The sequence below is a fragment of the Nocardia donostiensis genome (assembly GCF_002081715.1).
GTDB lineage: Bacteria > Actinomycetota > Actinomycetes > Mycobacteriales > Mycobacteriaceae > Nocardia > Nocardia donostiensis.
Genome location: NZ_MUKP01000017.1, coordinates 56590 through 113341, shown reverse-complemented (window position 1 = coordinate 113341; position 56752 = coordinate 56590). Strand labels below are relative to the sequence as shown.

The 56752-nt window shown below is 65.4% G+C and carries 58 protein-coding genes and 1 pseudogene (2 of these 59 running past the window's edge); 26 read left to right on the top strand and 33 right to left on the bottom strand.

Features of this window, described 5'->3' with window-relative positions; all coding sequences use genetic code 11:
* Both B0T44_RS13855 and B0T44_RS13850 read right to left on the bottom strand, forming a co-directional pair.
* Window positions 1-65 carry the 5' portion of an SRPBCC family protein gene (locus B0T44_RS13855; RefSeq protein ID WP_077120226.1) on the bottom strand. Its footprint begins 355 nt before the window's first position, so only the first 65 of its 420 coding nucleotides appear in the window; its start codon is at window positions 63-65; its stop codon lies beyond the left edge, outside the window.
* Between the two features lie 13 nt (window positions 66-78).
* Window positions 79-435 carry a VOC family protein gene (locus B0T44_RS13850; RefSeq protein WP_077120055.1) on the bottom strand — a complete coding sequence of 119 codons (357 nt, stop codon included), beginning with the start codon at window positions 433-435 and terminating at the stop codon, window positions 79-81.
* Between the two features lie 119 nt (window positions 436-554).
* Here B0T44_RS13850 and B0T44_RS28035 point away from each other — a divergent pair, with 119 nt between their 5' ends.
* Both B0T44_RS28035 and B0T44_RS27165 read left to right on the top strand, forming a co-directional pair.
* Entirely contained in the window at window positions 555-1400 is an 846-nt protein-coding gene (locus B0T44_RS28035; RefSeq protein WP_077120057.1) for a helix-turn-helix transcriptional regulator, read from the top strand.
* A gap of 595 nt (window positions 1401-1995) precedes the next feature.
* Window positions 1996-2334, top strand: coding sequence for a hypothetical protein (locus tag B0T44_RS27165; RefSeq protein WP_175648103.1), 339 nt, complete (start codon window positions 1996-1998; stop codon window positions 2332-2334).
* A 19-nt stretch (window positions 2335-2353) separates the two neighbouring features.
* Here the strand turns inward: B0T44_RS27165 and B0T44_RS27575 are convergent, their stop codons facing one another.
* Both B0T44_RS27575 and B0T44_RS13825 read right to left on the bottom strand, forming a co-directional pair.
* Complete coding sequence (locus B0T44_RS27575) at window positions 2354-3286, bottom strand: DUF7691 family protein (protein ID WP_217808767.1); 933 nt, start codon at window positions 3284-3286, stop codon at window positions 2354-2356.
* A 63-nt stretch (window positions 3287-3349) separates the two neighbouring features.
* Complete coding sequence (locus tag B0T44_RS13825; protein ID WP_139347950.1) at window positions 3350-3913, bottom strand: hypothetical protein; 564 nt, start codon at window positions 3911-3913, stop codon at window positions 3350-3352.
* A gap of 250 nt (window positions 3914-4163) precedes the next feature.
* Between B0T44_RS13825 and B0T44_RS13820 the strand changes: the two genes are divergently transcribed.
* Both B0T44_RS13820 and B0T44_RS13815 read left to right on the top strand, forming a co-directional pair.
* Entirely contained in the window at window positions 4164-4646 is a 483-nt protein-coding gene (locus tag B0T44_RS13820) for a phosphotransferase family protein (RefSeq protein ID WP_081512103.1), read from the top strand.
* A gap of 56 nt (window positions 4647-4702) precedes the next feature.
* Window positions 4703-5263: a GrpB family protein gene (locus tag B0T44_RS13815; RefSeq protein ID WP_077120063.1), complete on the top strand. Its 561-nt coding sequence runs from the start codon at window positions 4703-4705 to the stop codon at window positions 5261-5263.
* Between the two features lie 160 nt (window positions 5264-5423).
* Here the strand turns inward: B0T44_RS13815 and B0T44_RS13810 are convergent, their stop codons facing one another.
* Together B0T44_RS13810 and B0T44_RS13805 are read right to left on the bottom strand one after the other, a co-directional pair.
* Window positions 5424-7250, bottom strand: coding sequence for an alkyl/aryl-sulfatase (locus B0T44_RS13810; protein WP_077120065.1), 1827 nt, complete (start codon window positions 7248-7250; stop codon window positions 5424-5426).
* A gap of 189 nt (window positions 7251-7439) precedes the next feature.
* Complete coding sequence (locus B0T44_RS13805) at window positions 7440-8378, bottom strand: LysR substrate-binding domain-containing protein (RefSeq protein ID WP_077120230.1); 939 nt, start codon at window positions 8376-8378, stop codon at window positions 7440-7442.
* A gap of 117 nt (window positions 8379-8495) precedes the next feature.
* Here B0T44_RS13805 and kdgD point away from each other — a divergent pair, with 117 nt between their 5' ends.
* The 8 genes from kdgD (at window position 8496) to B0T44_RS13765 (ending at window position 16988) form a co-directional block, all read left to right on the top strand.
* Window positions 8496-9422, top strand: a complete 927-nt coding sequence (kdgD, locus tag B0T44_RS13800) for a 5-dehydro-4-deoxyglucarate dehydratase (protein ID WP_077120233.1) — start codon at window positions 8496-8498, stop codon at window positions 9420-9422.
* A gap of 12 nt (window positions 9423-9434) precedes the next feature.
* Entirely contained in the window at window positions 9435-11081 is a 1647-nt protein-coding gene (locus B0T44_RS13795) for an aldehyde dehydrogenase (NADP(+)) (RefSeq protein WP_081512101.1), read from the top strand.
* Between the two features lie 157 nt (window positions 11082-11238).
* A complete protein-coding gene (locus tag B0T44_RS13790; RefSeq protein WP_077120069.1) occupies window positions 11239-12090 on the top strand; it encodes an ABC transporter permease in 852 nt (283 codons plus the stop codon).
* Between the two features lie 20 nt (window positions 12091-12110).
* Complete coding sequence (locus B0T44_RS13785; protein WP_077120235.1) at window positions 12111-13136, top strand: ABC transporter substrate-binding protein; 1026 nt, start codon at window positions 12111-12113, stop codon at window positions 13134-13136.
* A 19-nt stretch (window positions 13137-13155) separates the two neighbouring features.
* Window positions 13156-13935, top strand: a complete 780-nt coding sequence (locus tag B0T44_RS13780; protein WP_077120071.1) for an ABC transporter ATP-binding protein — start codon at window positions 13156-13158, stop codon at window positions 13933-13935.
* 53 nt (window positions 13936-13988) lie between these two features.
* Window positions 13989-15638 carry a M24 family metallopeptidase gene (locus B0T44_RS13775; RefSeq protein ID WP_077120073.1) on the top strand — a complete coding sequence of 550 codons (1650 nt, stop codon included), beginning with the start codon at window positions 13989-13991 and terminating at the stop codon, window positions 15636-15638.
* Between the two features lie 31 nt (window positions 15639-15669).
* Window positions 15670-16131 (top strand): RidA family protein, encoded by a 462-nt coding sequence (locus tag B0T44_RS13770; RefSeq protein WP_077120075.1) that lies wholly within the window; start codon window positions 15670-15672, stop codon window positions 16129-16131.
* Window positions 16132-16301: 170 nt separating this feature from the next.
* Window positions 16302-16988 carry a hypothetical protein gene (locus B0T44_RS13765; protein WP_077120077.1) on the top strand — a complete coding sequence of 229 codons (687 nt, stop codon included), beginning with the start codon at window positions 16302-16304 and terminating at the stop codon, window positions 16986-16988.
* Window positions 16989-17010: 22 nt separating this feature from the next.
* Here the strand turns inward: B0T44_RS13765 and B0T44_RS13760 are convergent, their stop codons facing one another.
* The 13 genes and pseudogenes from B0T44_RS13760 to B0T44_RS13705 form a co-directional block, all read right to left on the bottom strand.
* Window positions 17011-17271 (bottom strand): hypothetical protein, encoded by a 261-nt coding sequence (locus B0T44_RS13760; RefSeq protein ID WP_077120079.1) that lies wholly within the window; start codon window positions 17269-17271, stop codon window positions 17011-17013.
* A complete protein-coding gene (locus B0T44_RS13755; protein WP_139347951.1) occupies window positions 17268-18170 on the bottom strand; it encodes an anthrax toxin lethal factor-related metalloendopeptidase in 903 nt (300 codons plus the stop codon). Before B0T44_RS13755 ends, B0T44_RS13760 begins: the two co-directional genes overlap by 4 nt.
* A gap of 515 nt (window positions 18171-18685) precedes the next feature.
* Window positions 18686-19138, bottom strand: coding sequence for a MaoC family dehydratase (locus B0T44_RS13750; RefSeq protein ID WP_077120082.1), 453 nt, complete (start codon window positions 19136-19138; stop codon window positions 18686-18688).
* Between the two features lie 9 nt (window positions 19139-19147).
* Complete coding sequence (locus B0T44_RS13745; RefSeq protein WP_077120084.1) at window positions 19148-20314, bottom strand: acyl-CoA dehydrogenase family protein; 1167 nt, start codon at window positions 20312-20314, stop codon at window positions 19148-19150.
* 88 nt (window positions 20315-20402) lie between these two features.
* The gene (gene fabG / locus B0T44_RS13740; RefSeq protein WP_077120086.1) at window positions 20403-21158 is read right to left on the bottom strand and encodes a 3-oxoacyl-ACP reductase FabG; all 756 of its coding nucleotides are present in this window, start codon (window positions 21156-21158) and stop codon (window positions 20403-20405) included.
* Window positions 21159-21217: 59 nt separating this feature from the next.
* Window positions 21218-21685: a DUF8020 domain-containing protein gene (locus tag B0T44_RS28580; protein WP_367947001.1), complete on the bottom strand. Its 468-nt coding sequence runs from the start codon at window positions 21683-21685 to the stop codon at window positions 21218-21220.
* A 61-nt stretch (window positions 21686-21746) separates the two neighbouring features.
* Window positions 21747-21938: pseudogene (locus B0T44_RS28780) on the bottom strand (hypothetical protein); the annotation flags it as partial.
* Between the two features lie 853 nt (window positions 21939-22791).
* Window positions 22792-23718, bottom strand: coding sequence for a cyclase family protein (locus B0T44_RS13730; RefSeq protein ID WP_077120088.1), 927 nt, complete (start codon window positions 23716-23718; stop codon window positions 22792-22794).
* 106 nt (window positions 23719-23824) lie between these two features.
* Window positions 23825-24949 (bottom strand): acyl-CoA dehydrogenase family protein, encoded by a 1125-nt coding sequence (locus B0T44_RS13725; protein WP_077120091.1) that lies wholly within the window; start codon window positions 24947-24949, stop codon window positions 23825-23827.
* 1 nt (window position 24950) lies between these two features.
* The gene (locus B0T44_RS13720) at window positions 24951-25781 is read right to left on the bottom strand and encodes an enoyl-CoA hydratase/isomerase family protein (RefSeq protein WP_077120093.1); all 831 of its coding nucleotides are present in this window, start codon (window positions 25779-25781) and stop codon (window positions 24951-24953) included.
* The gene (locus tag B0T44_RS13715; protein ID WP_077120237.1) at window positions 25778-26728 is read right to left on the bottom strand and encodes an acyl-CoA dehydrogenase family protein; all 951 of its coding nucleotides are present in this window, start codon (window positions 26726-26728) and stop codon (window positions 25778-25780) included. The genes B0T44_RS13720 and B0T44_RS13715 overlap by 4 nt, the downstream gene beginning before the upstream one ends.
* Window positions 26725-27654 (bottom strand): acyl-CoA dehydrogenase family protein, encoded by a 930-nt coding sequence (locus B0T44_RS13710; protein ID WP_077120095.1) that lies wholly within the window; start codon window positions 27652-27654, stop codon window positions 26725-26727. The genes B0T44_RS13715 and B0T44_RS13710 overlap by 4 nt, the downstream gene beginning before the upstream one ends.
* Window positions 27655-27656: 2 nt before the next feature.
* On the bottom strand, window positions 27657-28802 hold the full coding sequence (locus tag B0T44_RS13705; protein ID WP_077120097.1) for an acyl-CoA dehydrogenase family protein: 1146 nt from the start codon (window positions 28800-28802) through the stop codon (window positions 27657-27659).
* A 733-nt stretch (window positions 28803-29535) separates the two neighbouring features.
* On the opposite strand from B0T44_RS13705, the gene B0T44_RS13700 reads away from it, so the two are divergent.
* The 3 genes from B0T44_RS13700 to B0T44_RS13690 all read left to right on the top strand — a co-directional run bounded on the left by B0T44_RS13700 (window position 29536) and on the right by B0T44_RS13690 (window position 33392).
* A complete protein-coding gene (locus B0T44_RS13700) occupies window positions 29536-31077 on the top strand; it encodes a class I adenylate-forming enzyme family protein (RefSeq protein WP_077120099.1) in 1542 nt (513 codons plus the stop codon).
* Window positions 31078-31090: 13 nt separating this feature from the next.
* The gene (locus B0T44_RS13695) at window positions 31091-31561 is read left to right on the top strand and encodes a MaoC family dehydratase (RefSeq protein WP_077120101.1); all 471 of its coding nucleotides are present in this window, start codon (window positions 31091-31093) and stop codon (window positions 31559-31561) included.
* Window positions 31562-31892: 331 nt separating this feature from the next.
* Window positions 31893-33392, top strand: a complete 1500-nt coding sequence (locus B0T44_RS13690; RefSeq protein WP_077120103.1) for an MFS transporter — start codon at window positions 31893-31895, stop codon at window positions 33390-33392.
* Here the strand turns inward: B0T44_RS13690 and B0T44_RS13685 are convergent.
* From B0T44_RS13685 to B0T44_RS13665, 5 genes are read right to left on the bottom strand one after another with little or no spacing between them, the layout of a single operon-like run.
* Window positions 33382-34179: an IclR family transcriptional regulator gene (locus B0T44_RS13685; protein WP_077120105.1), complete on the bottom strand. Its 798-nt coding sequence runs from the start codon at window positions 34177-34179 to the stop codon at window positions 33382-33384. The two genes, B0T44_RS13690 and B0T44_RS13685, sit on opposite strands and share 11 nt — an antisense overlap.
* Complete coding sequence (locus B0T44_RS13680) at window positions 34169-35752, bottom strand: AMP-binding protein (RefSeq protein WP_245839116.1); 1584 nt, start codon at window positions 35750-35752, stop codon at window positions 34169-34171. Before B0T44_RS13680 ends, B0T44_RS13685 begins: the two co-directional genes overlap by 11 nt.
* Window positions 35753-35776: 24 nt before the next feature.
* Window positions 35777-36610: an SDR family oxidoreductase gene (locus B0T44_RS13675; protein WP_081512099.1), complete on the bottom strand. Its 834-nt coding sequence runs from the start codon at window positions 36608-36610 to the stop codon at window positions 35777-35779.
* The gene (locus B0T44_RS13670; RefSeq protein ID WP_176219221.1) at window positions 36558-37364 is read right to left on the bottom strand and encodes an enoyl-CoA hydratase/isomerase family protein; all 807 of its coding nucleotides are present in this window, start codon (window positions 37362-37364) and stop codon (window positions 36558-36560) included. The genes B0T44_RS13675 and B0T44_RS13670 overlap by 53 nt, the downstream gene beginning before the upstream one ends.
* Window positions 37365-37366: 2 nt before the next feature.
* Entirely contained in the window at window positions 37367-38242 is an 876-nt protein-coding gene (locus B0T44_RS13665) for a cyclase family protein (RefSeq protein WP_077120109.1), read from the bottom strand.
* Between the two features lie 542 nt (window positions 38243-38784).
* Here B0T44_RS13665 and B0T44_RS13660 point away from each other — a divergent pair.
* Both B0T44_RS13660 and B0T44_RS13655 read left to right on the top strand, forming a co-directional pair.
* Window positions 38785-39618 carry a FadR/GntR family transcriptional regulator gene (locus B0T44_RS13660; protein ID WP_081512097.1) on the top strand — a complete coding sequence of 278 codons (834 nt, stop codon included), beginning with the start codon at window positions 38785-38787 and terminating at the stop codon, window positions 39616-39618.
* Between the two features lie 661 nt (window positions 39619-40279).
* Window positions 40280-41548 (top strand): NADH:flavin oxidoreductase, encoded by a 1269-nt coding sequence (locus B0T44_RS13655; RefSeq protein WP_077120111.1) that lies wholly within the window; start codon window positions 40280-40282, stop codon window positions 41546-41548.
* 156 nt (window positions 41549-41704) lie between these two features.
* Here B0T44_RS13655 and catC read toward each other — a convergent pair whose 3' ends face one another.
* The 3 genes from catC to catA are packed head-to-tail and all read right to left on the bottom strand — an operon-like array spanning window position 41705 to window position 44008.
* Entirely contained in the window at window positions 41705-41995 is a 291-nt protein-coding gene (catC, locus tag B0T44_RS13650; RefSeq protein ID WP_077120113.1) for a muconolactone Delta-isomerase, read from the bottom strand.
* 11 nt (window positions 41996-42006) lie between these two features.
* Window positions 42007-43128, bottom strand: a complete 1122-nt coding sequence (locus B0T44_RS13645) for a muconate/chloromuconate family cycloisomerase (protein WP_077120115.1) — start codon at window positions 43126-43128, stop codon at window positions 42007-42009.
* A gap of 31 nt (window positions 43129-43159) precedes the next feature.
* Complete coding sequence (gene catA / locus B0T44_RS13640) at window positions 43160-44008, bottom strand: catechol 1,2-dioxygenase (RefSeq protein ID WP_077120117.1); 849 nt, start codon at window positions 44006-44008, stop codon at window positions 43160-43162.
* A 134-nt stretch (window positions 44009-44142) separates the two neighbouring features.
* Between catA and B0T44_RS13635 the strand changes: the two genes are divergently transcribed.
* A complete protein-coding gene (locus B0T44_RS13635) occupies window positions 44143-44913 on the top strand; it encodes an IclR family transcriptional regulator domain-containing protein (RefSeq protein WP_077120119.1) in 771 nt (256 codons plus the stop codon).
* 12 nt (window positions 44914-44925) lie between these two features.
* Here B0T44_RS13635 and B0T44_RS13630 read toward each other — a convergent pair whose 3' ends face one another.
* The 6 genes from B0T44_RS13630 to B0T44_RS13605 form a co-directional block, all read right to left on the bottom strand.
* On the bottom strand, window positions 44926-45546 hold the full coding sequence (locus B0T44_RS13630; RefSeq protein WP_077120243.1) for a response regulator transcription factor: 621 nt from the start codon (window positions 45544-45546) through the stop codon (window positions 44926-44928).
* Window positions 45547-45647: 101 nt separating this feature from the next.
* On the bottom strand, window positions 45648-46205 hold the full coding sequence (locus B0T44_RS13625) for a nuclear transport factor 2 family protein (protein WP_077120121.1): 558 nt from the start codon (window positions 46203-46205) through the stop codon (window positions 45648-45650).
* A 33-nt stretch (window positions 46206-46238) separates the two neighbouring features.
* Window positions 46239-47525 (bottom strand): amidase, encoded by a 1287-nt coding sequence (locus B0T44_RS13620; protein ID WP_077120123.1) that lies wholly within the window; start codon window positions 47523-47525, stop codon window positions 46239-46241.
* A complete protein-coding gene (locus tag B0T44_RS13615; RefSeq protein WP_077120125.1) occupies window positions 47522-47791 on the bottom strand; it encodes a hypothetical protein in 270 nt (89 codons plus the stop codon). The genes B0T44_RS13620 and B0T44_RS13615 overlap by 4 nt, the downstream gene beginning before the upstream one ends.
* Window positions 47767-48324 carry a flavin reductase gene (locus B0T44_RS13610; RefSeq protein ID WP_077120127.1) on the bottom strand — a complete coding sequence of 186 codons (558 nt, stop codon included), beginning with the start codon at window positions 48322-48324 and terminating at the stop codon, window positions 47767-47769. Before B0T44_RS13610 ends, B0T44_RS13615 begins: the two co-directional genes overlap by 25 nt.
* A 78-nt stretch (window positions 48325-48402) precedes the next feature.
* Complete coding sequence (locus B0T44_RS13605; RefSeq protein ID WP_077120129.1) at window positions 48403-49884, bottom strand: PAS domain-containing sensor histidine kinase; 1482 nt, start codon at window positions 49882-49884, stop codon at window positions 48403-48405.
* 170 nt (window positions 49885-50054) lie between these two features.
* Between B0T44_RS13605 and B0T44_RS13600 the strand changes: the two genes are divergently transcribed.
* The 8 genes from B0T44_RS13600 to B0T44_RS13565 all read left to right on the top strand — a co-directional run.
* A complete protein-coding gene (locus B0T44_RS13600; protein ID WP_077120131.1) occupies window positions 50055-51215 on the top strand; it encodes an acyl-CoA dehydrogenase family protein in 1161 nt (386 codons plus the stop codon).
* A gap of 29 nt (window positions 51216-51244) precedes the next feature.
* The gene (locus B0T44_RS13595; protein ID WP_077120245.1) at window positions 51245-51610 is read left to right on the top strand and encodes a hypothetical protein; all 366 of its coding nucleotides are present in this window, start codon (window positions 51245-51247) and stop codon (window positions 51608-51610) included.
* 22 nt (window positions 51611-51632) lie between these two features.
* Window positions 51633-52910: an aromatic ring-hydroxylating oxygenase subunit alpha gene (locus B0T44_RS13590; protein ID WP_077120133.1), complete on the top strand. Its 1278-nt coding sequence runs from the start codon at window positions 51633-51635 to the stop codon at window positions 52908-52910.
* Window positions 52903-53415 carry an aromatic-ring-hydroxylating dioxygenase subunit beta gene (locus B0T44_RS13585; RefSeq protein ID WP_077120135.1) on the top strand — a complete coding sequence of 171 codons (513 nt, stop codon included), beginning with the start codon at window positions 52903-52905 and terminating at the stop codon, window positions 53413-53415. Before B0T44_RS13590 ends, B0T44_RS13585 begins: the two co-directional genes overlap by 8 nt.
* Entirely contained in the window at window positions 53412-54152 is a 741-nt protein-coding gene (locus B0T44_RS13580; RefSeq protein WP_077120137.1) for an SDR family NAD(P)-dependent oxidoreductase, read from the top strand. Before B0T44_RS13585 ends, B0T44_RS13580 begins: the two co-directional genes overlap by 4 nt.
* 8 nt (window positions 54153-54160) lie before the next feature.
* The gene (locus B0T44_RS13575) at window positions 54161-55117 is read left to right on the top strand and encodes a PDR/VanB family oxidoreductase (RefSeq protein WP_077120139.1); all 957 of its coding nucleotides are present in this window, start codon (window positions 54161-54163) and stop codon (window positions 55115-55117) included.
* A 114-nt stretch (window positions 55118-55231) separates the two neighbouring features.
* Window positions 55232-55525, top strand: a complete 294-nt coding sequence (locus B0T44_RS13570; RefSeq protein ID WP_077120141.1) for a DUF485 domain-containing protein — start codon at window positions 55232-55234, stop codon at window positions 55523-55525.
* On the top strand, window positions 55522-56752 hold the 5' portion of the coding sequence (locus B0T44_RS13565; protein ID WP_077120143.1) for a solute symporter family protein. The gene runs 317 nt beyond the window's last position; 1231 of the gene's 1548 nt are visible here — the first part of the coding sequence; it begins with the start codon at window positions 55522-55524; its stop codon lies beyond the right edge, outside the window. The genes B0T44_RS13570 and B0T44_RS13565 overlap by 4 nt, the downstream gene beginning before the upstream one ends.

Sequence of the window (56752 nt, the reverse complement as noted above, 5' to 3'; positions counted from 1 at the left end):
GCAAGCACATCCCATACCTGCTCAGGGGTGGCGTCGACGACGAATTCTTTGTGAATAGATGCCATGGAATCCTCCTGATCAGGCAGCGGCAAGGCAGAACAGATGGCCTTCGGGATCGGCGAGAACCGTCCACCGACCCTGCCCCGGCTGGAACTCGGGGACGGTCGCGCCCAGCGTGCACAGCCGCTCGGTTGCGGTTTTCACGTCGGCGACCGTGAAGTCGAGGTGGGCGTGCTTACCGGTATCGGGCCAACCCGGCCCCTCGTAGCCCATGACCCGCTGGAACGCAAGCTGGATCGGCCCCTCACCCAGATAGGCCGAATCGTCGTCGACATGGGTGATCTTCCAGCCGGTGACCTCGCGGTAGAACTCCGCCATCTCTTTCGGTGAGGCACAGTCGAGGGTGATCGCGGCCAGGTTCGCGTGGACGGTCATATCTCGTTATCTCCCTGGTGTGGTCGGTGTTGCCGTCTAAGCATCCGCCCCCGGCCCGCACAGGTCTTGAAGATTCTTGCGGGCAGTTTCTTGTCGTACCCAGGGCATATGGTCCGCGGGTGCTGTCCGCCACGACCCTCGTCTCCCGGCCGGAGTTCACCATCACCACCGTGAACTGCCGCTCCGACCACACCCACTTCTCGGCTCCGGAAATCCGCGACGACCATCGGCTCGTGCTCGTGCGCCAGGGCCGGTTCCGGCGACAAGCCGACGGTGAACTCGCCGACCTGGACCGCACCGTCGGCTACCTCGGCGCACCGAGCGAGGAGGAAGGATTCGCCCACCCCGCCGGCGGTGACGTCTGCACCGCGGTAACCATCGAGCCCGGCCTCCTGGAAGGAAAGGTGAGCCCGCGTGCTGTCTACGTCGATGCGCGTATCGAGCTCGCGCACCGCCGAATGCTCATCGCTGCCGCCGGCGGCGATATCGACTACGCGGTGACCGAGGAACTGGTCCGGCTCGTCGCACTCGCCGCCGAACAGCCGGCCTCACGGCCGCGACCCGCCGACCGAATGCTGGTCACCGCGGCCCGCGACGCGATCATCAACGGGGCACCGGAGTCGGCCGGACTGCGCTCTCTGGCCGTCTTGCTGAAGGTCTCGCCGTATCGGCTCAGCCGCGTATTCTCCCAGCACATGGGAGTGTCGCTGACCCGCTACCGCAACCGGATACGAGTCGGGCAAGCCCTCGACCGGATCACCGACGGAGAAACCGCACTCGCCGACCTCGCCGCCCACCTCGGCTTCGCCGACCAGGCACACCTGACCCGCACCGTCCGCGAACACCTGGGCCACACCCCCACCGCCCTGCACCGACTACTGACCCCCACCCTCCAACCGCCTGGCCCCGGCAGAAGCCATGGTCAACGACGTGAACTCGACGACTCTGCCGAAGATGATGAGTGAGGTGTTCGGCGACATCCGGGTCCATCTTTTCGACAACGCGCTGATCTCCGAATCGGGGTGGCGTCGATGAACCGGAACTGGTCGCTGGTAGTCGAGACCCTGCGCGGCCAACTGCTCGACTGCCTACGCCGAGTTTCCGAATGGGCTCATCCATGGCCAGGCGGCGGTTCGTCCAGCCGCTGCGTCGCATCCTGCTGAGCTCGCTCCACCTCGTCCTGCCAGCCGGACTCTCCGAACCAGCGTTCAAGTCCGGGGCCTGCGATCTCTGCGCGTTGGAAGTTATGGACCGGATCACCGTGACGCCATTGTGCGTGGTCGACGAGACCGGAATCGACCTGTGGATAACGGATTACATCGGATATCCCGGTTGCCGGGACTTCGATCCGTCTCACAGCATCTGCGCGGAGGAGAGTCTGCTGCCATGTTCTGCAATCGTCGATTCGGAACCCGATCTTGCTTCGGCAGCGTGCACAAGCGATATTGGCTCCCCCCCCCCCGAGCCTGAATGCCGAGGCAGCCGAGATCGTCGTAAACTTCTCCCCCGTACAAGCGGGCCGAGGTCCGGGGCTGGGCCGCAGCCAACAACGTGGAGTTGGTGTTTCTGTCGACCTATTCGTCTTGGCTGAACTGGATCGAGTCAGAATTCGTCGCGTTGCGGTACTTCGCGCCGGGCGGCACCGATCACCGCAGCCACAACGAGCAAGACGCTGCGATCGGCGCCTACATCCGCTGGCACAACCAGCACGCCCGGCCCAACGAGACTTCGCAGTCAACTCCCCAATCCGCCGTCCGGATTACCTACCCAACGTTGCCTGACAAGGCAGTAGAAGCTCGCGGTGTGCGGCCAGGGCACCGGGCCACGGTGCAAGGATCTGCCGATAATTCGCGGGTGGATCACATTGGTGCCGCGTGCCCGATGGATGGGTCGTCTTGACCTGTGACCGCAGCGGACATCAGCCGAGGTGAAAGAATCCAGCGATTCCCAACCCCGGCTTCGACTCTGCCATGTGCATCCAAGAGAGGCACGCGGCTACTGCCGCGGTGACCTCGGGGTCGCTCTGCTGTGCCGTTCCGTTCGACACGGAAGCGCGGAATTGGTGTAGAGCCTGCGCGATCTGGTTGGGGGACCACTCCCCGTAGCCGACCTCTGGGGACTGCTCTACGGGTACTGGGACTTGCGGCAGGGTGAAGTAGAACAGCGATGTCGCAGTCACATTGAGCGCCGCCAGCCCCTTGTCCACCTCGCCGAGCCAGTCGCCGCGGAAATGTGAGAAAGCGTTGGCGCTCAGGTCGAAGCCGGTGAGTTCGCACAAGCACTGATAGGCCAGGCGGTACTGGAAAGCATGGCGCCCGAACGGCCCACCGTTGACCACGGCGCGCAGTGCTTCGTACGCTGTGGGTGCTCCGGCCTCGATCAGATAGTCGAATTCTTCGTCTGCCGCCGCCATTCGGTCGCCGAGGTGCTGGCGGACCACCTCGAGGAGTTGCTCGTCTCCGGATCCGACCAAGGCTCGGGTCCTTGGAAGGTCGAGTAGATATGTATTGAGATGCGAGCTCATCCGGGGAGTGTATTCGAGTCGGTCGGACCGAAACTCTCGGTATCCGAGTCGATAAGATTCTCCCGCAGGCTCCATGTCGAGAACGGCCGGCCGAGTTTGCGGGGGCAGCACCGGGCGATGCAGGCGATGCGTACGCGCTTGGCCCGATCCACCTTGCTCGGTCTGCCCCCGCTCCATTGTGGGTCCAGCGCGTCGAACCCCCCGTTCGTTGAAATCGTGGATCGCTTGGCGCACATATGCTTCCGATACCTGCATCAGCCGGGCTATCGCCGGAACAGGCTGATGCTGCGCCGAGGCCATCGACACCACCTCCACCAGCAGCAGCACCGATGACAAGCAGCGGCTCGAACCGACACCCGGATTACCTGCGCAACCAATCTGGACGGGGCACTAGGTGACGACCTCTACGCCGGGTATGGCCTCGGTCAGCGCCTCGCGGTACTCCTGCAAGGTCGGCGAGGTGTACACCATGGGTTTGCCCTGGTAATACAAGAGGAAGGGGCAGGTGTATTCGGCGGCATCAACCGTGATCTCGGTGACCTTCTCTGCCGTCCGGGCTTCGAAGATCGTCACTTTTGCGCTGGAGCGCAATACCTCTGCCGTCTCACCCTCATCGAATGAGCACGTACCGACCTGCTCGTAATCGTCTCCGTGTTCGGCACAAGCGACCAACTGCACCAGTTTCGGATCCGCGATGGGTTCTATGTCCAGGTCGGAAGAGTGGAACATGTTCCAGCCGGCGGCCGTACTCGAATGGTCGATACCGCCGTGCTCCACGATTATCAACGGAGGCTGACCGCCGGCATAGGCTGCCGCGTCTGGGAAGGCTGTCCGCTTCGGTCCAATGAAGCCGCCGCCCTCACAGACGGCGCGGAGATCGTTCTTGTCCTCGAGTGGAGTCTTGCTGGCCTCCACCCTGCCGCATGCCGCTACGGCCGCCACCAATCCGACCACGATCGGCAACAATACTGCCCGTCGAGCTGACATCTCCACCCGCTTCGTCTCCGAACTGGCATCGTGTGGTACCGCGAATCCGTTGCGCGACAAAAGGATTCTATAGCGCGGGCGCGGGAGTTGGTGGTGGTGCCGAGCACGCAAGGAGGCCGAGCGCGGGCCGATCGCTTTCAGAGACGACACCTCACCGGAGAGCGTCGACGTTCTCCTCAACCCATTGCGCGAAGCTCCTGGCCACCGCACTCGATGAGTGGCTCGAGAGTTTCCGGCGCGTCATCGACACCGCCAGGCGGTGCACGGCGACTACTATGCCAGCAACGTCGTCGTCCACGCCGGCGCCATTGTCGGTCTGAGCGATTGGGACGAGGCGTCTCTCGCGCCACCCGAATGGGAGCTGGCCGGCGCGGCTTGGGAATGGGGCGACGGGCAGACCACTCTCGACCTCACCGCGGTCCATCAGTTCGTCGACGACTACCTCCACGCCGGCGGCACCGCGACATCCATCGACGAGACCACCCTGAAACAGCTCATCCGCGCACGCATCAGATCCGAGGTCGCCTACGACCGGGCCACCATCACCGGCGACGACGACACCGAAGAAGACCGGGCATACCAGGAACGACAGCTATGCGCATTCCGGGCACTTCGCCCGGTCGCCCGAATGAGCGCGAGCACAGCGGAACACCAGGTCCCGTCAACCGGCTCAACGCCATCACCACGGCGATCGAATTGAGCTCGCCGGGCAAGGACTGCTAGGTTGTCCTGCTGCCTATCGAGATGTCGCATCCCATGCCTGACGAGCCACTGACCGACGAGACCCTTGCCAGCCTGCTCATCCGCGGACCGCAGCCCGTCTGGGTCACACTGTCCGACTATGACCCGGCCTGGCCGGCGCGGTTCGCTGCGAGGGCCCGCCAGCTGAGGGAGATTCTTGGTCGGCGGGCGCGGCTGATCGAGCACATCGGCTCGACCTCTGTTCCGGGGCTCGCAGCCAAGCCGGTCATCGACATCGTCGTCGGCATCGACGATCCTGACGACGAGGCGGCGTATCTCCCCGACCTCGAGGCCGCCGGCTACGACCTCATCGTCAAGGAGTCGCAGCACCGCTGCCTGCGCGCCGGTGAACCCGACGAGCCGGTCAACCTGCATTGCTACCCGCCGAACCACGCGGAGACTCAGAAGTACTTGCTCTTCCGTGATCGGCTTCGTTCCGACGATGACGATCGAGAGCTTTACGAATCGACGAAGCGCAGGCTTGCAGAGCGCGAGTGGCCGGACATCAACTATTACGCCGAAGCCAAGCAACCCGTCATCGACGCCATCCTCCGGCGCGCCGGCTGGACCGGCTAGCTGCGAGACCAGCGCCCAGACCGGCCGTGCCGATCCGGCCATCTACGCGACGATGGTCGCCGACTGCCGACCGGGTGGACGAGGACAAGCTGGAGGTGCCAGGGCACCAGCTCGGGTATCGACCACCATGGCACATGGCGACCAGTACCGTCACGGCTGGTTACGGGGTGACGATCGGGAATCGCGGGTCGGGGGTGTCGAGGAGTCCGGTCAGTTTTTCCAGCACGGATCGGTCGCCGTCGAAGTCGACTCCCTCGGTGTCCGCGCTGGTCAGAATGCCCAGCAGCTGTTGCTTGGTCAGTGTCATGGTCAGGTTCGCCGTGCCACGCAATGGTGCTTCGGGGGTGCCTGTTCGCTGTGTCAGCGCCCCGTTCGACAGTGTCATCCGGACGACGCGGTTTTCGTCGGGCAGCTTCCAGTCCATGACGAAGCCGGTTTCGGCTGCGCGGGGGCCGTCGATGCGCACAGCCAGGGAGTCGATGATCATCTCGACGCTGAGCGCGGCCATCATCTGCGGAGCCGTGGTCTGCAGGTCGACCGGTGTCGGTCCGTGGCGCAGTTCCCGCGCACCGACGAGGAAGAAGTTGCGCCAGGTGCCGTTTTCGGCGCCGTATCCCAGCCGGTCGTACACCTCCGCCAGGGCCTGGCGGGCTCGTTCGTCGGCTGGTGCGGCGAAAACCGCGTGGTTGAGCAGCGTGGCCGCGAAACGCAGGTCGCCTCGCGCGGTGTACTCCCGAGCCTTGGCGATCACGGCGTCCACGCCCCCGTAGTCGGCGACGTAGCGCTGTGCTGTTTCGGTGGGGGGATGTTCCCACAGATGCGCCGGGTTACCGTCGAACCAGCCCATGTACCGCTGGTAGATGGCCTTGACGTTGTGGCTGAGTGAGCCGTAATAGCCGCGGTTGGCCCACGCGCGGTCCAGTGCGGGAGGCAAGGACAGCTCTTCGGCGATCTCCGGGCCGGTGAGGCCGCGGTTGGTCAGTCGCAGCGTCTGGTCGTGTAGGTAGGAGTACATGTCGCGCTGCACCGCCAGCCACGACGTCCAGTTTTCTGCACCCCAGGTGGGCCAGTGATGGGAGGCGAAGGCGACGTCGGCCTTGTCGGCGAACAGCGCGATCGCTTCGTCCAGGTAGTGCGCCCAGACCCTGCTGTCGCGTACCAGGGCACCGCGCAATGTCAGCACATTGTGCATGTTGTGGGTGGCGTTCTCCGCCATGCACAGCGCACGCCGGTCGGGGAACAAGAAGTTCATCTCCGCCGGTGCTTCGGTGCCGGGTGTGAGCTGGAAGACGATGCGCACACCGTCGATTTCCTCGACCTGCCCGGTGCGCGTGATGTCGACGGTCGGCGGGACCAGGGTGATCGTGCCGGTGGAGGTGGTCATACCGAGGCCGCAGCCGATCTGGCCGTCGGGGGACTTGTCCAGCCCGGTGCCGTACATGAAGATCGCGCGGCGGGTCATCGCGTTGCCGGCGTAGACGTTCTCACTCACCGCGTGTTCGAGGAACCCGGTCGGCGCGAGGATCGGTATCGGAGGATGATCTTGGGGCACCACACCGCCGGCACCGCCGAAATGGTCGGCGTGTGAATGCGTGTAGATCATTCCGGTCACCGGCCGGTCGCCGCGGTGGCTGCGATACAGGGCCAGTGCTGCGGCGGCGGTTTCCGCCGAGATCAGCGGGTCGATCACGATGACACCCTCGCGGCCTTCGACGAGGGTCATATTCGACAGGTCGACGTTGCGGACCTGGTAGATCCCGTCGGTGACCTCGAACAGGCCCTGCTTGTTACACAGCCGACCCTGCCGCCACAGGCTGGGATTCGCCGTGTCCGGGCAGTCGTCTTCCAAGAACCCATAGGCACCGCCATCCCACACCACCCGACCGTCGGCGGCGCGGATCACCGGCGGGTCGAGGGCGGCGACGAACCCGCGCTCAGCGTTGTCGAAATCAGTGGTGTCCTGGAAGTCGAGATTCGTGCTCACCATGCCTCACCTCGCAATTCTCGGCTGTTCACGACTCGGCGCCGCACCGGCTCCACCGAAACCTCCAGCACCGGACACGATCAACAGGCAGCAACCGAGGTGCAGGGTATCGCCGAATCCATGCTGGGCAGCCCATCCGTTCCGGGCGAGTCCAGAACCTTGTGGTCATGGCACGAAAGGGACGCCATATCGTTACGGCGCGGCATCCAGCCCCTCCGGTCGTCCAGCTCGTGAGGAGACTCGCTCGGCCACCTCCGACACCAGATCTCGGATGGCATGCATGGCGGGGTTGTCGTCGTTTTCTCGCCAAGCGGTGACGAGTTCGACCGGCTCGCCCTCGATCCCGTCCACCTGGCGCAGGACGACACCGTCCAGGCCGATCGCCTCAGCCGCTCGTGGGACGAGTGCGAGTCCCAGCCCGGCTCGCACCAGGGCCAGGATGGTGTGCACCTGGCTGAGGTGCTGCACATAGCGTGGCGCGATTCCGGCGCTGCGGAAGACGCCGACGAGTACCTCGTAGAAGTAGCGGGCTTCCGCTGGTGAATACATGACGAACGGCTCGCCGTCGAGGTCGTGTACGTGCAGGGTCCGGTGGGGCGCGGCCAGCGGATGCCCGGCTGGGATCGCGGCCAGCAAGGGCTCCCGGTACAGAGGGCGGTGCGCCAGGCCGGTACCACCGACCGGGGGACGGACCAGGACCAGATCCAGTTCGCCGGAGCGCAGCTCCTCGAGTTGTGTTCCGGACACCCGCTCCCGCAGTACCAGGTCGACGCCAGGCAGCCGGGAACGAGTGGCCGCGACGAAGGTGTCCAGAACCGAGTGTGCCGATGAGGCCGTGAAACCCATTGCCACCGTTCCGATTTCGCCGGAGGGGATGCGCCGCACGGTCAGTGTCGCCTGCTCGGACAGCCCGAGGATGCGCCGGGCGTCACCGAGGAATGCCTGGCCTGCGGTGGTGAGGCGGACAGCGCGGCCGGTTCGGTCGAACAACTCGACGCCCAGTTCGCGCTCCAAGAGTTGGATGCGCCGGGACAACGGTGGCTGGCTGATCGACAGTCGTTCCGCCGCGCGCCCGTAGTGCAGGGTCTCGGCGACGGCGACAAAGCTCTCCAGCTGGTTCAGCGTAAACACCGATCCATAATAGGTATTGATGCATGCCAAAACAGTGTTGGACATGCATCACTTCGGTTTCTTACTGTGGTCCTGTTCACTAGCGAATGCGCTGTTACCCCGCAGGAGGAAACCCTGATGCCCGCCTTCACGCCGACCGAACTCGCCGAGCAGCTCGGTTCCGGTTTGTTGTCTTTCCCGGTCACTCATTTCACCGGGGACCTGGCGTTCGACGAGCCCGCCTACCGAGAGAACATCGTTCGTCTCGGTAAGTACGACGTGGCCGGTCTGTTCGCCGCCGGTGGGACCGGGGAGTTCTTCTCTCTGACGCCGAAGGAAGTCGGCCGTGTTGTCCGGGCGGCTACCGACAGCGCTCCCGAAGGCACCCCTATCCTCGCTCCGGCCGGGTACGGCACCGCCCAAGCCGTCGAGATGGCCCGCGACGCCGAGGCGGCCGGCGCCGACGGTCTGCTGCTGTTTCCCCCCTACCTCACCGAGTCGTCCGCCGACGGTCTCCGCAACCATGTCCGCGCCGTCTGCGAATCCACGTCGCTGAGCATCGTGCTCTACAGCCGGGCGAACGCTGTATATACACCGGAAACACTGGCTGAACTGGCTGACGCCTACCCGAACCTGATCGGATTCAAAGACGGTATCGGTGACCTGGAGGCGATCACCCGCATCCACTCGCGTCTCGGCGACCGCCTGGTCTATATCGGCGGGCTGCCCACGGCGGAGGCGTTCGCTCTGCCGTACCTGGAGTTGGGAGTAACGACGTACAGCTCGGCGATCTTCAACTTCCTGCCCGAATTCGCCCTGACCTTCTACGGTGCGGTGCGAGCGGGGGAGAAGGCGACCGTGCGCCGGCTGCTCGACGAGGTCGTACTGCCCTACACCGCGATCCGCGACCGGAAAGCGGGATACGCGGTCAGCGTTGTCAAGGCCGGGATGAGGCTCGTCGGACAGGATGCGGGCCCGGTGCGTCCGCCGCTGACCGACCTGGATGATGCCGAGATGGCACTGTTGACGGACGTCATCGAGAAATCGCGCTCCACCACCATCTGAGCACAGCTCGATATGTCGCCACCGATAGTGATGAAGCCGAAGGAGACACCCGTGACCGACTGTCCGCAAACCAGCCCGACCGGCGCCATGATCATCGGAAACGAACCTGTCCTGGGTAGCGGCGAAGAAGTACGGTCTACTGATCCCCGCACCGGCGCGGCTCTCGACCCCGCCTACCGTGCCGCCTCGGTCGAACAAATCGACCAGGCCTGCGCTCTGGCCGCCCACGCGTTTCCGGAGTTCAGGGCGATCACCTCCGAGCGGCGCGCCCGGTTCCTCGAACGCATCGCCGACCTGCTCGACGAACGCCAGGACATACTGGTCGACCGCGCTCATATCGAGACCGCGCTACCCCGGCCGCGGCTCACCGGCGAAGTCGGCCGCACCAGCGGCCAGTTGCGCCTGTTCGCCGCTGAGCTGCGAGCAGGAACCTGGCAGGGCGCTCGGATCGATCCGGGACGATCCGGCAGCAGCGCGCGCCCCGATATCCGGCAGCGCCGGATCGCGCTCGGCCCGGTCGCGGTCTTCGGCGCGAGCAACTTCCCCTTGGCTTTCTCCACCGCGGGAGGTGACACCGCGTCGGCGCTGGCTGCGGGCTGTCCGGTCGTTGTCAAAGCACATCAAGCGCATCTGGGGACCGCGGAAGTGGTGGCACGGGCGATCGCCGACGCGGCAGCGGACACGGGGATGCCTGAGGGAACGTTCTCCCAGCTCGTCGGTAGTGGAACCGAGATCGGTACTCGACTGGTCAGCGATCCGCGGATTCGCGCGGTGGGTTTCACCGGATCTCGTCGAGGCGGGCTCGCGATCGCGGCCGCGGCCGCGGCACGGCCCGTACCGATCCCGGTGTACGCGGAGATGAGCAGCATCAACCCGGTGCTGCTGTTGCCCGCGGCCCTCGCCGCCCGTGGCGCTGCTCTCGGCGCCGCGTTCGTCGAATCGCTGACGCTCGGCGCCGGCCAGTTCTGCACCAATCCGGGACTGGTGCTCGCTGTCGAAGGCCCAGGCCTCGACGCGTTCACCGCGGCCGCGGCCGATGCCGTCACCGCGAATGCCGGAGCCGTCATGCTCACCGGTGATATAGCGAACAACTATGATGCCGCGGGTGCGGCGCTCGCCGCCCGAGACGGTGTCGACGAGCTCGCTCATGGCCTCCGTCCCGACGGCGCGGCACCCGGTTGCGCCCGGCTGCTGACCGTCGAAGGCTCCCGGTTCCTCGGTGATCCGGAGTTGCAGGCCGAGGTTTTCGGCGCGACGTCGCTGCTGGTCCGGTGCGCGGACACCGACGAACTGACTGCAGCCGTGCGGGTGCTGGAAGGACAGCTCACCGCCACCGTGCATGCCGACCACGCCGATCACCCGCTCGCCGCGGCACTGCTGCCGCTCCTGGAGGAACGGGCGGGACGCATCCTGTTCGACAGCTGGCCCACCGGAGTCCAAGTCGGACATGCGATGGTGCACGGCGGCCCGTTCCCAGCCACAACCGACTCGCGAACCACCTCGGTCGGGACGCTCGCGATCGAGCGCTTCCTGCGCCCGGTCGCCTATCAAGCCGTGCCGGCGGCTCTGTTGCCGGCCGAGGTGTGCGATGACAACCCGCTCGGTGTGTGGCGTCGACTCGACGGCGAACCCAGTCGAGACGCATTGTCCACCAGTTGACCACTGACGGACAGCCGTAACCCTGCCGGGGCTTTCGGCAACGCCTGTTCACACCCTTCCAATGTTGTAAGGATACAAATGATATTTCGATCGTCTTCACCGCCTATGGCGTCTCGTCGAGTCTCGGTAGCGTCGACTGTTGAGGGGAGCTACCGGGATGGCCGTTCCTGAAATCGGTTCGGACGCGTCGCGTCCCTACTCCGCTGCGCCGGAAGTCCGCAGGCAGGCGATGTCGCGGCCGAGAGTGCCCGGCCGTGATTCGATGATGACCGGTGTGAAGGCCGTCGCGGGCATCCTCGGGCTCTTCGCCGTATGGCAGCTGCTGGTGGTCGTTTTCGATCCGCCGGAATTCCTGCTCGTCGGACCGGTCTCCGCTTTCGCCGAGCTGATCGAGCGGCCCGAGTATTTCGCGTCCAATACCTTCGTCACATTGCAGGAGGCTCTTGCCGGTTTCGCGCTCGGAACTGCGCTGGGCGTCCTGTGTGGTGCAGCGTTGCATTATTCGGCAACGATACGCAGTTTCCTCTATCCTGCACTGGTCGCGATCGACACCATTCCCAAGGTCGCGCTCGCACCGCTGTTCATCGTGTGGTTCGGATTCGGCTTCGAATCGAAAGCGTTCGTCGCGATGGCCATCGCGTTCTTTCCCTTGGTCATCAATACCTATGACGGCCTGAGATCGGTACCCAACGAACTGCAGGAGCTCGCGCGGATCAACAAGGCGTCGCAGTGGAAGAAGATGACGAAGATCGAATTGATCTATGCGCTTCCGTCGATCTTCTCCGGCGCAAAGATTTCCATCTCACTTGCCGTGGGTGGGGCGGTTGTCGGTGAATTCATCGCGGGCTCGAAAGGGCTGGGTTATGTCATTCTGCTCGCCAACAGTCAGGTCGACCTGCCGTCGATGTTCGCGGCGTTCATCGTGCTCGCCGCCATAGCGCTGGCGCTGTTCTTCATCGTCGATTTCGCGGGGCGCAAGCTGATCCCGTGGAAGAACCACGCGAAGTGATCACGGGATCGGAGACTCGGATGCGGAACTCGAGGCGAAAGATAGCCGCGATCGTCGGGGCGTTTCTGCTCGCGGCACTGCCTGCCTGCGCGGGCGGCGGTGGGGAGAACTCGATGACTCTCATGGTCGACGTGGGATATCTGCCGAAACATGCGCCGTTCTTCGCGGCGGTCGAGCGCGGCTTCTTCGCGGCGGAAGGGATCGACCTCACCATCATGCCGGGATCGGGTTCGACCAATACGGTCACCTCCGTCGAGACCGGCAAGGTGGACGCAGGTTGGGCGGATTTCGGCAGCACGATCATCAGTCAGGGCAGGGGGGCCGCGGTGAAGCAGGTCAACCTCCTGCAGGCCAGGTCGGCCTATGCCGTCGTGGCTCTCGGAGGGACCGGCATCAACGGGTGGCACGACCTGCGGGGCAAGACCCTCGCCACCGAAGGCGCGGGCGCGATGACCGCGATGTGGCCCTACGCGATGAGCAAACTGGGGCTCACCGAAGGTGATGTCGATGTCGTCCACGCCTCGAGCGGGTCGAAGATCCCCGGACTGCTGGCCGGCCAGTGGGACGCCAACCTCGCCCTGTACGTCTCCGACGAGCCCGCCATCGACGCGCTGGGCCGACAGGCCGTGGTGCTGAAATGGTCCGACCTCGGCATAGACCTCTACGGCAACGGGATCGTCGTATCCGACGACAAACTCGCCAGCGATCCCGACCAGGTGCGCAGCTTCAACCGGGCAATGCAGAAGGGTTTTCTGTGGGCGTGCGACCATCCGGAGGAAGCCGCGCAGGATTTCCAGAAGGAGGTCAGCGGTTTCGAGACCGAGACCATCACCCTGGCGATCCGCGAACAATGCTCCCTGAACTGGGGTACCGGAGAATCCGCGAATCAATTCGGCGTCATGGACGACGCGGGCGTCGAGAAAATGCTCGATATCTCCCGGAGATTCCTCGGTCTGCCAGCGGACAGCGACCTCACCCCCGAACACATATACACCAACGATTTTCTCGCGCCCTTGCACCGCGGCGAGACCATCCAAGCCCCTTAACAGCAGGACAGAGGGCCATATGAACAACGAATACGCCATCTCGGTCAACCGCATCGGAATGACCTACCGGTCCCGCGACGGACACGACAACACCGTTCTCGAAGGGCTGGACTTCCATGTGAACCCGGGGCAGTTCGTCTCGATCGTCGGACAGTCGGGCAGCGGGAAGACCACGCTACTCAAGACGATCTCCGGACTGCAACAGCCCACCGAAGGCGAAATCCTGATCAAGGGACGGCCGATCAGCGACAGCCTGGAAGATATCGCGATGGTGTTCCAGAGTCCGGTACTCCTGCCATGGCGCAACAACATCGACAATGTGCTGCTGCCGCTGGAATTCCGTGGCACCCGCACCGCCGAGTCGCGTCGCTACGCTCAGGAACTACTCGAGATGGTCGGGCTGGGCGACCGAGCCAAACGCTACTCCTATGAGCTCAGCGGCGGGATGCAGCAGCGGGTCGCCATCTGCCGAGCACTGGTCTCCCGCCCCGAACTGCTGCTGATGGACGAGCCCTTCGGTGCGCTCGACGCCATGACCCGCGATTCGATGAACTTCGAGATCCAGCGCATCTGGCAGGCCGCTGGATGCAGTGTCCTCTTCGTGACCCACAGCATCTCCGAGGCGGTATGGCTCGGGGACCGTGTGGTCGTCGTCGGCGGCCGCCCGGGTCGGATCGTCGCCGATATCGCGATCGACCTGCCCCGGCCCCGAGGAAAGGAACACCGGTTCTCCACGGTCTTCTCCGACTACGTGACCGAGATCGAATCCCATATCGGAGTCACCACCGGCATCAGCTGACCACCCGGCCTCGAACCCGTTCCCATACCGAATCTCGACATCAGAGGGAAGAAATGCTGAGTATCACCGCAGACACTGCACAGGTAGCGCACACCTACGGGCTCGATGCGCGCAAGAGCCTTCTCTTCTCCGCCATCCGCCTCGACTCCTACCCGCTTGTGGCGCCACTGATCGCCCGAACCGACGAAGAACAATATCTGCTCGTGCGTCAGCAGGAGCAAGGCAACGCTCTCTCGGCAGGGGTCCCGAAAGACCAGATCAAATTCTATGCGCCGTGGGTGACGATCGACCCAAGGGTCGTCGCCGATACTCCCGCCGCCACGTCCCTGACCAGCCTGGTTCAGGAGCTTGCGCACGGCTCGCCCGTGTCTTTGGCGGCCGATGTCGTCTACAGCCACTACCTCACGCTGTCCGGCTCGGTGGAACTGGTCGTCTCCGATCAGGCGCCCACCCCGGTCACCGCCTACCAGATCGAACTCGAAGAAGTCCTCGCACGGTTCGCCACCTGGCGGAAAACAGGGGTCGACACCGCGCGGCGGCTGATCGAGAACATCGAGCATCTCTCGGGTCTGGAAGCGGAGTTCACCGCAACCGAGGACAGTAGGTTCTCGGCCCTGCGGTCTCTGGTAGCCGACCGTTCCCTCGACGCGCTGCTGCTCGCGGCGCCGCCCAACTTCACCGAAGCGACCGGGTTCGCCCAGCCGGCCGGAGCGTTCGCCCTGTGGCTCGCCGGTTCCGAGAAACTCCTCGTCCTGACCGGCGAGGACACAGCAGCAGTCCCCGGTGTGCCGGTCGGGCGGTTCCCGTCCGTGGGTGCTGCCGTGCGCGAACTCGCCCGCGGCCCGCGGACCGGAGTCGAGGACGAGTGGATCAGCGTCGGCCTGGCTCGCGAGCTGGAGCGCGAGCGCGCGGAACTGGTGCCTGTCTCGCGTGATCTCGGGCATTGGCGGGATATCCGCGATCACGAGGATCTCGCATTCCAGGTCGTTGCCGCACGAGCGAGCGTGTTCGCCATCGAGGAAGCGCTGGCCTGGGCGGAAGCGGGGCTCGACGCCGGCCGCTCGTTCACCGAACTCGATATCAATGCGGTGTACCTCGACAAGCTCGTCGAGTTCCGCACGGTGAACGAGATCCCGTTCGGGATCGAGCCCTACTTCACCAATCTGCACTCGTCCAACCGGATGCTCTTCCCGGGGCCGCCCGTCGACTACCCGATCAACGCAGAGACGACGTGCATCCAGCTCGATGCCGGAGTTCGTATCGTCGTCGACGGAGTCACCGTCGCCACTTCCGATATGGCGCGGTCGCTGCCCCGCACTCCGGCAGCGAAAGAGGCTTACGCCTTCTTCTTCGATGTGGTGCGAGAAGGCATCATCGGCCAACTCGCACCGGGTGTGTTGTGTGAGGACGTACACGAGGCAACGCTGCGCTACCTGGCGCCTCATCTCGACCGGATGGTGGGGATCGGCATGCTGGGAACGGACGTCGACTTCAACACCGAATACCGCAAACGCAACGTCGGTCACCTCATGGGCAAGCAGGAGTCGTTCGCGAACGAACTCCGGCCCGGCTACAAGCACGTCCTCGATGTCGGCTCGTACGGCGCCGCCGAAATCCCGTGGCGCTACGGCGACGCGGCCATCGGCACCGAAGACCTGTGGTACATCGGACGCGACCGAACCTACATCGTCAGCAAGCGTTGAAGAGACGGGCGGCTATCGACATGGAGTCACCATGACCGACATACAAGAACGCCTTGCGGCGTTGGCTATCGAACTGCCCGTACTCGGAGCACCTCGTTACGCATATGAGGCGAGCGTGCGATGGGAAAATATGCTCTGGGTCTCCGGCCAGATCTCCCGGACGGCATCGGGGGAGATCCTGCGGGGCTGTGTGGGCGACACCGTTGCCGTCGCGGAGGGCATCAGCGCCGCCGAGACCTGCGCACTCAACCTCCTGGCTCGGATCAACGAAGCGGTGGGCCTGGAAAATGTAGCGCAGGTGCTGAAGCTCAACATCTGGGTCGCGAGCTCACCGGACTTCGTGGACCAACCGACGGTGGCAGACGGCGCCTCACGCCTGCTGCACACCGTCCTGGGCGATGCTGGCAGGCACGCACGTACCGCGCTGCCTTCTCATGTGCTGCCTCAGGGCGCGCTCGTGGAGCTCGACGCCACGATAGCCGTTCGCGGCTAGGACGCTGTTCGACTTCCACGCCGGCGCGACTCCGATCACCATGCCCCCGTTGTCCATGCACAACGGGGGCGCCACCATCGAGATATTCCGAGGGCACCCGTAGCGGCGCACCACTGCTCAGCCGCGACGTCCGCCGCTCTGTCGGAGCGCGCCGCTAATCTGGCCGAATCATGGTCAGCCCCGATACAGCACTGCGCCGCCTCCTGCGCGACACCGCAAAACTGCTCCACCGGTACGGGTTTCACGGCACCGACCCCACCTGGACACGGATCGCGCCCGGCGGACTCGCCTCCGTCGGCCGCACCCGCGTCCTGCGTACCTGGACCAACGGGCAACAAACCCGCAGCTTCGGCCTGACCCTGAACGCCACACCCACCCCCTGGTGGGAATACTGCAACTGGTGCAACGCCCAACAGGGACTCCCACCCATTCCCTTGGAAACCGCTACCGGCCCGGATCTGATCGACACCCACCCACACTCCAGCGAACTCACCACACCATGGGTTCTGCGGCTCGACCCGGCCCAGTCCGAACAGCACGCATGGCAAGCCGATATCGATACCATTCGTACCCAGCTGCCCCGCCGCGTCCACGCCTACGCGCGCAGGGCATTACAACTGCTGGAACCGGATCGCTACCTCGACGAACTATTGGCCCGCCCCGACCAAGGGTTCCGGACCCGCGAGGCGATCGTCGTCCTGCTCGCCGACCGCGGCCCGGGACCACAACTCGACGAGGCGATACACAACCTCCGACAGTGCAGCGTGGAACAAGAGACGCCCACCCACGTGGAAGAAGTACTCACCTACGCGCGCCACCGCGCCGACCGACCGGCCGAACACGTGGCGGAGGCATAACAGGCAGACCAGGGCCGAGCAGTCAGTCGCGATCGTCTGAACGTGTACCCGGAAGTATGGTCAGGTTTTCGTAGTCGATGGGTTCGTAGTCGTTGCTGTCATCGAGAGGTTTCGGGCTGTGCTCCCAGCGGGTGATTGCTGCGTCCCAGTCGTGGTACTTGGGATCCTCCGGGCCGATGGTGATCGAGCCGTCGACGATATCGCCGTCAGGTTCTTGTCCGTAGTAGCGCAGCAGGATGCGCCCGTCGGCGAGACGCCGAGCCAAGGGGTGTTCTCCACTCATCGCGTGATCCCCAATTCTTTGTCCAGAGCCCGATAAAAGTCGATCAGATGACGACCTGCGGAGACCGAGCCGTAGAACTCTGGTTCCGCGGTGCCGTCGGGTGGGTTTTGCATGGTTTTGTTGTACCAGGCGATGCCTTCGGCGAACAGCTCCCGCCTCCCGGCTTCGCCGGGCCGGGCAAAATATTCAGAAATGTCCGGTCTCGTCTTTTGAATGTGGCTGAGAACTTTGGCGTGAAACTGAGAAAATGCCGGCCCTTGGCTGATTCTGCCAATAGGGCTCGGTCTGCTCAGAGCGGCATCGAGTGCGTGACCGAATTCGTGCACCGCGGTATCTTTTCTGGTGTGTTGCGTGTGGCCTACGAGTAGCGCCCGAAACTCCTCGCTGTACACGCCGCTGGCATCGTCCCAGGTCGTTCCATCAGGCCACCCCCCGGGCTTCTGGTCCCGGGGCTTCGTGGCAGACCATTCCGCATGGCCGAGGTCGTGCAAATTGCCACCGCCGAGCCAGATCCCCCCGTGGGGTTTTTCCTTCACGTGAGCCGCGACGATGCGGTGAAGCTGGTCCGGTAGCGATGCCAACGAACGAGCATACTCATAAGCCTGGGCCGAGCCGTCCATATGATACCGATCCTCGTATATGCTTCTCAGGTATTCGTCGGCCGACTTTTCTGACGGATTCGGTTTCACGCCGGACGTAGCAGTATGATCCGAACCTGCTTTTTTGATCTGATCACCGCTGTAAATATCTGCATCGTCCTTTTGATGCATTCCCTGGGCAAGAGGGTGAGAAAACTTTTCTCTGTACAGACGGTTTGCGATATGCTCGGACGCCTCTTTCAGCTTGCCGACCAACCCTTCGGTGACTCGCGAGATGGCCTTGAGAACCCCGTTGTTCAATCCATCCTCGCTATCACGCCAGGCCGAACCCGTCCGCAGTCGCATCTCGGCCTGGGCCTGCCATATCGGCCCTACGCCACAATCTTGGCGCATCGGAGAGCGAAAGGTGCGACAAGTCATACGGTTTTCCGACCGAGTTTCGGGCGAGCGTGATTACCGTGGCCGCCCTCCTCTGGGGTCCGAACGGGGCCTCGCATCGCCACCGGTCGCCAGGATGTCGGGGGACAGTACGGCCGTGATCACCGCCTTTTCGACGTTATCGATTCGGGCCGCGGGCGGGTGGCGATAGATTCGAACCTCGCGATGGCGGCAGGGTTGTCGATGCCGTCGCCGACGCAGCTGCCGAGCAATGCTCTCGAATCCATGAAGCGCTTCCGGCCCTGCGAATTCCGCCATCACTGGGCCGGACCGCCGCGGATAAGGAGCCCCGAAACGACAGTGCTGAGGATTTCACGTGGTACGTCGGTGAGTCCGGTGGTCTGGGCGAGGCGAGATACTGGCCCTCTCCGTGGGGTTCAGGGCAGCAGCAGGGTCAGCGTCTCGGCGATGCAGGCGGGTTTGTGGCTGTTCTCTAGTTCGATGGTGTACCGGGTGGTCAGTTGCTCGCCTGCGGTACCGGGTTTCAGTGCAACGAACTCGACAGACGCGCGCAACCGCGCGTCGGTCGGCACCGCTGCGGGAAAGCGGACCTTGTTCACCCCATAGTTTATTCGCGCGCTGCCTGCTTCGATCCGGAAGAGCTGTGCTGCGAACTGCGGGATCAACGACAAGGTCAGATATCCGTGGGCGATCGTGCTGCCGAAGGGGCCTGCGGCGGCGCGTTCGGTGTCGACGTGGATCCACTGATGGTCTCCGGTGGTGTCGGCAAACGCGTTGATCCGGTTCTGGTCGACGGCCATCCATTCGGTGGGACCGATGGTGGTGCCGAGCGCGGCGCGGATGTCATCCACCGACGCGAACACGATCATGCCACGACCTCACACATGCTTGCTCGCCTTTCTGTACAGTCCGCCGCCGATGATCAGGCGTTGGATCTCGCTTGTCCCCTCGTAGAGCCGCAGCAGTCGGACATCGCGGTAGATCCGTTCCACCGGGACCTCGCGCATGTAGCCGGTGCCGCCGTGCACCTGCACCGCGAGATCGGCTACCCGTCCGGCCATTTCGGTGCAGAACAGTTTGGCCGCCGACGGCAGGAAACGCCGGTCGGCGCCGCTGTCGTAGGCCGCGGCAGCCTCACGCACCAGGGCACGTCCGGCCGCGACCTCGGTGAACTGGTCGGCAAGCATCGCCTGCACCAGCTGATGCTCGCCGATCGGGACGCCGCCCTGAGTGTTGGCCGCGGCATAGCCGACCGACTCGTCGAGGGCGCGCTGCGCGCAGCCGACGGCGAGTGCGGCGATATGGACCCGGCCGCGGACCAGCGATGTCATCGCCGCGCGGTAACCGATCTCTTCGGTGCCGCCGACGAGCGCGGAGCCGGGCACCTGTACCGAGTCGAAGACGACATCGGCGGTCCAGGCGCCCTCTTGGCCCATCTTCGCGTCCTTGGGGCCGACACTGACGCCGGGTGTGTCGGCGGGGACGAGGAACACGGCGATGCCAGGACCGTCCGGGCCGGGTTCGCGGGTGCGGGCGAATGTGATGAACAGGTCCGCAACCGGGGCATTGGTGATGAAGCGCTTCTGCCCGTCGAGCACCCAGTCGTCACCGACGCGACGGGCGCTGGTGCGCAGGCCGGCGGGGTTGGAGCCGGCGCCGGGTTCGGTGAGCGCGAACGAGGCGACCACCTCACCGGACGCGATCGCCTCCAGCCACTGCTTCTTCTGCGCCTCGGTGCCGTAGTTGACCAGCACCTGCCCTGCGATGCCGTTGTTGGTGCCGAACATCGAGCGCAGCGCGAGAGTGGTGTAACCGAACTCCATGGCAAGTTCGACATCCTGGCGCAGGTTGAGTCCGAGTCCACCCCATTCCGCGGGTATCGCATAGCCGAACAGGCCCATATGCGCCGCGGCGCCGCGGATATCGTCGGGAATGCTGTTGGTGGCCATGATCTCGTTCTCTCGCGGCACGACGGCGTCGCGAACAAAATGGCGCACCTGGTCGAGGATGTAGGAGAAGTCCTCGTCGCTGACCGTATCGCTCATAACCGCTGGTCCTCTGTCGTGCCGTCGCTCGGATAATCCGTGGTACGAGTCTCCGCCGAGTTGTTCTCCGCGGTACCGTGGAACGCCCTCATGCTTTCGGCCCGCCGGCAACATAGAGTACTTGTCCGGACACGAAGCCGGCGGCCTCGCTGGTGAAGAAGGAGACCGCGTGCGCGATGTCCTCGGGCTTGCCTGCGCGCGCGACCGGGATCTCAGCGGCCCGCGCCTTCGTGAACTCTTCGAATGGTATGCCGATGCGTTCGGCGGTCGCGGCGGTCATATCGGTTTCGATGAAGCCGGGGGCGATAGCGTTGGCGGTGACCCCGAACTTGCCGAGTTCCAGCGCGAGCGTCTTGGTGAAGCCCTGCAGGCCGGCTTTCGCGGCGGCGTAGTTGGCCTGCCCCCGTTTGCCCAACGCGGAGGTGCTGGACACGTTGACGATCCGGCCCCAGCCGGCATCGGTCATGAAGGCCTGGGTCGCGCGGGTCATGAGGAACGAACCGCGCAGGTGCACGTTCATGACTGTGTCCCAGTCTTCGGCCGTCATCTTGAACAACAGGTTGTCGCGGATGATGCCGGCGTTGTTGACCAGTACGGTCGGTGCGCCGAGCTGCTCGGCCACCCGCTGCACGGCGTCCTGTACGCCGGACTCATCGGAGACATCGGCACCGACAGCGAGGGCCCGGCCGCCGCTGGCCTCGATGTCCTCGACGACCGGCTTGCAAGCGGACTCGTCGAGGTCGATGACGGCGACGGCGCACCCGTCGGCGGCGAGCCGCTTGGCGACGGCGGCGCCGATACCACGGGCCGCGCCGGTGACGACCGCGCAGCGGGAGGTGGTCATGGCATATCTCCTATCAGGTAGATGACGATCGGCACCGTCGGCCAGTGTCTGATCCGAAATTATTTGGCGGGGAGGGGCTCGGTGTTGGTGGTGTGATACTGGATGAAGGCGGCGATAGCGACTGGTGCGCCGATGAAGATGGATCCGGCGAGCGCGCCGACGGGTGCGAATGCTCCCGCTCCGATGAGGCACCCGGCCAGCGGGCCCGCACCGAGAAGAGTGGCCAGCGGGCTGGTCAGGGCGGCTCCGGCGGCCCCACCGAGCAGGCAACCGATGGTTCCGGCCCCGATCGCACCGACCATGGCGCCGACGGTCGCGCCCATGATGATGGTGGAGTTCATCCGAGCCCAGGCCGCTTGCTCACGCTCGTAAGGGGTTGTCCACGGAGCATGCTCCTGGAAGGGCATCGCGACCGGGTTGTAGCGCGCCCGCTCGGGATCCAACACCGGGGTGAGGGTGGCGGTGTTGCCCTCGATTTCGGCGTCGATGGGGAAGGCGATGTCGTCGATGTTGAATTCCAACGGCACACCGGCCAGGTTCCCCTGCTGCCGAACGGATCTGGAATTGCCCGTTGTCCACGATCAGCTTCCCGGCATCCACGGTGATCACCGCAGCGGTGCCGTTCTTGTAGGCGGTGTAGTTGATCCGTGGGGCGAGATCGACGCTGAGCGGAGCCGAACCGGTGTCCGGTGCGGCGATGGCCGTTGCGCTACCGAGGGCGAGTGCCGCAGCGGTAAGGGCCGAGACGGCGAAGGTGCGGCGAGAGTTGCGGAGCGACATATCTTTTCCTTCTTCGTTGGAGGCGATGGACATGTGGTCGTGCGGCGGCTGTCGCTGGTGGATTGCCGACGGGTAGATCGAGCGGCGTGGTCGCGGCATCGCGGCGAGATACGTGCGCGACTTCCATACGGTCGGCGTAGGAGAACTCGCCGCGTCCTGCATCGCTCGGGCGCTGTGTCCGGATTCGTTCGAACCGAACAAAACCTGCATTGAGTATACTCATAAAGCACTTGGTGGGAAGGGGTAAAATTTCGGCGGAGAGGGAACGGAGATGCTGGAGAATCGATCCCCCATCGCGACCGGTGTCGGGACGGGTCCAGTCGGGCCTACACGTCAGCGGCCATCGGCGCATCCGTCGTGGTCGATGCTGTCGACGCGGAAGCAGCCGAGACAGTCACCGCAGAGAACCACGACCAGGGCGGAGTTGCCCTCTCGCGCAATAGAACTTTTGCAGACCTGAAGGTCGCAGTCGCCGACGTCGACCGGGGCCGCATCGAGTTCGGCGCCGTCGCCAGCTCAGTCGACAACGTCGGGGTCTTTCCTTTCCGGACCCCGAGGCAGCGAGGCGAGGCGCGGCTGCGCCACTCGGAGAGATCGACGTATTCGGCACTTGTCCTACAGAATCAATACACTCAATGCCGTGGTAGTACACGAGATGGCCGTGTTCTTCTCGCGACCACAACGGAACGACACTCCGCGGACACGCGAGGTTACGGTGTTCAGCAAGGCTGCTCGCTCGCTGAGAGCGAGTTGCCCTGTCGCCGAGCAGTACGCCGGCTTGGCGCTGAACATGCTCGGTGCGAGCACGGCATCGTCGATCACCTCGCCGTTCGCACCGGTGGAAGAATGTTGCTCACCGGATGGCAAGCGGGTTGATGGGGGACCCCACACCTCGGGTGAATTTCAGAGGTGCCCCGGTATAGAAGAAGTCGTAGAACCTGTCAGCGGCACAGGCGGAAGACAGTTCCTCGAGGTCGAGCATCTCGGCGAGCGTCATGCCCATATCCCGGATCAGCACCATGTGCAATTCCATGAGGGCGCCGGGGTTTTCACCGGGCATGACCTCCACACCCCAGTTGTCCGAGCCCACTACCGCGACGTCGCGCTCGCGCAGCCAGGAGGCGCAGGCGAGCCCGAGTCCCGGCTCACCCGCCATGAACTCGGTCGCATCCCGGTCGGCGAGAAATTTGGCCCGCCAACCGGTTCGAATCAGCACGATGTCGCCTGGGCCCACTTCGACGTCCTGGGCGGTCGCGACAGCATCCAGTTCTTCCGGCTCGATCACTGTGCCGGCTTCGAGCCATTCCACCCCGCGGGCCCTCGCGACGTCGAGTAGTACTCCTCGTCCGGCGATACCCTTGGCCTGGGTGTGGATCCCGCACTTGTCGGCGCCCTTGATGGTCACCCCGGACGCGGGGTGGCCGTTGTAGAGCTGCTCGTCGTAGTACACGTGGGCAAGGGAGTCGTACTGTGAGCCGGCCTGCAGCGGCATGAAGATGTAGTCGTCGGCGTACTTGAACCCGCCGGGAAACACCTGCTCCTGACCGTTCTCCGACATCAGCCGGATGGGGTTGATCCGGTAACCGCCTGGCTGCGGACCGTCGCTGTCGAGCGGTATGCCCAGATCGAAGACTTCGCCGGTGCGGACCAGATCGGCGGCGGCGACGATGCGTTCGGGAGTGATCAGGTTGGTGGTTCCGCGCTCGTCGTCGGCGCCCCATCGACCCCAGTTTCGCACCTTCCGGCCGATTTCACGCATTCCGGGAACCATTGCAGTCATCGTGACTCCTTACAACTACTGATATGTCATTCATGCCGACTCTGCTCGATGTGAACAACGCTGATCGGATAAGTCCCACAGAAAAGCAGCCGGAACCATGGTGGTTTCAGAGTTTGCTGCCCAGTTGGAGGGCCTGCTTCGCGATCAGATTCCGCATGACTTCAGAGGTGCCGCCGCCGATTGTTTCCAGGATCGCTTGTCGCCACATGAATTCGACGTCGGTATCGCGAACCAGTGCCTCTGCGGCGCCGAACTCCATGGCCGCGCGGGCAATATCCTGGCACAGCACCGTCCCGGCGAGCTTGTGATAGGCCGCGGCGACCGCGGAGGGCTCCCCGCTGGTGATCTCACCGAGAAGCGAGAGAGATAACGCCTCGACCTCTCTCACCTTGACCGCAAGTACTGAAAGCCGCTGCTGCACCATCGGTTTAGTGGCCAACCCGGTCTTGTTCACCCAGTCGACGAGGTCCTCGAGGTCTCGCCGCACCCGCTTGGGTGGGAACTGCACGTGCCGCTCGACCGCGAGCGCCGAACCGACGACCTGCCAGCCCTGGTTTTCCGCGCCGACTCGGTTCTCGACGGGCACTTCGACACCGCCGAACCGGACTTCGTTCAGCCGCCCGCCCTCGAGCGTCGGGATGGGGGAGACCTCGACGCCAGGGGACGTCAGCGGCACGATGAACACGCTGAGCCCGCGTGAGCGGGAGCCGGGTTCCCCGGTGCGCGCAAGCAGCCAGATGTTGTCGGCCCAGTGCGCGTTCGAGGTCCAGCACTTGGCCCCGTCGATGCGATACACCTCACCGTGACGGTTGGCTCGCGTGCGCACCGCAGCGAGGTCGGAGCCCGCCTCCGGCTCGGAGTAGCCGAGGCAGAAGTTCAGGGTGCCTGCGCGCAACGCGGGCAGATAGCGATCCTGCTGTTCGGCAGAACCGTGGGACATCAGTGCCTTTGCCACCAGGCCCGGCCCCATCGGCGGCCGCGCCACCCGCGCGTAGGCCATTTCGTCCCACAGGATGAACTCGTAGGTCGGCGGCAGCCCCGCGCCGCCGAACTCTGTCGGCCACGACAGCGACAACCAGCCCCGCGTTCCGAGCTCTCGGTAGAGTGCCTTCACCGACTGCCAGGCGTCGGCGGTGCGGTGGAAATACCCGTGCGTGCCCCGGAACCGGTCGAGCAGGCGGAGTACCTCGCGCCGGAACTCCTCTTCCTGGGGCGAGAAGCCGAAGTCCATATCAGGCCTCCGTCCTCGGGGCCGTCGTCCAGCGGGGTTCGCGACGTTCGCTGAACGCACGCGGCCCTTCGGTGGCGTCCGGGTGTGCCCAATGCAGACGCAGCAGCGCCCATCCGTACTCGCAGGCCTGCGTGTACCCCATCTCGAGAGAGTTCCAGATCGCCTGCTGGGACAGCGACACGGCGGCCGGTGAGTTCTTCACGATGCTGCGCGCTATTTCCTCGGCCGTGTCCATGACCTTGTCCGCAGCAACCAACTCGTCGACCAGTCCCAGCTGATAGGCGCGCTGGGCGGGCAGCCGGTAGTCCCGGCCCATCAGGGTCATCCGGAGTGCGGTTCCCAGTGGTAGGCGCTTGGCCAAGCCGATGTTCTCCATCGCACCGACCAGCCCGACATTGACATGGGTGTCCATGAAGCTGACGGTGTCGGCCGCGACAACGATGTCGGCGTCGACGACGAAATGCAGGCCTGCGCCGGCGACCAACCCGTTGGCCGCACAGATCACTGGTTTCCATACCCGGTTCTGGCGTGGGGACCAATAGACCTCGTCGGTGAGTGGGCCGGTTCCGGTGCTCATACCGCCGCGGGAGGCGACCACGTCGACGTCGGCGCCGGTGCAGAAGTGCCGTTCGCCGGCTCCGGTGACGATGGCCGCACGGATCCACGGATCGTCACGGACCTCACCCCAGAGTTCCTTCATCACCGGCATCATCGTTCCCGTCAGCGAATTCCCCTTGTGGGGGCGGTTGAGGGTGATGTAGGCGACGTGGTCACGCTTTTCGAACAGCACCTCTGGGCCAGTGGTCTGTACTTGCTCGCCTTGCTGGGTCATTGCTCTACCTTCTCTGCGGAAAATGCTGCCAGGACTCGCTGTCCGAGTTCCGACTCCGCGTCGGTCGACAGCGTGATCTGCCGGATGCGTTGTGTGATGTGGCCGATCGGTCCCTCGACCGAGTAGCCGATGGCGCCGAGCGTTTGATGCGAGACGAACGCGGCGTTCATTGTGGCCTGAGATGCGGACAGCCGCGCCGCCGCGGCCAGACCCGCACCGTCGGTGTGTGACTCGCCGATGGCGCGGGCGGCGAGGATGGACAGTTTCTCCGCAGCCTCCAGTTCGAGGCTCGCGTTGACCAGCGGATGCGCGACTGCCTGGAAGGAACCGATGGTCCGGCCGAACTGTTCGCGGGTACGGGCGTGTTCGACAGCGGTGTCCAGGACCCGTCGCCCGGCACCCACGGCATATCCGGCGAGTGCAAGATGGAACAGGTCGGCGGCGGCGGTTACGCGTTCGAGTGGTTGCTCCCGCTCGACCGAGATCCGGGCCCACGGTTCGTTGCCCAGCGTTTCCACCGGTTCGACGGCTCCGACGCATCGCACCAGCCATGCTCTGTCACCGGTCCACTCGATCTGTACATCCGCGATTGCTGCCCACGGCATGAGGGGCGGAGTGCCGAGTGACACCAGTTCGGTTCCTGCGACGAGCCCGCCGACGCGGTCCTCGGGTAGGGCGTGGGCGGCGAAGAAGGTGGCCGCTACGGGTCCCGGCGCCGCCGCCCGCCCGAGTTCGAGACTGGCCGCGACGATATCGCCTGCCCCGCCTTCCTCCGCGGGCATCGCCATGGCGAAGATTCCGAGCTCGGCCAGGCCGGTCCAGAATCGGGTGGGGAACTGGACGCCGGGCGCGCGTTGTACGGCCTCGGTGCACTTGGCGTGGCAGTACCCGCGCACCGCCTCGGCGAGTGCTTGCTCGTCTGGGGTGAACGCGGCAGGCCGGTTCATGACACGTCCCCGCCCCATCGCGCGGCGACCAGCGCTCGCCGATGGTGGCGTAGACCACCGAGCTCGGTCCGGAGCGCCTGAAGCCGAAGCGTGTAGAGGTGCAGATCGTGCTCTCGGGTGAGTCCGATGGCGCCCAAGAGCTGGTGTGTTTCGCGCGTCACTGTGTGCAGAGCGGCCATCGTGTGCGCCGCCGCGGTTGCCGCAGCCTCTTCGGGTGCGCCGTGGAAGGCCGCCTCGTAGGTGAGCCACCGTGCCCCCTCGAGGAGGATGGTCAGCTCCGCTGCGCGGTGCTGCAGCGCCTGGAAGGAACCGATTGCTCGCCCGAAGGTCCGCCGATCTTTGGCGTACTGGACAGCGATGTCCAGGGCTTTGTGCATCATTCCGATCGCCTCGGCGGACACACCGATGCGCCACCAATTGATCATGGTCGCGGCCGTTCCCGGCGCCAGGTCTTCGCCGGCCTCGGCGACGACCCGGCCCAGCGAGTACCCATACGCCGACGGCAGGGCAGCGCTGGCTGCCTGCGCCGAATGCGACAGCGCGCACCGATCCGCGCCTGCGGTCAGGACCGTGGCTGCTTCGGCGGCAAATCGGACGGGCAGGTCTTCGCCGTCGAGCACCAGCGCTACCGCGCCTTCGAGCGAGTCGATACCCAGCGCGGGCAGCACCAGCAGGTGCGCCGTGGCCGAGATCGTGCCGAGATGTGCTCCGATTCGCTCCACTGCGAGGGTGGCGCCGAGGGGACCGACACTCTCCTCGGTGAACGAATCGAAGAAACCGCCGACCCGCAACTCCCGTTCGAGGGCGTGGTCGTACCCTTCGCCAGAGGCCAGCTTTCGGCACCGCTCCACGCCGGCGTGTCGAGCGAGAAGTGTGTCGAGCGCGTCCACTACGGGCCGCTGTGTGTCGGAGAGTTCGAAATCCATGTCTAGTCCTTCGGCATTCCCAGGATGAGCCGCGATATCAGGTTGAGTTGCACCTCGTAGCTGCCGGCCGCGATGCCGGCGCCGAGGGAGTTGCGGAACTGTGCATCGCCGAGGGAGTGTTCGACCAGAGCCTCGCTTCCCATGACGTCCAATGCCAGATCGCCGACGGCGCGCTCGGCCTGCACCATCGCCGCGCGGGCCTGATAGGCCAGCGGCGACGGTTCCTTCTGCTTAGCGCGCTCATCGATCACGCGGTACACGAGCACCCGGGCGGCCTCACACAGCGCGCGCGCCTCGCCGAACTGCTCCTGCACGCCGGGATCGGCCAATGATCCACGGCTTCTGGCCCAGTCGGCGAGTCCGTCGAGCACCAGCGCGGCGCGTGCGTAGCGCGGCGCACCGACTCGCTCGTAGGCGAGGGTACGCCGGACGATGTTCCACCCGTTGTTCTCCTCGCCCAGCAAGGCGCTGCGCGGAAGACGTACGTCGGTGAGGAAGACTTCGTTGAAGGAGTGCTCACCCACGAGGCAGTCGATACGCCGGATTTCGACACCTGGTGTGTCCATCGGCAGCAGAAAAACGGAGATGCCGTTCCGGCCGGATGCGGGTGACCCGGTGCGTGCCAACAGGAAACAGTAGTCGGCGGCGTTCGCATACGATGTCCAGATTTTCTGACCGTTGAGGACGTAGTCGTCACCGTCGCGCACCGCGCGCGTCTTCAACGACGCCAGGTCGGTGCCGGCCTCCGGCTCCGAGAATCCTTGGCACCAAAACACTTCACCGCGCGCGATGGGCGGTAACAGTGTCTGCTTCTGCTCCTGGGTGCCGTATTTGATGATCGCCGGGCCAACCCAGTTGACGTTCATGTATTGCGGCCCGCGCGGCTCGCCGCGCTTCCACATCTCCTCGCCCAGCACGAAATGCTGCCACGCGCTCTGACCGCGGCCGCCATACTCCTGCGGCCAATGTGGGGTCAGCCATCCCTTCGCCGCGAGCTTGCCTACGAACGACTTCGAGAACTCGGTGTACACCGCGCTGCCGAGCCCGGTTCCGTCGGATCGGAGCCATTCCTCGGTCAGTTCGGTGTCGAGATAGTCGACGAGTTCACTCCGGAAGGCCGCGTCCTCCTTGCTCCACGCGAATTCCATCACCGGCCCCCGTCGTGTCGGGTCGATCTACCTGGTCCGCATGTCGGGAGGGTGTGGGTGTAATCCACCTGAGTTGCTCCTAACTTGATGACAACCGCTCGATGCTACGAAGCGAACCCCGCAGTCGAGGATACGGAATATGCCTGCTTCGTGCCTGGTTACGGCGAAAATGGCATTCTTTTCAAGAAAACAGTATACTCAATACGAAGGGTTGGCAAGATGGTGGCTGGCGTACGGCGAATTGCTCGGTATGGGCGTGGGCAACCGTGTTCGTTGCCTGCTGGGCGAAGTGCATCAGCCGAGTCTGTGCGCAAGACCTCGGCACCTCGGGTGGCGTCCAGTGCTGGTGGTGAATGGCTCGACCGGCACTCGCGGGCGGCAGCGTGACCGGCGGTGGCTGTCCGTCTGTGTGCGCCATTCGTCCCGTGGTCGCCGCAGTCTCCTCGCTCGGCAGGTAGTGCGATCTCCTCGGACTCCAGGTCCGTGCTGTCGAGTCGCTGTGGCAAATTGAGTGCATTGATTACGTAGCGCAGGGTGTCGATCACGCTGCCTCCACGCGCTGGATACGAGGGCGATGCGCTTTTCCGGCATCTCGGACCCGCATCGCCGAAAAATTGACCCTTCTCACCAACCGCTTTATAAGTGTACTCAATACCGGTTTGGGTGATCCGGTGCAAACGATGCCGGACACGGCGCCCGAGCGATGCGGGGGCGCGGCGAAAGGAGTTGGCGCATGCGTGCACCACTGACGTTGCCTTCGTGGCTGGCGACACTCGGGACGCAGCCGCATGGTGCGCACCGACGTGCGCTGCGCGACGAGTTCGGAGAGATCTCCTACGCCGACCTCGTCACGGTCATGAACGGTGTCGGCGCGGGACTGCTGGACGCGGGTGTGCGGCCGGGAGACCGGGTGGTGACCGCCATGGAGCCTTCGATTCCCCACACCATGGTGATCCTGGGAGCGATGGCCGCGGGCATAGTGGCCGCACCGCTCAACACTCGGCTGACCGCCGTGGAAGCACGCACGTACCTCGCCGCGCTCGAACCGAGACTCGTTGTCGCCGATCCCTCCTATATCGACCTCGCCCGTCGGACCGGCTACCGCGCTATCGAGTTGCCGTCGACTGCCGCGACGGTCTCGGCCACCGAACGGCTGGCGCCACTACACACGCCCGTTCGAGAACTCGCTGAGGTGTCTGGGGTGTCGGAAACTGCCCCGGCAATCATTTTCCCGACCGGAGGCACGACCGGATCCCCCAAGGGCGCGGTGCACACCCATCGTAGCCTGTGGCTGTGGCTGAACACCTGCGCCCACGGCAATCCGCGCACACCCTCCGACATCGAGTTGTGCTTCTCGCCCTTCTTCCACATCACCCTCGGGACCAATCTGTTGACGCCCCTGTTCGTGGGAGGCGAAGTGTGGATCCAACGCCGCTTCGATGCCGGCGCCGCCCTCGCCGCAATCAACGACGGAGCCAGTCGGCTCATGGGTGCGCCGACGATGTTCACCGCCCTGCATGAACACGACTCCTTCGCGCAAACCCGTCGGGAAACAGTGACCGCAATCCGCTATGGCTCGGCACCTTCGACCGGCAACTTCGTCCGAGACCTGCTCCGGGACTTCCCGAATGCCCGTATCCGGGCCGGCTTCGGTGCGACCGAGTTCGGGTCTGTGATCGGATTCGATCACGAAGACCTCGAGGCCGGGCGGTATGTCGGCGTGGGTCGTCCGCTGCCCGGTGTCGTCGTCCGGATCGTGGGAGACGATGGCCGAGAGGTGGGCGCGGGCGAGATCGGTGAGCTCGTCGTGTCGTGCCCGTGGCAGACCCAGGGCTACTTCGGCCTTCCCGCTGAGACAGCCGAAACCTTTCGGCCCGACGGGGTCCACATCGGAGACCTCGCCTCCCGGACCGAGGACGGTTGGCTGCACATTGCGGGACGGAAGAAGGAGATGATCATCAGCGGCGGCGAGAACGTCTTCCCGCGCGAGGTCGAGGAAGTCGTGTTGAACCATCCCGGGGTCGCCGACGCCATCGTGTACGGAATGCCGGACGAATTCTGGGGCGAGCGAGTCGAGGTGGGCATCGTTCCGGCCCCGGGCACCATGATCCTTGCCGACGAACTCCGGCAGTATTGTCGCGACAGCCTCGCCGGCTTCAAAATTCCGAAAACCGTGCGGCTGCTCGACTCGATTCCTCTGACCGCAAACAACAAACCCGACCGTAAGGCCGTGCGCGCCGCGGCGCTCAGGTCTGCCGATCCGGCCCGCCGGTAGCAGAACCGAGATTATGGTATTTCAGCAACTACCCCATAGAGCGAACAGTGTCGACGACTTTCGAGCGCTTATAGGTGTCGAGCTCGGCCCCACCGGCTGGCATGTGATCACCCAGGATCGAATACAGGCCTTCGCGGACATGACGGGCGATTATCAGTGGATTCACGTCGACGAGAAACGTGCATCCCGCAGCGCCTATGGATCGACGCTCGCTCATGGGCTGTATGTTCTGTCGCTCGGTCCGGGATTCATGGCCTCGCTCCTCGAATTCGACGGGTTCTCCCGAAGCCTCAACTACGGATACAACCGGGTGCGTTTTCCTGCCCCCATCCCGGTGGGCTCATCGATCCGTATGCGAGCGATGGTGACCAGGGTTGTCGAGGTCACCGGCGGCGCCGACGTCGTAACGACCCGCACCTATGAACGACTCGGCTCGACCAAACCCGTGTGCGTGGCAGAGAACGTCGGACGCTATTACGAGTAGCTGATACCCGGGCACGGACGCCCCCCTCGTGTATGCCGGGCCAATTGCGGGCCAGCGATTCGAATCGAACCTACCGCAACAGATTTTCGCGTTCTCCTGTCTCCGAAGGGCAGGGGATTCACAACTTCGATCCCTCGGAAAGTCGACGGTACCGAATTGTCGTTTCCCACCGGTCCCGCCCAGCGGGAAAGGACTATCGCCGCCTCTTCTGCGTAATTAGTCTGAATCTGCCAGTCGTGACAATCGTCACAGGCGTAGGCCGCCGGATGCATCGTCGACCTGTGAACCGACTTCCGTAGCGGCATACCTCCATTAGATCGGACATCCACTCATGAGTATTGATGCCTCCCCGCCGTTATGCGATGCCCTCGACGAGGAGGGCGGCTGGACCCCGCGTCTGGTGTGCTCGCTGGTCACCATCGTATTGCTCCTCGAAATGCTTGCGGTCAGCTACATGATGATCTCGATCGCATTGCCTGAGATCCTCGTCCACTACGAAACCACCCAGGGCGCCTGGTTGCTCACGGCCTTTCTTCTCGTCGGCGCCATCTCCTGCCCTCTGGTCGGCAGGCTTGCCGACCGGCATGGCAAACGCGCTATCCTGTTGGCCTGCACCGTGTTGGCTGCGCTCGGATCGCTGCTGTCGGCTCTCGCCACGACGTATCCGATGCTCATCGCAGGCCGGGCGCTCACCGGCCTGCTGACGCCGTGTCTGTTCTTGAGCTACAGCTTGATCCGCGATGTCTACCCGAAGCGCACGGTGCCGTTGGCCGTCAGCATTGCCACGAGCGGTATGGGAGTGATCACGGTCCTTGCCCCGTTTCTCGCCGGCTGGCTGATCGATGATTTCGGATTCCGCAGTATCTTCTGGTTTGCCGTGATCGGGTTGTCGGTGCTCGCAGTTCTGATCGTCCTCACCACCGACGAGTCCTCGGTCCGCACCAACGGACGGCTCGACCCGATCGGCGCGTCGTTGCTCAGCGCAGGCCTGGCGGGCATCCTGGTGGCGATCAGCTTCGGACCTCATTGGGGGTGGACCGCACCCGCGACGCTCGGGTGCCTGATCGGTGGTGGGGTCCTGCTGGGTTGCTGGTTCGCCTCTGCTCGGAGCGTGCGCGAGCCGCTCATCGACCTCCGTGTCCTTGGTCGGCGATCCGTCGCGCTCACCACGATCGGAGCAGGAGCTTGCTACGGTGCCGGCGTTGTGTTCTCGCTGGTGTTGCCGCTGATGTGCATGACACCAGCACACCTTGGGCTCGGTTACGGGTTCGGCGTCACGGCACAGGGGTTCGCGATTTTCCAGGCGCCGTTCGGGGCAATGACGTTGGCGGGCGGGATCCTCGTCGGTGTGTTGGTTCGACGTGTGCCCCTGCGCTGGCTCATGGCGTCCGGCCTGGCGATAGAGGTCGTTGCGGCGCTGTTGTCGGCCGGGGTGCACGACCAGAAGGCGCTGCTCATTGCTTTCATCGGCTTGTTCGGTCTCGGCCAGGGGTTCATCTATGCGTCGATCCCGAACCTGGTGATCGCGGCCGTCGTGCCGCAGTTGCAGGCCACTGCCGCAAGTATCGTCGCCGTGGCCCAAAGCCTCGTCTCGGCGATTGTGCCGATTATCGCGTTCGCGATCCTGAACTCACACATCGCGTTGGTCGCCGGCGGGAAGGCGTTCTACAGCGATCACGGCATCACGATCGTGTTCGTGCTGTCCGCGACGGTGGCTCTGATCGGGGCGATCGCCGCCTATGCGCTGCCACGGACCATTCGTGAACTGGCGCTGACGGATCCCCATGGCCCCAGCGTGCCGGTGCGATCGGCCGCCGCGGTCAAGGCGTAACGGATCCCAGTGATCGGGGACCTGGCGCGATGCCCGGTCCCCGATCCTTGTATCTGCGCCAAATACCTTGCGCAGCAAAGCGAAGAGGACCGGCGAGTAGGTAGTCGGCCGGTACCTCGGAGATCGGCCCGCACACAGAGACTGCCGCGATTACCGCACCGGTTGCGCCGACGGGTGTTCCGAGACAGCCGATCCCATGAACTGTCTCCCCGTGGTCGATGGAGACGCCCCGGTCGCGGACCCGGGCCAGCTCGGCGTGCATTCGCCGCACATCCAGAGGGCCGGCGCGGGTGCGGTGCGGGCGGCGCTCGACCGCAAGGATCCTGTCCAGTTCGTCCGGAGACAGGTGGGCGAGTATCGCCTTGCCTACGCTCGTGCGCACAGCCGGCTGCCGCCAGCCGACCCGCGAGGGAAGCCGGGCGGCGAGCCCCCAGCCGAGCTTCTCGAGATAGACGACATCACTGCCGTCGAGCACGGCGAGATGCACAACATGTCCGGTCACCCGGTGCAGTTCGTGCAGGAAGGGCAGCGCCGCTTGATGCAGCCTGCTCTGGTGCAGCGCCAGTGAGCCCAATTCGAGTAGCCGCGTCCCCAGCTCGTAGTAGCCGTCCTCCCGGTGCAACCACCGGAGTTGGACGAGCCGGTCGAGCATCCGATGGGCCGAGGAGCGCGGCAGACCAGTTTTATGCACCAACTGCGCAAGGGTCAGGCGATCCGATCCTTCGAACGCGTCGAGCAGCAATGCGGCGCGGTCCACGCCGAAGCGGTGGCCGCGATCAGTAGGCATCGCGCAACTCGGCCTTTCTGATCTTGCCTGTCGCGGTCTTCGGCAGCTCACCGAAAGTGACCGATTTGGGTACCTTGAAATGGGCGATTCGTGCCCGCAACCAGGCGACCAACTCACCCTCGGTGACCAGGTGACCGTCACGCAGAGCGACGAACGCGACCGGGACCTCCCCCCACCTGAGATCGCTTCTTGCCACCACTGCCGCTTCCAGCACGGCTGGATGTTCGAGCAGCGAGTTCTCGACCTCGATCGAGGAGATGTTCTCACCGCCGCTGATGATGATGTCCTTCATCCTGTCGTGGATTTCGATGTAGCCGTCGGGGTGGCGCACTGCGACATCGCCGGTGTGCAGCCAGCCGCCGTCGAACACCTCCTGCGTGGCGGCAGGATTGTCGAGGTAGTGGGACATGACGGTATTGGAACGGACCACGATCTCGCCGACTGCACGGCCATCGGCCGGGACGTCGTGCCCGCTTTCGGTGACCACTCGAACCGCCTCCACGCTCAGCGTGCGCACCCCCTGCCGGGAAAGTTTGCGCGAGAGTTCGTTGGCGTTCAGCGACGACCACGACGGCCGCGGCTCGCACACGAGCGAGGGGCCGTAGGTCTCGGTCGCACCGTACAGGTGCAGGATCTGCACCCCCATTCCCGACATCGCCTCGATCGCGGCCGGGGACGGCGGCGCACCGCCGACAGCGAAGGTCACGTCGTGGTCGAATCGCCTGTGGTGGGTGCGGCTCTCCTCGACCAGGCCGCCCAGCACCACGGGTGCGCCGCACAGGTGTGTGACGCCGTGTACGTCGATGAGGTCGAGCACGCGGGCGGGATCGACCTTGCGAAGGGCGATGTGCTGGGCCCCCACCGCGGTCACCGCCCAGGTGAAACACCAGCCGTTGCAATGGAACATCGGCAGCGTCCACAGGTATCGCGAATCAGCCCGCAGCCCGGTAGCCACCACCTGGCCCAGGGCGTTGAGGTAGCACCCGCGGTGGGTGTACACCGCGCCTTTCGGGCCCGCGGTGGTTCCCGAGGTGAAGTTGATGGCCAGCGGCGCCCGCTCGTCCCGCGGCAGGCGCAGCGAGACGCCGCGCACCGATCGCAACCACTGCTCGTAGCCGTCGCGGTCCTCGGCGTCGGTCACCGTCACGATCGCCCGGATCTCCGGCAGACGATCCGCCACCTGTTCGACCCGGTCGGCCAACGAGGCGTCCGCGATAACCACCTTGGCCCCGGATCTGCGCAGCAGGTCCTCGTACTCGGTCGGCGAGAGCCGGGTGTTGAGCGCGACGAGCTCGCAACCGGCCCCTGGCACCCCGTAGTGTGCTTCCAGCAGTGGAGCGTCGTTGGGCGCGAGGATCGCGACCCGGTCCTCGGATCCCAGCCCCAGCCCGCGCAGGTTGGCCGCAAGCCGTTGCGCTCGGTCGAGCAGACCCGACCACGAGATCTGTTGCCCGGCATCGGTTGTCAAGGCAAGGTCATCGCCTTTGATATCCGCCGTACGGTGTAGAAAGCTGAGCGGGCTCAGCGGCACGTCATTCGCCATCGCGGCCCACATAGTGTCCGTCGGCTCCATGAACGCCTCCCTTTCCGGGTCGAATCAGAACTTGCCGAGGCAGCGACCACCGTCGATGACCAGCTCGGCTCCGGTCACATAACCGGCGAAGTCGCTGAGCAGGTAGCTTGCGGCCTGCGCCACCTCTTCGCGGGTAGCAAGCCGCCCGACCGGGATGGTCGCGAGCGCTTCGGCGCGCGCATCGGGCGTCGTATGCAGCACCGATGCGCCTGCGGTGTCCTCGGTGAGGCCCGGGGTGACAAGATTGACCCGGATCCCGTACCGGCCCCACGCCGAGGCGAGCGACTTGGTCATGCTGCGGACACCGGCCTTGGCGCTGGCCGAGTGCACGGTCGTGGCGCTGCCGTGTTCGGCCATGGTCGTCCCGATGCTGAGGATGGAACCGCCGCCCCGCTCGATCAGCTCTCTGCCCACGATCTGGGTACAGTTCCAGGTGCCGTCGAGCACGATCCCGGTGACGGCCTGCCAAGCATTCGGCGACATGTTCTCCGGGGCGATGCGAAAGTTCCCCGCCGCGCAGTTGATCAGGTGATCGATCCGCCCGAAGCGGCTGATCACCGCGTCGACGACCTCCTGTACCCGGTCGCGGTCGCGCACATCGGCGGTGTATCCGGCGCTGGACCCACCGCATGAGCGGATATCGGCGGCGACTGTCTCCAGTTGTTCGCGGCGACGCCCGAGCACCGCAACGCCGGCTCCCAGCCGGGCAAGTTCTCGGGCGATGGACTCGCCGATGCCGGATCCGCCGCCGGTGACGATCGCGACACGTCCTTCGAATGAGCCTAGGGGCAACACGTTCGGTTCCTCAGGGTGGTGGGTGGTCGATGAACACAGGATTGCGGCGTTCGAAGAAGGCACGGCGGCCCTCCTCGAAGTCGCTCGATGTCAGCAACGCGATCTGGGCGTCGGCTTCCGCGGCCAGCAGGGAGTCGAGGTCCTGCCGCGGGTTCGCCAGGATGCGTTTCGTCGCCGCCAGCATCGGTGCGGACGCTTCGGCCAGGCGCTCTGCGCGAGCCAGGGCGATCCGCTGCGCGTCTCCCGGACCGACCGTCTCGTTGACGATGCCGATGTCGGCGGCCTCGGGCGCCGCAACGCTCTCACCGAAGAGCAGGAATTGCCGAGCACGCGCGGGACCGAGGCGCCCGGCGAGACTCCAGAACAGACCGGTGTCGCCCACCAGCCCCAGACGCCCGAACGAGGCGGTGAAGCGCGCGTTCTCCGCGGCGATGACGTGATCACAGGCTGCCGCCAGCGAGAGTCCCAATCCGGATGCTCCGCCTTCCACCGCGGCGATCACCGGCTTCGGACAGTGCACGATCGCGCGCGCCAGCCGGGTGAGCATCGTCATTCGGGCCTGCGCCGCATCGGGCTGCCGTGCCATGGCACCGATATCTGCTCCGGCGCAGAAGAAACCGCCGGAGCCGGAGAGCACGATCGCTCGGATGCCGTGATCGGCGCGGGCCGCTTCGAGCTGCCCGGCCAGTTCCCGGCGCGCATGGTCATCGAGCGCATTGCGTTTGCTGGGACGGTTGATCGTCAGGATGAGCACGGCGCCGTCTCTTGACCGCAGTATCGGTGCCGGCTGCACGCCCTCGCGTGGTTCGCAGTGCACGGTCAGACGATGGCGATCGGGCGGATCGGCGACCCGGTCCCACCGCGAATCGACAACGGCAGTGCTACGAACAGAAAACTCGTCACCGCTTCGGCGGCCAGCTCCTCGCAGTCGACCCACTCCATGATGTGAATTCCCCGTTCCTGCAACAGAAAAAGGTGTACAGGCAACGGGTTGCCTGCCACCGAGGATGGACGCACCTCGAACGACTGGGTGTCCGCGCCCACATAGCGGACCCCGTGCTCGGCCAGCCAGCGGGCCCCGTCCACGTCGACGCCGCTGCCGCCGCTTTCCCGCCGGATCCGCTCGACGTCGGGCCAGAATCGCATCTGACCGGTTCGGACCAGCACCGCGTCGCCGGGCCCGATCTCGACGTCGGAGCGCCGAGCGGCGCGCGCGAGATGTTCAGCACCGACCGCAAACCCCGGCGGCAATGCATCGAGCCCGAGCAGCCCCGGTATGTCCAGCAGCACTCCCCGGCACACGATCGGCTCGAGCGCCGCCGCATCGCCGCGCCGGGCACCGTAGTCTCCGACTGCGTCGGTCGCCGAAATCCCGCCGTGCCATTCGTCGTTCGGTCCCTTCGTCACGTGACACAACGCGTCGATGTGGGTTCCGGTGTGCAGGCTCCCGGAGACCAGCTCGGAAACGTAACCGAACTCGACCGCGTTGGTCTCCGGATCGTCGAACGGGAAGCGCCCGTCGACCCGCTGTCCGCTGGGGGAGTTGTAGGTGACGACCTCGAAACGGGGGTAGCCCTCGAAGTTCGGCATGTGGCGCCACCAACCCGTCGACAGGTCGTAGATCCTTCCTGCCCGCGGCATACTCAGCGCGTGGATGAGCGCATCGCCACGAACCGATCCGATTGGTGCGTTCATTGCTGGGCTCCTTTACGTGGGGTCGAGCGCGGCTCAGGTCGTCACCGGCATCGACCAGCTTGCCGAGTGACCTCCAGGTCACGACGACGGAGTAGGTGAGCAGCGAGCACATCGCGACGCCGAACACCACCGCGGTGATCAGGTCGCTCACAGGGACCTGATCGGAAATAGAGTTCACTGTCCTCGACATCGTGCAGGCGTGCGGCGCAACACGCACTGTTCTGAGATGGTCAGGACAACCAGGGTACGAGGAAGTATAGGATACTCAATAAAGCTTGTCGAGACCTTCGTCACGTTCTTGTCGAGGTCTCGTGCTCTACGTGCTTTCTGCCTCTACTAGGGCGATAATAGCCAGCTGAACGGTGTGGATACGCATTACTGACCCTCGTAACAGCCCTCGGGTGCGCGACTGGACACCAACGGATTCGGCTTGAGGTGGGAATTGCTACTGATATAGAGGATCCTCATATGTACTGCTGTGTAAAGAGTGGACCGAGCTATTAGGTGCACTTAAAGGAAGTCGCTGCCGGTAGTATCGACCCATGGCCGGTGGACAGAAGAACAGCGCGGCGAGCGCAGGTCGTGGCAGGCAACGGTTGGCCGAGACGGTCGCCGAGCGCATCGAGAAGGACATCATCGCCGACGGCTGGCGCACCGGAACGATCCTCGGCTCCGAGTCCGAGCTCATCGAGCGATACGGCGTCAGCCGCGCGGTCTTCCGGGAGGCGGTCCGGCTCGTCGAGCACCATCAAATGGCCAGCATGCGGCGCGGCCCCGGCGGTGGGCTGGTCGTGACCGAACCGGATCCCGGCGTCGTTCGCCACGCGGCGCGGGTGTATCTGCGCCACGCCGAGGTCACGCGCGAGCAGTTGTTCCAGGCGCGGATGGCACTCGAACTCGCCGGGGTTGTCGCAGCGACGGAACGATTGACCGAAGCGGGGATCGCCCGCCTCAACGACGCCTTGCACACCGAGCAGGAGCTGGTGACGCACGGAGTGACGACCGGTCACTTGCGGAATCTGCACAGCGAGATCGCCGAGCTGACCGGCAATCCCGCCATCAGCCTCTTCGTCGAGGTCCTCGCCCAACTCGACGAAGAGATGGTGCAGCAGGGCTGGGACAGGCAAGTACCCCAGTCGGACTGGACAGAACGAGTGGCCGCCTCGCACCAGGCGCACGAGGCGATCGTCGCGGCCATCACCGCAGGCGACGCTGCCCTGGCCCAACACCGGATGCGCAGGCATCTCCAGGCGATCTCTGCACTGCTCGAGGAGTCAGGCCCCTCCGATCGCGGCGAGCGCGAGCTCGCGACACCCGGTGCTCAGGACGGCGCAAACAAGCACAGCTCGAACAGTCCGACGGTAGCCATCACCTGAGCCACCCCCAGTCGAGTTATCGCATAGGGCCCGCCGATTCCGAGAGATGCTGCCGCCGAAGGGCATTGACGTATGTGGCCGAGCCTGATCTGCAGCCGAGAGCAACGATGACGACCTGCGTCGAGCGCATTGCGGCGCCGGTCCATTCCTTACATTCGGTGACTGTTGCATCAAGGCGTTCAGGGACGAGGGACGGCGTGTACCGCTGAATCCAGACCGTACGACTTGGCATCGTCGCGAGTAACGAAATCCGCTTCCGTCGGCGCCGTGCGGATGCCGTGACAAGTGGGTCCGGCCGCGCCGAGAGTGGGCGCGACCTGCCTAAGAGTGCGCTCCTGCGGTGTGTCCGCGAGCAGATCGAGGACTCGTTCTTGCGGCGGCGACTTTCGATCGACGGGCGCACGAGTTTCCCGCTCACCGGTACCGGCTATTGGTTCGGCGCAACGCGGGCGCTTAGTGTCGATCTGATTTCCATATCGAACGTGGCCGCCCAGCTGGGGCGGCCCGTCGTCGGCGCCGATTCGGGAACACAGCCTCCGTACGAATGCCGTTCCGTGACCACCGACGGTGACCGCATCACCATCTGGCTCGCGCCGCGACCCGCGCAGTGCGGCCAGGAGAAAGGGAATCTTCGTGAAAACTATTCGGAAGGTCGGCGATCATGCCCTCTGATCACGCAACCACGAACCGCGCATCCGACCCCTTCGAGCCGACCACGCTCGGTCCGGTGCGGCTACGGAATCGGTTCATAAAGGCCGCCACATCGGAGGGGCGTTCGCCGGACGGCCTGGTCACCGATGATCTGATCGACTTTCACCTGGCCTTCGTGCGCGGCGGGGTCGGGATGACAACGGTAGCGTACTGCTGCGTCGCCCCCGAGGGGGCCAGCGCTCCGGGCCAAATCGTGATGAGTAGCGCGGCGCTACCAGGGCTGCGGAAGCTGACCGACGCTGTTCACGCCGCGGGTGGGGCGATCTCCGCGCAGCTCGGACACGCGGGGGTGGTGGCGTCGAAGAAGATCACCGGCGTCACGCCGATGTCGCCGAGCAAGTTTGTCAATCCTTCGTCCTTCGAGTACTGCCGCCGGATCGAACGCCACGAGATCGAGATGGTGGTCGACCAGTTCGGGCGAGCAGCCGAGGTGGCCGTTGCGGCGGGGTTCGACGCAGTGGAACTACACTTCGGGCACCTGTACCTGCCGAGTTCTTTTCTCAGCCCGAAGATCAACCGGCGCAAGGACGAATACGGCGGCAGCATCGAGAATCGGTCCAGGTTCGCCCGCGAGATCGCCCAACGCGTAAGGGAAGTCGTCGGCGACCGTATCGCGGTGACCGCGAAACTGAGCATGGACGACGGCATACGCGGCAGCATCTGGCTCGACGAGTCGATTCAGACCGTTCAGATGCTCGACCGCGACCGCAACCTCGACGCCATCGAGCTGACGCAGGGATCCTCGGTATATCACCAGATGTACCTCTTCCGCGGTGACGTGCCGATCGACGGTTTCGCCTCCGTCCAAAAAGAGCCGTTCAAGACTGGTGTGAAGCTGTTCGGACGCAAGATGCTCGGCGAGTATCCCTACGAGGACCTGTACATGCTCGAATCCGCGCGCCAGTTCGTGCCCGCGGTGGAGCACACGAGCCTGATCCTGCTGGGCGGAATCAACAACCTGCAGCATGCGCGGCGAGGGCTGGCCGAGGGCTTCGACTTCGTGGCCATGGGTCGCGCGCTCCTGCGTGAACCCGACCTGGTCGACAAGATGCAGGCGGAGCCGACCACCAACGGCCGCTGCAATCACAACAACCGATGCATGTTCACCGTCTACGGTCGCACGCACTGCGTGCTCGACCCGCAGCAGGTGACCGCAGCTCCGGTTGACGACGCCACGACAGAGTTCACCGCACGCGCGCACAGCCGACCACGACATTGATCAGGTTGGCCGTCCGTGCAGATTGGTCCGGTGGCATGCCGCGTTGAGGTACTTGCCGGCCGGACCGGTCCGGTACTCGGCGTCGGACAAGGCGGTGGCAATGGTGTGGGATTCGTTGCCGCGGGCGCGGCAGGTTTCGAAGCCGCGGTGAAGATGTCAGGACGCTGCGCCGACGGCGGATGGATGCGTGGTCAGCGGCAGGATCTCGATCGTCATATAGGGGAACAGCGGCAGGTTCCAGAGGATCTCGTGCAGTTCCGCGGGGGAGTCGACGGCGAATACGCTGATGTTGCTGTATTGGCCGACGATACGCCAGATGTGCAACCACTTACCTGCGCGCTGCAGCTCCTGGGAGTACTTCTTCTCGCGGGCGACGATGTCGGTGCGCACGGCCTCGTCGAGGTCACGCGGGATGGCGACGTCCATCCGGACGTGATACAGGTGCATGCTGTCCGTTCCTAGTTCCTGGTCCACCGTTTGACGGCGTCCATGTTCAGTTCCACCCCGAGCCCGGGTCCGGTGGGCAGGTGCACCTGCCCGTCGGCGTAGCTCAGCGGCTCCTGCAGCAGTTCCTCGCTGAACAGCAGCGGGCCGAAGAGCTCGGTGCCGAAGTCGATTCCGGGTTCGGCGCAGGCGAAATGAATCGAGGCGGCTGTGCCGATCGGCCCCTCGATGGAGGTTGCGCCGTGGCAGGCCAGGCCCGCAGCGCGCGCGACGGCCACCACCTCGCGGCTGCGGCGCAGGCCACCGCATTTGGTGGTCTTGACGGCGATCACGTCGGCGGCGCCGCGACGGGCGACCTCCAGCGCGTCGTGCGGGGTGTGCACGCTCTCGTCGGCCATCACCGGGATCGGCAGCAGCGCGTTCAGCTCCGCCAGAACCTCCAGCTGCTGGCCGGGCGTGGGTTGTTCGATCAGCTCGACACCGCCGTCTGCCAGCTTCGGCAGGTACCGCAGCGCGGTGAGCCGGTCCCAGCGTGCGTTGACATCGACGCGTACGCCTGCCTGCCCGGCGAGAGCTTCGGTCACCCGCAGTACCCGAGCGGTGTCGGCGGCCGGATCGAGTGCGCCCATCTTGAGTTTGAAACTGAAATGCTTGCGGTCGGCGATCTTCTCCTGCGCCTCCGCGATGATCTCCTCGACCGGCGCCGATCCCAGTGCCCAGGTGACGTCGACGCTGGACCGGAACGCACCGCCCAGCAGGGTGTGCACCGGGACGCCGAGGCAGCGTGCCCAGGCGTCGTGCAGCGCGACGTCGACTGCGGCCTTGGCGAAGCGGGCCGAGGCCACCACCCGTTCGATATCGGCCATGATCCCGGTGATCTCGTCGACTCGGCGGCCGAGCAGCACCGGGACGATGTAGCGCTCGACGATGGCCTGCATCGTCTCGACCGATTCACCACCCCACCAGGGCCCACCGGGTACCACGCCCTCGCCGTAGCCGGTGACGCCGCCGCCGGTGGTGATTCCGACGAGCAGGATCGGCTGGGCGTCCATCGAGGTGGTGGCGAACTTGTGCGGGCGTACCAGCGGTACGTCGAGAACGGTGGTCTCGACCGAGACGATCGACAGATCTGACATCGATTCTCTTTCTGGGCGGAGGCGAAACGGATCAGGCGGGGTCGAGCGCGAAGTTGTAGGTCACCCGGTTGATACCGTCGTCGCCGGTGACCGGGTCGAGGATCAGCTCGGGTTTGGTGGCGGAGGCGACGTCGCTGTCGAGCCATGCACCTCCGCGGAAGTACAGCTGGGTGGTCACCGATTCCTTACCAGGGGCCGACACGATGAGGTGCAGGTGCGCGGGCCGCCACGGATGCCCGTTCTGGGCTTCGATGAACGCGCCGGTCGGGCCGTCGGTCGGGATCTGATACGGCGCGGGCTGAATGGTCCGGATCGAGTACCGGCCCTCGGCGTCGGTGATGATGGTGCCGCGCAGGTTCCACTTCGGCAGATGCGGGGCGAACTGGGAGTAGTAGCCGTCGGCATCGGCGTGCCACAGCTCGACTTCGGCTCCGCCCAGGCCGTTGCCGTCGAGGTCGGTGACCTGTCCGGCGAAGATCAGCGGGGTCTGCGTGCGGTCTTCGTCGCGCATCGGCAGCTCGCACTCGGCGGGTAGTTCCGGCGCGTTCGGGACGTAGTAGGGGCCCTCGATGCTGCCCTTGGTGCCGCGGCGGCTGCGCGCGAGAACCTCCTCCACGGCGTGCTCGATGAACACGTCGAGAAACAGTGGCCATTCGCCGCCCTCGCCCACGTCGATCAGCCACTGTTTGAACACGCGGTACTCGGGATACGTGACGCCGTGATCCAGGATCACCGTGTGCAGCGCGGTCAGGGCGTCGTGGGCGATGGCCGCCAGGCGTTCCGGGGAGGTGTCGGCGGTGATCCGCTCGCCCTTGAACTTGTCGGTGGCGGCGGTGCCCGAGCCGAGCGCGGTGGGCGAAACGGATTCGGTGGTGGTCATGTCGTGCTCCTCGGAGAACCGGGGGAAGGGAAGAAGAGAAAGTACGCTATGCGTACTAGAATGCCGCAATGCGTACCAATTACTGTGCGTGTGGTCACAAGGTTTTGTCAAGACGGGAACGGGATCGGGCTGGAATGAGCGACAACGAACGCGACTACATCCAGAGCATCGAACGCGGTTTCGCGGTACTGACCGCATTCGACGGCGACCGGCCGAACCCCACGCTGGCCGAACTCGCGAATGCCACCGACCTGGCCAAGCCGGTGGTGCGGCGCATTCTGCTCACGCTGCAGCGGCTCGGCTATGTGGCCAATTCCGGCACGCGCTGGTCGCTCACGCCCCGCGTGCTGAGTATCGGGCAGCACTATTCGGCGACCCACACGCTGCTGGAACAGGCGATGCCGCATCTGCTCGCGGTAGCCGAGGAATTGCACGAATCGGCATCCCTCGGTGTGCTCGACGGCCCGGATGTGGTGTACGCCGCCCGCGTTCCGGTGCGGCGGATCATGAGCATCAATGTGTCCGTCGGTACCCGAGTGCCCGCCTACGCGACCTCGATGGGCCGCGCGTTGCTGGCATGGGCGCCGCGGAATCTCGTCGACGAGGTGCTCGCCCGCACCGAGTTCCGCCCGCTGACCACCGCAACGATCACCAGCGCGGAACAACTCGAACACGAGCTCGCCCTGGTCCGGGAAAAGGGATATGCGCTCACCTCCGAGGAACTCGAGAAGGGACTTATTTCGATCGCCGTACCGGTACGCGACCAGTCCGGCGAAGTCGTCGCCGTCATCGCCTGCTCGACCTCGACCGGCCGGACGACGCCGGAGGATTTCGAGCGCAGCGCAGGCGCCTGTGTCTCGGCAGCAGCCGCCGAGCTCAGCCGCGGACTGGGCTGGACGCCCTGACCACCATCGAGGTCACACCGCGACCCGGTACGCGAGAATGTCGCGCACGAGCGTGCCCAGGCTCTCGGCCGCAGTTTTCGCTTTGATCCGGGCCCGGTGCACATCGACGGTCTTCACACTGGTGCCGAGCCGGCTCGCGATCTGCTGGCTGGACCGGCCCTCGATAACGAGCCGCAGTACGTCACGCTCGCGGGGAGTCAGGCTCTCCAGCCGCGCCTGGACCCGGAGCCGGTCGGCTCGCTCGGCGAACAACCGCACGGCAACCTGCAACTGCTCCTGGACCACCTCGAGTATCCGCTGAGGTTCGTACGGCTTCTCGAGGAAGTCGACCGCGCCAGCCCGCAGTGCCCGGACCGACATCGGAATATCGCCGTGCGCCGAACAGAAAATGATCGGCGCCGGATAGTCGCGCTGGTTGAGCTGCTCCTGTAACTGGAATCCGCTGAGCCCTGGCATGCGCACATCCACGATGACGACACCTGCCTCGTCGAAGTCCACCTCGTCCAGGAACGCCGTCGCCGTCGCGTACGTCAGTGCCTCGATGCCCACGCTCTGCAGCAGGAAAGCCAGCGACTGCCGCAGGTCCTCGTCGTCGTCGACAACATGAACGACGGGGGCGGGCTCGTTGTCCATAATGGTCAACTCTACTGCTGGGCCGAAGTGCCGCCCGGATCCGCAATTCTCCGGCCACCCGGCGGTGCGCGCCGGTTGCGAATCCGCGGCCGTCCGGAAATTCATGGTTTCATCAGGACCGATGTCGTCGGGAAGCTGTCGGCGAAGTTCGCAGGAAGCGGCGCGACGAATACGTTCTCGGTCCGAGTCCGGGCGATCTTCCAGACCCCGTCGATTCTGCGGAACTCATTGTTGAGCCGGCTGGAGCGCAGCAGCGCGCTGCCGTCGGAATACAGCCACGGCTGCATGTGTATCCATTGCCCGACTGCCGAATCCCCATCCACCCGGATCTGTTCCGCGGTGAGATAGTGCGCGTTGAGCACCAGCCCTGGCTCGCGCTCCGGGCCCCAGAACCGCTCGAAATGAGCGCGGATGGCATCGCGCCCGACCAGCCGGCCGAACTGGTTGTCGTAGTACTCGCCGACGCCTTCCCACACGGCGTCCTCGGCATAGAGGTCCATGATCAGATCGATCCGGCGGGCGTCGTCATCGACACCCGCCTCCGGGCAGGGGGTATCGCACAGGAACATGTAGCGCGCCTGCAGTCGGCGGACGTCGGCCTCGCCCTCCAGCGTCTCGATCCGCCGGATCAGGTGCGCGATGGTATCCGCGTCGGTCACGATATCTTCCTCTCACGGGTCGGGGTCGTGGGGTTACCGCACATCCGCGGGGGTTGCCACGGCACGGTGAGTGCGGGTGCGGGCCTGGATCCAGTCGGCCACCCGCAAGAGAGCGGCCTCGGCGTTCGGTGCGCCGACCACCTGGACGCCCAGGGGCAGGCCGTGCCGATCCCGCAGGCCGGGCACGGTGATCACCGGCAGGCCGAGCGCCTGCCAGGCCCGGCTGAGCACCGGGTCGCCCGTGGCGTCCAGCCCTTCGGGAGCGGGACCCGGTGCTGCCGGGCCTACGATGGCGTCGCAGCTGCCGAGTAGGTTCAACACCTCATGGCAGGTTTCGTCGACGACGCGGCGGGCCTGCCTGTACTCGCGCTCCGAGGTCCGCGCGCCGGTGCGCAGCAGGTCGGCCAGCGGCCGGCTCAGCTCGTCGGCCCGGGCAAGCTCGGCAGTGCGTTCGCGGGCGGCTTCGTAGGCCATGACCACCCGATGCGCGGCGGTGGCCGCGGCGATCGCGTGTTCGGCGCCGAAATCCGTGACAACCGCACCGTCGGCAATCAGCCCAGCGCGCAGCGAGGCGAGCGCCTCCGACATGGCAGGCTCCACCACGCCCAGGGGTTCCGCGCTCCAGAACGCGACGCGAGGCGGACCGGCAGGGACGTTCAGGGGATCGGGCACCGACCGCAGCGCCGACCACGCGCAGGCGAGGTCACGCACCTCGGCAGCGTAGTAGCCGTGGCTGTCCAGGCTGTGCGCGAGCCCGGTGATGCCGTCGGTCGGCAGCAGGCCCCTGGTCAGCACCATCGCCGCGACCCCGCAGTAGGAGGCAGGCCGGGTGACCGAGCCCGCGGTCTGCGAGCCCAGCGCGAGCGGCACCTGCCCGGAGGCAACTGCGGCGGCAGATCCGCTCGACGATCCGCCGGGGGTGTGTGCCGGTGCCGCCGGGTTTCTGGTGGGACCGGGGGAGAAAAAGGCGAACTCGGTGGTGACCGTCTTGCCCGCAGGCAGCGCACCTGCCGCACGCCACTTCCGCACGATCGTCGCGTCCGCCGAGGCCGGATCGCTGCCCACTCGGAGCGCGGACCCGCACTGAGTGGGGTATCCGGCCACATCGATGATGTCCTTGACGCCCAGAGGAATTCCGCACAACTGTCCGGCAGGTGCGGACAACTGCGGGCGGGGGCCGCGGGTCACCCAGGCGGCGAGGACGTCCTCGGTCTCGGTGATCCGCCGATCGGAGGTTTTCCACGCGTCCGCTGCGCTCAGCCGACCGGCCGCGATCGCGTCGACCAGGTCGCGCAGCGACCACGGGGCATAGAGGTTCACTGATCGCTCCAGGCCGCGTCGGCCGACCAGTAGTCCATACCGCTCGCGCTGACCGCGTGGCGCCATTCCGAGGTCCGGCGCAGGCTGGGCTCGGCGACGGCGGTGACCCGATCGGCGGCGTCGGGGCCGTCTTCCTTGACCTGCCAGTGCACCCAGTTCAGTTCCCGGCCGTCCGCGTCGTGCATGAACAGATCGACGTGCCGCCAGCCGTAGCCGTGGGTGTCGTTGTAACACATCAGGGTCAGGCGGGCCTGCGAGTCGTCCATCCGGTGCTCTCCTGCTCGGTGTGTGCGCGGTCGTCGATGCCGACGCTGTGGAAACGACGCTGGAAATAGACGAGTGCGTCGGAGTTCTCCCGGACATCGACCCGGTCCACACTCACCATGAAGATCGAATGCGAGCCCTGAGTATGGGCACTGATGATCCGGCCGACCACCCGCGCGGCAGCGGTCCGCAGCATCGGGATGTCCTCGGTGTCGTGATCCCACATCGCCCACTCGAACCGCTCGGCCATGGGAACGCCGGTGCCTCCGGCGAAATGGCCGGCGAGCTCCTCGTCGCAGGAACTCAGGACATTGACGCACAGACGCTGGTTCCGGCGGAAGATGCCGTGGGTGTAGCTGGATTGATTGACACAAACGAGGATCGTGGGCGGCGAATCGGTAACGGAGCATACGGCGCTGACGGTGATACCTGCGCGACCACCCGGTCCGTTGGTGGTGACGACGTTGACTGCGGCCGAAAGATTCGACATCGCAGCTCGGAAGTCACGCTGCTCGGCGGTCAATTGCTTGGTCATGGAATTGACGCTACGAGTGATCCACGCCTCGAGGTATCGAGATTTCCTTCGCGCGGTCTGAAGGTTTCCCCTATGCGATCAGGGTGCCGGTAGCACGAATCCGAAGACCGACCCGCCCCCGTCGGCGGGGCGGCACCAAATGGTGCCGTGCTGCCGGGTGATTATCCGATAGCTCAACGCCAGACCGATTCCGCTGCCGTGTGATTTCGAGGTGAAGGATTCCAAGAACGGATCGCGCGGCACACCGCGGCCGTGGTCGCGGACGGTGAAACAGCCGCCATCGTCCCAGATCTCGGTCGTGAGCAGGATGCGCCGCGCCTCGGCTGGGCACTGCGCCATCTCATCGATGGCGTTGAAGCACAGATTGACGATGACCTGCCCGGTGAGGACCCGCTCGCAGCGCACGTCGACTGGTGCGGGGGAGAGGTTCAGTTCGACCCGGACCCCGGTCTGTTCGGCGCGCAACCGCACGAAGTAGAGGCATTCGGCGACGATGTCGTTCAGGTCGGCCACCTGCTCGACCTGTTCCAGATGCCCGACGAACGCGCGCAGGGTGGCCACGATGGTCGCCGCCCGGTCGATCTGCTTACGGGCCGCATCGAGGCCGAAGGTGACGCGGCGGTCGAGCAAATCCCCACCCGGTAGGTGCGATCGGATCCCCGCGACATAGTTCCCCGCAGCCGCCAGCGGCTGACCCAGTTCGTGCGCGATCGCCATCGCCATATCGCCCATGACGTTGTAGCGGGCGAGGTAGTTCTCCCGCTGGAGTTCCAGGCCCCGCTTCTCCTCGTCGCGGACCCGATCCGACACGTCGTGCACCAGCATGAGGAATGCCGTCACCCCGGCCTCGTCCAGTCGCTCCAGGCTGCCGTCGAGCCAGGATGTCATACCGGCAGGCTGCCCGACTTCGAGCCGCACCGATGCCACCGGATCGGCGTCCTTCGCCACCGCGTCCCACTCGATGCGCCTGCCACCCCGGTGCAGGTGGGCATAGCTGGTGAGGCGAGGTCCGGCCGGGGGCTCTGCTGCCGGGTCGAGACCGAGGCGGGTGAGCGCGGTGTCCGTGGCGAAGCGGATCTCACCGGCCTCGTCCAGCACGAACGCCATGGTGGATGTGTGCCGGGCCAGCGCGTCGACATATGTGGTGGTCAACCGTAGGGCCCGTTCGGTGCGCTGCTCGTGCTCGATATCGCGGAACTGCACCATCACTGCAGGTCCCTGCTCGAGTGCGATTCGGGTGGCGACCGCGTCGGTGGGGATCACCCGGCCGGTCTTGGACCGGTAATGCCATTCGATCCGGCTGGTGCCGTGCTCGACGGCGTCCTGCAGCCAGGCACGGCCGATGACCCGGTCGTACTGCTGGGCGGAGCTGCTCATGTCATCGGCCTTCAGCGGCCGGATCTCGTCCAGGTCGAAACCGAGCATCGCGCACGCTGCCGGATTGGCCCAGAGAATGTTCTTGGTCTCGGCGTCGTGCACGAGCACGCACATCTCGGCGGCATTCATCATGGTGACGAAATCCGAGACGACCAATTCGGGAGCACGCGCATCGACGGACATCGCGCCAGCGTAGCTTTTCCGCCCGGTCGGGTTCCGATGGTTTGCAGGCGACTGAAGAAATCCCTTACGCGTGTGGTGGTTCACACCCCGTCGGGCGCGGGCTTTACCGATGTTCGTGTGAGCGCGATCTCCTTACGGTCGAAGGACAGGCCCAACGACGACAGGAGCAGGTGATTGTGTCCACCTCGGAAGCCACGGCGCCGCGCGCGGCAGGCACGGCGATTTTCGATGATGTACTCGCCGAGCTCGCCGAGCGGCGGCAGGAGTTCCGCGACCAGAAATACGTTTCGCGGGATTTCATTGCCCGGTTGAAAGATGCCGGTATCTACCGGGCTTCGACTCCGCGGCGTTTCGGTGGCGAACCGCAGGCTCCCGCCGAATTCCTGCACACCATCGAGCGTATTTCGGCGGTGGACGGCTCGACCGGCTGGGTCGCCAGCTTCGGTTCGGCTCTGGTCTACCTGGCGGCGCTCCCGCTGGACACCCAGGCCACGTTGTATGCCGACGGCCCCGACCTCGTGTTCGCCGGCGGGCTGTTCCCGGTCCAGCCTGCGCCGGAGGTCGACGGCGGCTTCCGGGTCAGCGGCCGGTGGAAGTTCGCCAGCGGCTGCATGGGCGCCGATGTTCTCGGTGTCGGTATTCCCGGTGACGCGAGCACCGCAGGCAAACCTCGCACCGCATTGCTGCGCCCCGGCGACGTGGAGATCGTTCAGGACTGGGACGTCGTCGGCATGCGCGGCACCGGATCGTTCGATCTCGTCGTGAACGATGTGGTGGTGCCCCGCGAGTGGACCTTCGTCCGCGGCGGTGAACCGACGGTCGACGAACCGCTGTACCGGTACCCGGCCATCGCCTACGCGGCCCAGGTACTGGCTGTGGTCGGTGCCGGGGTGGCGCGGGCCGCTCTCGACTATGCGGTGGAGACCGGCGCGGGACGGGCCGGGATCACCGGGGCACCGAAGCTCGCCGACCGCCCGTACTACCGGACGGCGGTCGCCGAGGCGGAGGCCGCGCTGCGGTCGGCGCGCGCGTACTTCTACGAGATCACCGAACAGGTGTGGGAGACGGTGCTGCGGGGCGATTCCGCCACGCCCGAGCAGAACGCCCACCTGCGGCTCGCGGCATGCCATATCGCCTCGACCGCGGCGTCCGTGGTGAACCGCATCGTCGAGATCTCCGGCACCGGCGCGATCTTCCACGACCACCCGCTGCAGCAGTGGGCCGGTGATGCGCTGGTCCCGCAGCAACACGCGTTCCTGGGACCAGGTGTGGTGGACGCCGCAGGTGCCGTCCTTATGGGACTACCGCCGACTATGCCCGGTTTCCAGTGACAGACAAGTTTATGACGAAGGAAACTTTCGTGACCGACACCCCGCTGCGCGTTCTCTTCTGTATCGGCATCAACCAGAACTTCTTCGATCTGCCGGAAGGGGGAGTCACCTCGGCGGATGTGTGGACCGCCTTCGTCGCGCTGAGCGACGGCATCAAAGCCCTCGACGGCATCGACTTCATCGGCGATATCGACGACGACTCGACCATGGTCGGGCCGTCCGATGGCTGGCCGTGGACGTGCTACCTGCTCGCCGATGCCGACAGCCACGACACCGTCAAGGCCGCCTGCAACCTCGTGCGAACCATTCAGGTCGGCACGAGCGACTGGAAGCTGTGGAAGTTCCTGAAGATCGAGGCCCGCATCGGGCGCGCGCTCACCCCGCGACAGTACTGACCTATTCACGCCAGGAGGCACCATGACCGCGTACAGCGCAGCGCCCGCCGATCTTGTTTCCGGGGATCGGGTGGCGGCGCGGATGTATACCGATCCGGAGATCTTCGAGCTGGAGATCGCCAGGATTTTCGAGAGCACCTGGATCTGGGTGGCTCATGAGTCCGAGCTGCCGAAGCCGGGCAGTTTCAAGTCCACGTATGTGGGCAGGCAGCCGGTGATCGTGACCCGTAACCGCAAAGGGCGGATCAATACTCTGCTCAACCGGTGCAGGCACCGTGGCGCGAGCGTGTGCGAGCAGCGTCAGGGGGTGGCCAACGGGTTCACCTGCCCGTATCACGCCTGGTCCTACAGCCTGGACGGGCAGCTGCGCGGGATCCCGTACCCGGAAGGCTACGAGGGCGTGGTGGAGAAGGGTGACCTGTCGCTGCGCACACTGCGTACCGAGTCCTACGGCGGAATGGTTTTCGCCACCTTCGCCGAGGACATCGAACCCCTCGAGGACTTCCTCGGCGACGCCAAACTGTGGATCGACCGGTTCATGAAGCAGGGCGGCGGCTACCCGATCAAGGTGCTCGGCACACACCGGTTCACCTTCCACGGCAACTGGAAGATCCAGCTGGAGAACACCACCGACGGCTACCATTTCCCGATCGTGCACCGTTCGTGGATGGCCTCGGTGGACGCCGAGACCGCCGACATGATGTCGTTCATGACCGACCCGGAGGCGTTGACCCACAATCTGGGGCACGGGCATTCGGTGATGCAGATGGTGCCCGAACATTCGGATCTGGATGCCGACGACGGGAGCGAGCCGTTGCAGGCCCGCTTCGACGACCTGGTCGCCGAGTTGCAAACCACCGGGCTCGACGACGCCGCGATCCGGAAGCTGGTACGCGCCATGCACGGCACCGGATTCAACCTCAACCTGTTCCCGAACGTGTCGATGTCGGCGGCGTTCTTCCGGGTGCTGCGCCCCGTCAGCGTGGACGAGACAATGATCGAGCACATCGCCATCGGCCCCGACGGGCCTGCCGAGATCGTGAACCCGGTGAACCGGGCCCGGTTGCGGGTGCACGAGCATTTCCAGGGGCCCTTCGGGTTCGGCACCCCCGACGACGCCGAGGGCTGGGACCGGGTGCAGCGCGGCGCCCAGGGTGACCCCGATATGCCGATCCTGATCAACCGCGGCCTGGCCAGGGAGAAGCCGAGCCCGGAGGGCTGGCCCACCTCCCATGTCACCGACGAGACCGGTATGCGCGCCGCCTACTCCCAGTGGAAGCAGATGATGAGCGATGACTGAAACCTCGAGCACACACGCCACTGTCACCGATACGCGGGTATCGCGGGCTATCGAATTGATCTGGCGGGAAGCCGATCTGCTCGACCGCAAGGACTACCACACCTGGGAAAACCTCTACACCCCCGACGGGCACTATGTGGTGCCGATCGACCGCAGCACCAGCGAATTCGACGATACCCTCAACATGATCTACGACGACGCCCGCATGCGGCGGATGCGCGTGGTCCGGATGACCGAGGGCTACGCCATCGCCGCCGTCGACGCCGCCACCACCACCCGTACCGTGTCGCGCTTCGTCCCCGAGCACGTGACCGACACCGAGGTACACCTACGCGCCGCGCAGATCCTCATCGCATTCAAGCGGGGCAGGCACGACATCTGGGCCGGCGACACCGAATACAAGATCCGGCTCGGCGAAACCCCGGCCGATGACCGCATCGCCTTGAAGGTTATCCGGTTGATCGACAGCGAAGACGCCGTCCCCGCCGCAGGATTCCTGCTGTGACGCCGCCGGTCGCCGTCGTCACCGGGGGCGCCAACGGCCTGGGCGCGCACATCGTCCGGCGGCTGCACGCCGGCGGTCACGCCGTCGCCGTCGCCGACCTGGACGGCGCAGCCGCCGAGGCGCTGGCCGCGGAGCTGACCGGCGCTATCCCGGTGCGCAGCTACCAGGTGGACGTCGCGGACAAGTCGTCCCTCCAACAGTTGCGCACCGCCGTAGTCGCCGACTTCGGCGGGGTGCAGGTGCTGGTGAACAATGCCGCGCGCACCCAGGCCCGCCCGCTGATGGAGATCACCCCCGAGGAACTCGACTCGGTCATGGCCGTCGGGTTCCGCGGGACGTTCCAGGCCTGCCAGCTCTTCGGCGCCCATATGGCCGCACGCGGCTACGGCCGGATCGTGAACATGGCCTCGCTGGCCGGCCAGAACGGCGGTACCGCCACCGGTGGGCACTACGCCTCAGCCAAAGGCGCGGTCATGTCGCTGACCAAGGTGTTCGCCCGCGAACTCGCACCGTCCGGAGTCACCGTGAACGCTGTCTCACCCGGTCCGCAGGATTCGCCGATCGTGCGCAGCATCGTCGGGGAGGACAACCTCGACACCTTCGCCAGATCCATCCCCGTCGGTCGTCTCGGCGACCCGGCGTTCATCGCCGACATGGTCGCCCTGCTCGCGTCGCCGGCCGCTGCGTCGGTCACCGGGGCGTGCTGGGACGCCAACGGCGGTCTCTACATGCGTTAGGAGCGACCGTGCCCACTATCAAAGTGACTGTTTCCGAGATCGTTGCCCAGACGCCGAATATCCGGTCGCTGCGGCTGGTCCGGGAGAACGGGGCACCGCTGGGCCCCTACCGCGCCGGTGCGCACATCGACGTGACCGGCCCGACCGGCATCCTCCGGCAGTACTCGCTGTGCGGGCCGCCGTCGGAGACCGAGGCGCTGACGATCGCGGTGAAACGCGAACCGGAATCGCGCGGCGGGTCCGCGGCGCTGCACGAGGTGCGCGAGGGCGAGATCATCGAGATCGGCGAACCGCGCAACATCCTGACCGTTGCGCCCGACGCCGACCGGCATGTGCTGATCGCCGCGGGTATCGGGGTCACCCCGCTGCTCAGTATGGCGTACGAGCTACACGCCGCCGACGCCGATTTCGCGCTGATCTCCTTCACGCGCAGCCGCGAGGAAACCGCCTTCCTCGACCTGCTGGAGAACCGGGCGGAGTTTCGCAACCGGGTGCACCTGCACATCGGGCTCTCCCGGGACGAGCAGCGGAGCGTGCTCGACGCCGTGGCCGCGACACTGACCCGCACCAGTGCGGTCTACATCTGCGGACCGGCCGGGTTCATGGAGACCGTCGCCGGGGTCGTGACACCCGTGGTCGGCGAAACCAGTATCCACATCGAGCATTTCGAAGCCGCCGAGGTCGACACCTCCGGCGACACGGCCTTCACCGTCGAACTCGACACCGGTGAGAGTTTCGAGATTCCCGCGGACCGCTCCATTCTGTCGGTGCTGGAGGAAAACGGTATCGATGTCTTCAAGTCCTGCACGGAAGGCATCTGCGGCTCCTGTGTGTCGAATGTGCTCGAAGGCGAACCCGAACATCGCGACAATTGCCTGTCCGCCGCCGACAAGGCCGCCGGAAATCAGATGGCGCTCTGCGTCTCCCGGTCGAAATCGCGCAAACTCGTCATCGAGTTGATCTGAACGGTGGACGAATAAAGGAATTCCGTATTCGCGGCTGGAATTGTTCTGATGTTCCCCGTCACATCGTCGTCCTAGCGTGTAGTAAATCACACAGCCCGAAAGACGAATGACCCTATGGAACATGTCTCCAATTCCCCTGAGTCCGGGAATTCCGGTCTCGACCGCGCGGCCCGGGAACGCACAACCCTGGTGTTCCGGCTCAGCACGGTGGTTCTGATCCTGTTCGTACCACTGCCCGTGCTGGGCGGTTTCACCTCGGTACTGGACGGGGTGATCGCCGGCGGCGTCACCGTGGCCTGGGTCTACGCCCTCGCCCAATTCGTCGTCGCCATCGTGGTGGCCCGCTACTACATGTCCCGCGCCGCTGCTCTCGAAGCACGCACCGCACAGGAAGACACCCGCGCATGAACATCGTCTCCGCTTCCCTGTTCGCCGCGCTGGTCGTCGTCACCCTCGCGATCACCGCATGGGCCGCCCGGCAGAACAAATCCGCCGCCGACCACTACGTCGCAGGCGGTGCGCTCACCGGGCGGCAGAACGGTGTCGCCATTGCCGGCGACTTCATCTCCGCCGCTTCGTTTCTCGGCGTTACCGGCGCCATCGCGCTGACCGGATTCAACGGCTTCTACCTCGCGGTCTTCGTGCCCGTCGCGTTCGTGCTGGCGCTGCTGCTCATCGCCGAACCGTTGCGCAACCTGGGTCGGTTCACCCTCGCCGACGTCCTGGCCACCCGCTTCCCCGGTAAAGACGTCCGATCGATGATGGCGGTCAGCACCGTCGTGATCAGCGTGGTCTACCTGGTGTCGCAGCTAGTGGGTGCAGCGCTGCTGGTGTCGCTGCTGTTCGATCTGGATTATGCGGTCGCGGTGCTGATCATCGGTGCTCTCACCACCGCCTACACCCTGGTCGGCGGCATGCTTGCGACGAGCTGGATCCAGATCATCAAGACCGGCCTGCTGCTGGTGTGCGCGGTCGCCCTGTTCGTACTGGTGCTGGTGCGCTTCGACTTCAACCCGTTCGGGCCGTTCAGCAGCGCCCTCGCCGAGTTCGGGGAGCAGTTCGTTGCCCCGCTACGCACTGGTGACGCGGCCTCGTTCGACCAGTTGTCGCAGACGGTCGGGCTGGTGCTGGGTGTTCTCGGACTCCCGCACGTGATGGTCCGGTTCCTCACCGTGCCGAACGCCGAGCAGGCGCGCACCTCGGCCTACACCTCGATCTGGATCTTCTTCGGCTTCTACCTCATGATCCCGGTGCTCGGCTACGGCGCCGCCGTACTGGTCGGCCCCGATGTCATCGCCGCGGAGAACAAGGGCGGCAACCTCGCTGTCGCCCAGCTCGCGGAAACTCTCGGCGGTGGGATCCTGCTCGCTTTCGTGGCCGCGGTCGCGTTCGTGACCATCCTGGCTGCCCTGTCCGGGCTGGTCATCGCCACCTCCGGCGCTATCGCCCACGACCTCTACGGCCAGGTGTTGCGCAACGGGAAGGTCTCGGCCACTGCCCAGCACCGCGCCGCCCGGATCGCCACGGTCGCCACCTGCCTGGTCGGCGTCGGTATCGCCTTCGCCGCGCAACGCCAGAACGTGGCCTTCCTCGCCTCGCTCGGCATGTCGATCGCCGCGTGCGCGAACCTGCCCG

Coding starts and splice junctions, on each gene's coding strand:
- catA (WP_077120117.1), bottom strand. CDS start 44,008: ATGACCACCACCGAATCCGTTTCGCCCACCGCGCTCGGCTCGGGCACC.
- B0T44_RS13765 (WP_077120077.1), top strand. CDS start 16,302: ATGGTCAGCCCCGATACAGCACTGCGCCGCCTCCTGCGCGACACCGCA.
- B0T44_RS13770 (WP_077120075.1), top strand. CDS start 15,670: ATGACCGACATACAAGAACGCCTTGCGGCGTTGGCTATCGAACTGCCC.
- B0T44_RS13810 (WP_077120065.1), bottom strand. CDS start 7,250: ATGGTGAGCACGAATCTCGACTTCCAGGACACCACTGATTTCGACAAC.
- B0T44_RS13725 (WP_077120091.1), bottom strand. CDS start 24,949: ATGGACTTCGGCTTCTCGCCCCAGGAAGAGGAGTTCCGGCGCGAGGTA.
- B0T44_RS13695 (WP_077120101.1), top strand. CDS start 31,091: ATGGTATTTCAGCAACTACCCCATAGAGCGAACAGTGTCGACGACTTT.
- B0T44_RS13745 (WP_077120084.1), bottom strand. CDS start 20,314: ATGAGCGATACGGTCAGCGACGAGGACTTCTCCTACATCCTCGACCAG.
- B0T44_RS13795 (WP_081512101.1), top strand. CDS start 9,435: ATGTCGCCACCGATAGTGATGAAGCCGAAGGAGACACCCGTGACCGAC.
- B0T44_RS13760 (WP_077120079.1), bottom strand. CDS start 17,271: ATGAGTGGAGAACACCCCTTGGCTCGGCGTCTCGCCGACGGGCGCATC.
- B0T44_RS13610 (WP_077120127.1), bottom strand. CDS start 48,324: ATGACCAAGCAATTGACCGCCGAGCAGCGTGACTTCCGAGCTGCGATG.
- B0T44_RS13705 (WP_077120097.1), bottom strand. CDS start 28,802: ATGGAATTCGCGTGGAGCAAGGAGGACGCGGCCTTCCGGAGTGAACTC.
- B0T44_RS13785 (WP_077120235.1), top strand. CDS start 12,111: ATGCGGAACTCGAGGCGAAAGATAGCCGCGATCGTCGGGGCGTTTCTG.
- B0T44_RS13570 (WP_077120141.1), top strand. CDS start 55,232: ATGGAACATGTCTCCAATTCCCCTGAGTCCGGGAATTCCGGTCTCGAC.
- B0T44_RS13655 (WP_077120111.1), top strand. CDS start 40,280: ATGCCCTCTGATCACGCAACCACGAACCGCGCATCCGACCCCTTCGAG.
- B0T44_RS13775 (WP_077120073.1), top strand. CDS start 13,989: ATGCTGAGTATCACCGCAGACACTGCACAGGTAGCGCACACCTACGGG.
- B0T44_RS13715 (WP_077120237.1), bottom strand. CDS start 26,728: ATGAACCGGCCTGCCGCGTTCACCCCAGACGAGCAAGCACTCGCCGAG.
- B0T44_RS13720 (WP_077120093.1), bottom strand. CDS start 25,781: ATGACCCAGCAAGGCGAGCAAGTACAGACCACTGGCCCAGAGGTGCTG.
- B0T44_RS13690 (WP_077120103.1), top strand. CDS start 31,893: ATGAGTATTGATGCCTCCCCGCCGTTATGCGATGCCCTCGACGAGGAG.
- B0T44_RS13660 (WP_081512097.1), top strand. CDS start 38,785: ATGGCCGGTGGACAGAAGAACAGCGCGGCGAGCGCAGGTCGTGGCAGG.
- B0T44_RS13685 (WP_077120105.1), bottom strand. CDS start 34,179: ATGCCTACTGATCGCGGCCACCGCTTCGGCGTGGACCGCGCCGCATTG.
- B0T44_RS13605 (WP_077120129.1), bottom strand. CDS start 49,884: ATGTCCGTCGATGCGCGTGCTCCCGAATTGGTCGTCTCGGATTTCGTC.
- kdgD (WP_077120233.1), top strand. CDS start 8,496: ATGCCCGCCTTCACGCCGACCGAACTCGCCGAGCAGCTCGGTTCCGGT.
- B0T44_RS13635 (WP_077120119.1), top strand. CDS start 44,143: ATGAGCGACAACGAACGCGACTACATCCAGAGCATCGAACGCGGTTTC.
- B0T44_RS13700 (WP_077120099.1), top strand. CDS start 29,536: ATGCGTGCACCACTGACGTTGCCTTCGTGGCTGGCGACACTCGGGACG.
- B0T44_RS13590 (WP_077120133.1), top strand. CDS start 51,633: ATGACCGCGTACAGCGCAGCGCCCGCCGATCTTGTTTCCGGGGATCGG.
- B0T44_RS13615 (WP_077120125.1), bottom strand. CDS start 47,791: ATGGACGACTCGCAGGCCCGCCTGACCCTGATGTGTTACAACGACACC.
- B0T44_RS13850 (WP_077120055.1), bottom strand. CDS start 435: ATGACCGTCCACGCGAACCTGGCCGCGATCACCCTCGACTGTGCCTCA.
- B0T44_RS13780 (WP_077120071.1), top strand. CDS start 13,156: ATGAACAACGAATACGCCATCTCGGTCAACCGCATCGGAATGACCTAC.
- B0T44_RS13665 (WP_077120109.1), bottom strand. CDS start 38,242: ATGAACGCACCAATCGGATCGGTTCGTGGCGATGCGCTCATCCACGCG.
- B0T44_RS13630 (WP_077120243.1), bottom strand. CDS start 45,546: ATGGACAACGAGCCCGCCCCCGTCGTTCATGTTGTCGACGACGACGAG.
- B0T44_RS13730 (WP_077120088.1), bottom strand. CDS start 23,718: ATGACTGCAATGGTTCCCGGAATGCGTGAAATCGGCCGGAAGGTGCGA.
- B0T44_RS13790 (WP_077120069.1), top strand. CDS start 11,239: ATGGCCGTTCCTGAAATCGGTTCGGACGCGTCGCGTCCCTACTCCGCT.
- fabG (WP_077120086.1), bottom strand. CDS start 21,158: ATGACCACCTCCCGCTGCGCGGTCGTCACCGGCGCGGCCCGTGGTATC.
- B0T44_RS13680 (WP_245839116.1), bottom strand. CDS start 35,752: ATGGAGCCGACGGACACTATGTGGGCCGCGATGGCGAATGACGTGCCG.
- B0T44_RS13585 (WP_077120135.1), top strand. CDS start 52,903: ATGACTGAAACCTCGAGCACACACGCCACTGTCACCGATACGCGGGTA.
- B0T44_RS13645 (WP_077120115.1), bottom strand. CDS start 43,128: ATGTCAGATCTGTCGATCGTCTCGGTCGAGACCACCGTTCTCGACGTA.
- catC (WP_077120113.1), bottom strand. CDS start 41,995: ATGCACCTGTATCACGTCCGGATGGACGTCGCCATCCCGCGTGACCTC.
- B0T44_RS13815 (WP_077120063.1), top strand. CDS start 4,703: ATGCCTGACGAGCCACTGACCGACGAGACCCTTGCCAGCCTGCTCATC.
- B0T44_RS13710 (WP_077120095.1), bottom strand. CDS start 27,654: ATGGATTTCGAACTCTCCGACACACAGCGGCCCGTAGTGGACGCGCTC.
- B0T44_RS13750 (WP_077120082.1), bottom strand. CDS start 19,138: ATGATCGTGTTCGCGTCGGTGGATGACATCCGCGCCGCGCTCGGCACC.